This is a genomic window from Confluentibacter flavum, from assembly GCF_002843175.1.
Classification (GTDB): Bacteria; Bacteroidota; Bacteroidia; order Flavobacteriales; family Flavobacteriaceae; genus Confluentibacter; species Confluentibacter flavum.
On sequence record NZ_PJEO01000034.1, the window covers coordinates 1 to 57,671 of the forward strand.

The 57,671-nt window shown below is 34.1% G+C and carries 40 protein-coding genes and 1 tRNA gene (1 of these 41 running past the window's edge); 21 read left to right on the forward strand and 20 right to left on the reverse strand.

Annotated elements, in window-relative coordinates; all coding sequences use genetic code 11:
- Nucleotides 1-14: 14 nt before the first annotated feature.
- On the reverse strand, nucleotides 15-893 hold the full coding sequence (locus CSW08_RS09800) for an IS982 family transposase (RefSeq protein WP_106658080.1): 879 nt from the start codon (nucleotides 891-893) through the stop codon (nucleotides 15-17).
- Between the two features lie 180 nt (nucleotides 894-1,073).
- Between CSW08_RS09800 and CSW08_RS09805 the strand changes: the two genes are divergently transcribed.
- Nucleotides 1,074-3,500 carry a DUF4982 domain-containing protein gene (locus tag CSW08_RS09805; RefSeq protein ID WP_106659711.1) on the forward strand — a complete coding sequence of 809 codons (2,427 nt, stop codon included), beginning with the start codon at nucleotides 1,074-1,076 and terminating at the stop codon, nucleotides 3,498-3,500.
- A gap of 39 nt (nucleotides 3,501-3,539) precedes the next feature.
- On the opposite strand, the gene CSW08_RS09810 is transcribed toward CSW08_RS09805, so the two are convergent.
- The 5 genes from CSW08_RS09810 to CSW08_RS09830 form a co-directional block, all read right to left on the reverse strand.
- A complete protein-coding gene (locus CSW08_RS09810) occupies nucleotides 3,540-6,311 on the reverse strand; it encodes an alpha-amylase family glycosyl hydrolase (RefSeq protein WP_106659712.1) in 2,772 nt (923 codons plus the stop codon).
- A 142-nt stretch (nucleotides 6,312-6,453) separates the two neighbouring features.
- Nucleotides 6,454-7,914 carry a SusE domain-containing protein gene (locus tag CSW08_RS09815; RefSeq protein WP_106659713.1) on the reverse strand — a complete coding sequence of 487 codons (1,461 nt, stop codon included), beginning with the start codon at nucleotides 7,912-7,914 and terminating at the stop codon, nucleotides 6,454-6,456.
- A gap of 19 nt (nucleotides 7,915-7,933) precedes the next feature.
- Nucleotides 7,934-9,028: a SusE domain-containing protein gene (locus CSW08_RS09820; RefSeq protein ID WP_106659714.1), complete on the reverse strand. Its 1,095-nt coding sequence runs from the start codon at nucleotides 9,026-9,028 to the stop codon at nucleotides 7,934-7,936.
- A gap of 16 nt (nucleotides 9,029-9,044) precedes the next feature.
- Complete coding sequence (locus CSW08_RS09825) at nucleotides 9,045-10,646, reverse strand: RagB/SusD family nutrient uptake outer membrane protein (protein ID WP_106659715.1); 1,602 nt, start codon at nucleotides 10,644-10,646, stop codon at nucleotides 9,045-9,047.
- An 11-nt stretch (nucleotides 10,647-10,657) separates the two neighbouring features.
- Nucleotides 10,658-13,570 (reverse strand): SusC/RagA family TonB-linked outer membrane protein, encoded by a 2,913-nt coding sequence (locus CSW08_RS09830; RefSeq protein WP_106659716.1) that lies wholly within the window; start codon nucleotides 13,568-13,570, stop codon nucleotides 10,658-10,660.
- 310 nt (nucleotides 13,571-13,880) lie between these two features.
- Here CSW08_RS09830 and CSW08_RS09835 point away from each other — a divergent pair, with 310 nt between their 5' ends.
- The 7 genes from CSW08_RS09835 to CSW08_RS09865 all read left to right on the forward strand — a co-directional run bounded on the left by CSW08_RS09835 (nucleotide 13,881) and on the right by CSW08_RS09865 (nucleotide 25,025).
- The gene (locus CSW08_RS09835; RefSeq protein ID WP_262496548.1) at nucleotides 13,881-14,972 is read left to right on the forward strand and encodes a LacI family DNA-binding transcriptional regulator; all 1,092 of its coding nucleotides are present in this window, start codon (nucleotides 13,881-13,883) and stop codon (nucleotides 14,970-14,972) included.
- Between the two features lie 131 nt (nucleotides 14,973-15,103).
- Nucleotides 15,104-16,462 carry an MFS transporter gene (locus tag CSW08_RS09840; protein ID WP_106659718.1) on the forward strand — a complete coding sequence of 453 codons (1,359 nt, stop codon included), beginning with the start codon at nucleotides 15,104-15,106 and terminating at the stop codon, nucleotides 16,460-16,462.
- A gap of 50 nt (nucleotides 16,463-16,512) precedes the next feature.
- Nucleotides 16,513-17,181: a beta-phosphoglucomutase gene (gene pgmB, locus CSW08_RS09845; protein ID WP_106659719.1), complete on the forward strand. Its 669-nt coding sequence runs from the start codon at nucleotides 16,513-16,515 to the stop codon at nucleotides 17,179-17,181.
- Nucleotides 17,181-19,490 carry a glycoside hydrolase family 65 protein gene (locus CSW08_RS09850; protein WP_106659720.1) on the forward strand — a complete coding sequence of 770 codons (2,310 nt, stop codon included), beginning with the start codon at nucleotides 17,181-17,183 and terminating at the stop codon, nucleotides 19,488-19,490. The genes pgmB and CSW08_RS09850 overlap by 1 nt, the downstream gene beginning before the upstream one ends.
- Nucleotides 19,491-19,527: 37 nt before the next feature.
- Complete coding sequence (locus CSW08_RS09855) at nucleotides 19,528-21,642, forward strand: glycoside hydrolase family 97 protein (protein WP_106659721.1); 2,115 nt, start codon at nucleotides 19,528-19,530, stop codon at nucleotides 21,640-21,642.
- 90 nt (nucleotides 21,643-21,732) lie between these two features.
- Nucleotides 21,733-23,580 carry a glycoside hydrolase family 13 protein gene (locus CSW08_RS09860; protein ID WP_106659722.1) on the forward strand — a complete coding sequence of 616 codons (1,848 nt, stop codon included), beginning with the start codon at nucleotides 21,733-21,735 and terminating at the stop codon, nucleotides 23,578-23,580.
- 5 nt (nucleotides 23,581-23,585) lie between these two features.
- Nucleotides 23,586-25,025 (forward strand): alpha-amylase family glycosyl hydrolase, encoded by a 1,440-nt coding sequence (locus tag CSW08_RS09865; protein ID WP_317044928.1) that lies wholly within the window; start codon nucleotides 23,586-23,588, stop codon nucleotides 25,023-25,025.
- A gap of 65 nt (nucleotides 25,026-25,090) precedes the next feature.
- Here CSW08_RS09865 and CSW08_RS09870 read toward each other — a convergent pair whose 3' ends face one another.
- The 4 genes from CSW08_RS09870 to CSW08_RS09885 form a co-directional block, all read right to left on the reverse strand.
- Nucleotides 25,091-25,549 carry a hypothetical protein gene (locus CSW08_RS09870; protein WP_106659724.1) on the reverse strand — a complete coding sequence of 153 codons (459 nt, stop codon included), beginning with the start codon at nucleotides 25,547-25,549 and terminating at the stop codon, nucleotides 25,091-25,093.
- Between the two features lie 85 nt (nucleotides 25,550-25,634).
- The gene (locus CSW08_RS09875) at nucleotides 25,635-26,213 is read right to left on the reverse strand and encodes a porin family protein (RefSeq protein WP_106659725.1); all 579 of its coding nucleotides are present in this window, start codon (nucleotides 26,211-26,213) and stop codon (nucleotides 25,635-25,637) included.
- A 30-nt stretch (nucleotides 26,214-26,243) separates the two neighbouring features.
- Nucleotides 26,244-27,014 (reverse strand): zinc metalloprotease, encoded by a 771-nt coding sequence (locus CSW08_RS09880; protein WP_106659726.1) that lies wholly within the window; start codon nucleotides 27,012-27,014, stop codon nucleotides 26,244-26,246.
- Nucleotides 27,015-27,113: 99 nt separating this feature from the next.
- Nucleotides 27,114-28,157, reverse strand: coding sequence for a hypothetical protein (locus CSW08_RS09885; RefSeq protein ID WP_106659727.1), 1,044 nt, complete (start codon nucleotides 28,155-28,157; stop codon nucleotides 27,114-27,116).
- A 298-nt stretch (nucleotides 28,158-28,455) separates the two neighbouring features.
- Between CSW08_RS09885 and CSW08_RS09890 the strand changes: the two genes are divergently transcribed.
- From CSW08_RS09890 to CSW08_RS09900, 3 genes are all read left to right on the forward strand, one after another.
- A complete protein-coding gene (locus CSW08_RS09890; protein WP_106659728.1) occupies nucleotides 28,456-28,971 on the forward strand; it encodes an RNA polymerase sigma factor in 516 nt (171 codons plus the stop codon).
- A 273-nt stretch (nucleotides 28,972-29,244) separates the two neighbouring features.
- Complete coding sequence (locus CSW08_RS09895) at nucleotides 29,245-30,156, forward strand: FecR family protein (protein WP_106659729.1); 912 nt, start codon at nucleotides 29,245-29,247, stop codon at nucleotides 30,154-30,156.
- A complete protein-coding gene (locus tag CSW08_RS09900) occupies nucleotides 30,146-32,710 on the forward strand; it encodes a TonB-dependent receptor (RefSeq protein WP_106659730.1) in 2,565 nt (854 codons plus the stop codon). Before CSW08_RS09895 ends, CSW08_RS09900 begins: the two co-directional genes overlap by 11 nt.
- A 128-nt stretch (nucleotides 32,711-32,838) precedes the next feature.
- On the opposite strand, the gene CSW08_RS09905 is transcribed toward CSW08_RS09900, so the two are convergent.
- The 3 genes from CSW08_RS09905 to CSW08_RS09915 form a co-directional block, all read right to left on the reverse strand.
- The gene (locus CSW08_RS09905) at nucleotides 32,839-33,846 is read right to left on the reverse strand and encodes an LLM class flavin-dependent oxidoreductase (protein WP_106659731.1); all 1,008 of its coding nucleotides are present in this window, start codon (nucleotides 33,844-33,846) and stop codon (nucleotides 32,839-32,841) included.
- 122 nt (nucleotides 33,847-33,968) lie between these two features.
- A complete protein-coding gene (locus CSW08_RS09910) occupies nucleotides 33,969-35,267 on the reverse strand; it encodes an NAD(P)/FAD-dependent oxidoreductase (RefSeq protein ID WP_106659732.1) in 1,299 nt (432 codons plus the stop codon).
- 248 nt (nucleotides 35,268-35,515) lie between these two features.
- Entirely contained in the window at nucleotides 35,516-35,890 is a 375-nt protein-coding gene (locus CSW08_RS09915) for a VOC family protein (RefSeq protein WP_106659733.1), read from the reverse strand.
- A 421-nt stretch (nucleotides 35,891-36,311) separates the two neighbouring features.
- Between CSW08_RS09915 and CSW08_RS09920 the strand changes: the two genes are divergently transcribed.
- Both CSW08_RS09920 and trxB read left to right on the forward strand, forming a co-directional pair.
- Nucleotides 36,312-36,650, forward strand: a complete 339-nt coding sequence (locus CSW08_RS09920) for a hypothetical protein (protein ID WP_157831462.1) — start codon at nucleotides 36,312-36,314, stop codon at nucleotides 36,648-36,650.
- A gap of 343 nt (nucleotides 36,651-36,993) precedes the next feature.
- Nucleotides 36,994-37,974: a thioredoxin-disulfide reductase gene (gene trxB, locus CSW08_RS09925; protein ID WP_106659735.1), complete on the forward strand. Its 981-nt coding sequence runs from the start codon at nucleotides 36,994-36,996 to the stop codon at nucleotides 37,972-37,974.
- A gap of 101 nt (nucleotides 37,975-38,075) precedes the next feature.
- Here the strand turns inward: trxB and CSW08_RS09930 are convergent, their stop codons facing one another.
- The 3 genes from CSW08_RS09930 to CSW08_RS09940 form a co-directional block, all read right to left on the reverse strand.
- The gene (locus CSW08_RS09930) at nucleotides 38,076-38,441 is read right to left on the reverse strand and encodes a hypothetical protein (RefSeq protein ID WP_106659736.1); all 366 of its coding nucleotides are present in this window, start codon (nucleotides 38,439-38,441) and stop codon (nucleotides 38,076-38,078) included.
- A gap of 119 nt (nucleotides 38,442-38,560) precedes the next feature.
- Nucleotides 38,561-40,525 carry a TonB-dependent receptor gene (locus CSW08_RS09935; protein WP_106659737.1) on the reverse strand — a complete coding sequence of 655 codons (1,965 nt, stop codon included), beginning with the start codon at nucleotides 40,523-40,525 and terminating at the stop codon, nucleotides 38,561-38,563.
- Nucleotides 40,513-41,631: a DUF4249 domain-containing protein gene (locus CSW08_RS09940; RefSeq protein ID WP_106659738.1), complete on the reverse strand. Its 1,119-nt coding sequence runs from the start codon at nucleotides 41,629-41,631 to the stop codon at nucleotides 40,513-40,515. The genes CSW08_RS09935 and CSW08_RS09940 overlap by 13 nt, the downstream gene beginning before the upstream one ends.
- Nucleotides 41,632-41,954: 323 nt before the next feature.
- Between CSW08_RS09940 and CSW08_RS09945 the strand changes: the two genes are divergently transcribed.
- Together CSW08_RS09945 and CSW08_RS09950 are read left to right on the forward strand one after the other, a co-directional pair.
- Nucleotides 41,955-42,028, forward strand: a tRNA-Pro gene (locus CSW08_RS09945).
- 214 nt (nucleotides 42,029-42,242) lie between these two features.
- Nucleotides 42,243-43,493, forward strand: coding sequence for a site-specific integrase (locus tag CSW08_RS09950; RefSeq protein ID WP_106659739.1), 1,251 nt, complete (start codon nucleotides 42,243-42,245; stop codon nucleotides 43,491-43,493).
- Nucleotides 43,494-43,700: 207 nt separating this feature from the next.
- On the opposite strand, the gene CSW08_RS09955 is transcribed toward CSW08_RS09950, so the two are convergent.
- From CSW08_RS09955 to CSW08_RS09965, 3 genes are read right to left on the reverse strand one after another with little or no spacing between them, the layout of a single operon-like run.
- On the reverse strand, nucleotides 43,701-45,389 hold the full coding sequence (locus CSW08_RS09955) for a hypothetical protein (RefSeq protein WP_106659740.1): 1,689 nt from the start codon (nucleotides 45,387-45,389) through the stop codon (nucleotides 43,701-43,703).
- A complete protein-coding gene (locus CSW08_RS09960; protein WP_106659741.1) occupies nucleotides 45,389-47,506 on the reverse strand; it encodes an AAA family ATPase in 2,118 nt (705 codons plus the stop codon). The genes CSW08_RS09955 and CSW08_RS09960 overlap by 1 nt, the downstream gene beginning before the upstream one ends.
- Nucleotides 47,503-48,156: a hypothetical protein gene (locus CSW08_RS09965; RefSeq protein ID WP_106659742.1), complete on the reverse strand. Its 654-nt coding sequence runs from the start codon at nucleotides 48,154-48,156 to the stop codon at nucleotides 47,503-47,505. Before CSW08_RS09965 ends, CSW08_RS09960 begins: the two co-directional genes overlap by 4 nt.
- A gap of 43 nt (nucleotides 48,157-48,199) precedes the next feature.
- On the opposite strand from CSW08_RS09965, the gene CSW08_RS09970 reads away from it, so the two are divergent.
- Nucleotides 48,200-48,418 carry a hypothetical protein gene (locus CSW08_RS09970; protein WP_157831463.1) on the forward strand — a complete coding sequence of 73 codons (219 nt, stop codon included), beginning with the start codon at nucleotides 48,200-48,202 and terminating at the stop codon, nucleotides 48,416-48,418.
- Nucleotides 48,419-48,698: 280 nt separating this feature from the next.
- Here CSW08_RS09970 and CSW08_RS09975 read toward each other — a convergent pair whose 3' ends face one another.
- Nucleotides 48,699-49,103: a helix-turn-helix domain-containing protein gene (locus CSW08_RS09975; RefSeq protein ID WP_106659744.1), complete on the reverse strand. Its 405-nt coding sequence runs from the start codon at nucleotides 49,101-49,103 to the stop codon at nucleotides 48,699-48,701.
- 77 nt (nucleotides 49,104-49,180) lie between these two features.
- On the opposite strand from CSW08_RS09975, the gene CSW08_RS09980 reads away from it, so the two are divergent.
- From CSW08_RS09980 to cas9, 5 genes are all read left to right on the forward strand, one after another.
- Nucleotides 49,181-50,110 carry a hypothetical protein gene (locus CSW08_RS09980; RefSeq protein ID WP_157831464.1) on the forward strand — a complete coding sequence of 310 codons (930 nt, stop codon included), beginning with the start codon at nucleotides 49,181-49,183 and terminating at the stop codon, nucleotides 50,108-50,110.
- 50 nt (nucleotides 50,111-50,160) lie between these two features.
- Entirely contained in the window at nucleotides 50,161-50,517 is a 357-nt protein-coding gene (locus CSW08_RS18270; protein WP_106659746.1) for a hypothetical protein, read from the forward strand.
- Between the two features lie 656 nt (nucleotides 50,518-51,173).
- Nucleotides 51,174-52,172 (forward strand): type IV toxin-antitoxin system AbiEi family antitoxin, encoded by a 999-nt coding sequence (locus CSW08_RS09990; protein WP_106659747.1) that lies wholly within the window; start codon nucleotides 51,174-51,176, stop codon nucleotides 52,170-52,172.
- Nucleotides 52,147-52,986 carry a nucleotidyl transferase AbiEii/AbiGii toxin family protein gene (locus CSW08_RS09995; RefSeq protein WP_106659748.1) on the forward strand — a complete coding sequence of 280 codons (840 nt, stop codon included), beginning with the start codon at nucleotides 52,147-52,149 and terminating at the stop codon, nucleotides 52,984-52,986. The genes CSW08_RS09990 and CSW08_RS09995 overlap by 26 nt, the downstream gene beginning before the upstream one ends.
- A gap of 600 nt (nucleotides 52,987-53,586) precedes the next feature.
- Nucleotides 53,587-57,671: the 5' portion of a type II CRISPR RNA-guided endonuclease Cas9 gene (cas9, locus tag CSW08_RS10000; RefSeq protein ID WP_106659749.1), read on the forward strand. The gene runs 298 nt beyond the window's last position; 4,085 of the gene's 4,383 nt are visible here — the first part of the coding sequence; its start codon is at nucleotides 53,587-53,589; the stop codon falls past the right edge of the window.

A 57,671-nucleotide genomic window follows, 5' to 3' on the forward strand; every position in this document is an offset into this window, starting at 1 on the left:
ACTCGTTGTGCATTTTAAATAATGCTAATTTTAATATTGTTGATGTTTCTATCAAAAATAAACTTATTGATATATTGAATTGTTGTAAGGGCCGCTATTTTAGATAGGATCCTAGTCTTAAATCCTCGAAAAGACTTGGCATAATTACGTCTTATCATAAATTGGTCACATAATTGTGAGAACAATGTCTCTATTCTTTTTCTCTTTTTTCTGAAAATGTAAGGTTGTTTTTTATAATCTTTTTGATTGCTTCTCATAGGTGTATTTAGCTTTATGTTACAGGTTTCAAACAAATTGAGCTGTATTTCTGCTGATAGATACCCTCTATCTCCAATTAAAGTGCAATCGCCCATTTGTGCTTTAATGTCCTTAAGGTAATTGACATCGTGTACCGATGCAGGGCTCAAATCGACACTTTGAAAAACACCTTTAATAGAACAGACGGCGTGCAGCTTATAACCATAATAATTGGAACCTTGGGAGGCACAATAGCCTTTGTCAGGAAAAGCATAGGCATCCTCTTTACAGACTCTCGAACGGGAACTTCGTGATAATTTACAAACCTCTAAAGGCATACTGTCCACTATAAAATAATCTTCAAATTCATTAAAATGAGAGGCTAATCTTAATCGGATATCATCCATGTAACCTACTAATTTCCGTCTTCTTCGATTGTAGACGCTCCTGTCTATTTTTGAGGCAATAATGACAGGGAGCTTTCTAAATAAATCATTCTCACTATCTATTCCCATAAATTCAGCTGTTAAGCTTAAACAAATCAGTTCCAAATCACTCAGCTTCGGTCGACGTCTTTGATAGTCCAAAAGTTGTTCTTTTGATATTTTTTGTAATACTTCCAATATTCTTTCGTAATTTGCATTTAAGTTGTTCATAATTAATGTTTTATCGCTAAAACAATTTACTGATTATCAGTAATATGGACAACTTTTTTCTTTTAAATCATAATGCACAACGGGTTATAAATTCATTTTAATAACCTGTAATTTTGGAATATAGTTTTACTATTAAAAACTAGTAATTCAATTTTTTCGAAACATAATAGTAAGTTTTATATGCAACAAAAAAATTTTTTTCTCCTTATATTCTTAATCCTTATACAAGTGTCTTTTTCACAGGTAAGAACAATAAAAGAATTAGACGCCAATTGGAAGTTTCAAAAAGGAGATTTTGAAAATGCTTTTCAAGTTGGTTTTGATGATTCTAAATGGGAAAACGTAACCATTCCCCACGATTGGGCTATTTACGGTCCTTTTGATAAAGAAATAGACAAACAAGATGTAGCCATTGTTCAAAACGGAGAAAATATAGCTTCAGAAAAAACAGGAAGAACAGGTGCTTTACCACACATTGGGTCAGCTTGGTATCGAAATAAGTTTACCTTATCTTATTACGAAAAGAACAAAAAGGTGATTTTACTTTTTGAAGGTGCTATGAGCGAACCTCAAATTTATTTAAACGGCAAAAAAGTAGGAGCGTGGGCTTATGGTTACAGTTATTTTTATTTTGATGTTTCAGAATTTATTAAAGAAGGCGAAAATACGTTAGCAGTAAAATTAACAAATAAAGAATTTGCTTCCCGGTGGTATCCCGGAGCGGGCTTATATCGTAAAGTTAGTGTGATTGTAAAAAACAAGGAAAGCATCAACCAATGGGGCACATTTATAACAACGCCTTTTATTAGTAAGGAGGTTTCTAAAGTAAATATTAAATCAAAGACATCGGGAGAAAATGTTCGTTTAGTTACTGCCATTTATGATGCAGATGGACAAAAAATTAGTTCAGAAGAAGCAACCACTCAATTTGGGAATGAATTCGATCAAAATATCAAAGTTCAAAATCCTAAATTATGGAGTCCCGAAACGCCATATTTGTATAAAGCAGTGTCTCAGTTGTTTGTTGGTAGCGAATTGAAAGATGAGGTGTCAACGCATTTTGGAATTAGAGATATAAAATATGAAGCTAACAAAGGATTTAGCTTAAATGGGGAAGTGAGAAAGTTTAAAGGTGTTTGTTTGCACCATGATTTAGGGCCATTGGGAACCGCAATAAATAATGCGGCATTGCGTCGCCAATTAACCATTTTAAAAGATATGGGATGCGATGCCATTCGCAGCTCTCATAATATGCCCTCATTCGAACAGTTAGAATTATGTGACGAAATGGGTTTTATGTTTTTGGCAGAAAGTTTTGATGAATGGGCAAAACCAAAGGTTAAGAATGGCTATAACAGATTTTTTGAAGCATATGCAGAGAAAGATATCGTGAATTTAGTACAAGCCACCAGAAACCATCCTTCAATTGTGATGTGGAGTTCTGGAAATGAAGTGCCAGATCAGTGGGGAGAAGAAGGCGTGAAACGTGCAAAGTGGCTGCAAGACATTTTTCATAGAGAAGATCCAACACGACCTGTAACTGTTGGTATGGATCAAGTAAATGCAACCATGGAATCTGGATTTGGAGCATTACTGGATGTTCCCGGATTAAATTATCGCTTACATTTATATGAAGAGGCGTTTAAAAAATTCCCTCAGGGGTTTATATTAGGCTCTGAAACTGCTTCAACTGTTAGTTCTAGAGGTATTTATAAGTTTCCTGTCGTTCAAGAAAAAAATAAACAATATGATGACCTTCAGTGTTCTTCATATGATTTGGAAGCATGTAGTTGGTCTAATGTGCCAGACGAAGATTTTGTATTGCAAGATGATAAACCGTGGGTTATTGGTGAGTTTGTATGGACTGGTTTTGATTACTTGGGAGAGCCTACACCTTATGATGAAAGTTGGCCATCACGTAGTTCTTATTTTGGAATTTCAGATTTAGCGGGACTTCCTAAAGACCGCTTTTATCTATATAGAAGCCGTTGGAATACAGCGGACGAAACCTTACATGTTTTACCTCATTGGAATTGGGAAGGACGTGAAGGTGAAACAACCCCTGTTTTTGTGTATACCAGTTACAATAGCGCCGAACTTTTTGTGAATGGAAAAAGCATGGGCATTCAAAAAAAGAATGCATCAACAGCTCAAAACAGGTATCGTTTAATGTGGATGGATGTAAAATATGATCCCGGTACCTTAAAAGTTGTTGCTTTTGATGATGAAGGAAACCCCGTTGCTGAAAAGGAAATACATACAGCTGAAAAGCCTTATAAGATTATATTAAACCCAGACAGAAAAACAATTAAAGCAGATGGTAAGGATTTATCTTTTGTTGAGGTTTCTGTGGTTGATAAAAACGGCATTCCTTGTCCAACCGCAACCAATCAGTTAAAATTCAAGGTAAAAGGAGAAGGAATGTATCGAGCAGCATGCAATGGCGATGCCACCTCATTAGAACAATTTCATTTGCCAACCATGAAACTTTTTAGTGGTAAGTTGGTGGTATTGGTGCAATCTACAAACCAATCAGGAAATATTGAATTATCAGTAACAAGCAATGGCTTAAAAAGTGGTAAATTGAATTTGAATTCCCATAAATAATTAGGTAACAGCTAGGCTTGTTTTTAAATCGAACTCACCTTAATTTAATTTTACAATTTTAAAAGTATTTTTTGTTTCAAGGTTATTGTCCATTTTTACTATGTATACACTTGGAGGTAAACTTGAAATATTGAAAGCATGATTTTTACTAAAATGCCCTTCAAACGTTTTAACAAGTTTTCCTGTAATGTTATATATGATAATATTATTTACATCTTTATTTACCGAAAATGTATCTATTACTGGGTTGGGATATAATTTAACGTCTTGAGATTCATTTAAAGTATTAGTGCTTAAGTTTTGGTTTTGAGAATATAATCGGTATTCACCGGGTTGCAAACTTAATAAAGCTGTTGGGTTGGTAACATTTAATGTGTTTCCAGAAAACATGTCGTACCAGTTTCCTGTGGCGGGGAAGTTCGGATTTACAGATTGCGTAGTAACATCAAAATTTGCTACAATAACAACATCAAAACTCCCAACATTATCGCTTAAATTAATGCGTTTTACTAATCCGTTAACGTTTAATAAATAGTCATCTGTGTTAAAGGTATTAGGAAATTGCTTTTTTAACGACATCATTTTTGCGGTAATATCATGCAAATCTTGTCGGTCTGTTTCAGTATCATAACCCAGTGTCCACGCAACAGGTTTTCTCTCTAGTCTACAGCTACCATCATTTATATTTGAAGCACAATTAATACTTTTATCGTAACCAAGTTCTCCAAACTGCCAAAGCATTTTAGGACCGGGGACGCCATAAAAAATAACGGTGGCGGCTTCTTGTCGGTCTAATGCAGTGCTTAAGGTTTTTACATTGTAGCCACCACTCGAATTGCCATAGGCTAAATTTTTAACCATTAAACGTTCTTCGTCGTGACTTTCCATATAGCCGACGACATGTGGGTTGTTCCAGCCTCGGTTTTTATATGATAGCCAAGAAACATCGGCTTCTGAACTATAGCCCATTGTATTTTGATTAAAATTATGGTTAAGATTCCCCCAAAGCATGATGCCGTAATTAGCTAATTCTGTTTCTTCAGAATTATCGGATAAATGCTCAAAAATAACATAAGCTTCATTTCCTGGGTCTTGATTCCATACATGATCTGCATACGCCTTTAAATTTGCTATTCTATCGGCATCGTAGGTACTTGCCCAATTGTTAGCCCCATAATAAAGGGTGTTTGAAAGCCCTTTGGTAAAATCAAAACGGAAACCATCAATCTTATATTCATCCATCCAAAAACTTAAAACATCATTGAAAAAGTTGACTGTATAGGTAGATTCATGGTTGAAATCATACCCCCAATGTGCACTAGTGTTATCAACTAAATTGTGGTTTTGATTATAATAAGGGCTATTTGCTGCAGGGCGGTTATTTACGCCATCCCAATACATTTGCAATAAAGGTGATTGGCTGTATGAATGATTAAAAACAACATCTGTAATAACGGCCATACCTCGGTTATGGCATTCATCAACAAATTGTTTTAAATCATTATTGGTGCCATATGCTTTATCTAAAGCCATATAAAATGAAGGGTTATAACCCCAGCTATCATTACCTTCAAACTCATTAATAGGCATAAGTTCAATAGCGGTAACGCCTAAGTTTTGTAAGTAATCTAGATGAGTCATCGCTTCCTGGTAGGTGTCACTCTCAGTAAAATCTCTTAAAAGCATTTCATAAATAACAAGATTTTCCTTGTTTGGCTTGGTAAAAGACGTGTTTTGCCAATTATAAGATGCTTCATTGATTTTGAAAGTAGAAACTATTCCTGTTGTTTCATCTGTTGGATATCCCATTAAATTAGGGTAGGTGGTAGTTGGTATATATTGATCATTATTAGGGTCAAGAACTTTTTTGGAATAGGGGTCGGCTACTTTTAAATTGTAATCAATAATATATTGATAGGCGTATTCGGTATCTGGGTCTAATCCGTTTACCGTTAACCAGAAATGATCCCCATCTTTTTTCATTTGGTAAGTTTCATTGAGTATCCAGTTATTAAACCCCCCAACTAAGAATACATCGGTTTTAAAAGGCGCTTCTAGAACAAAGGTTACTGTACCATCACCATTGTTATTATAGCCTTTTTTTAAGCCCGTTGGTATGGTTTGATTTTGTGTAGTTGTTTTTACATATACTGAAATAGCTTTTTGTTTGGTTTCACCATTTTGAGATGCCAATGCTTCAATAGTATAACTTCCTGTTGACGTAAACGTATATGAGGTTGAAATTGAAGTCGTGTTTGAAGCTGTTTGTATGGAAGTGTTATTAACTTTCAATTCTAAATCGGCATTAATACTTGATGCAGCACTAATGGTAATATTATCGTTTAAATTATAAACGGCACTGTTTATAGGATTTGTAATAGTAACGTTTAAGCCTTCGGCATAGATAGGAATGAAAATATCGGGCCTGGATTGGGCATTTCCTGCACTGTTTCTAAACACAATAGCAATATGGGTAACAACCTCACCAGTAGTTGTGCTGTAAAAAGTTGGGATATCTGGAGTTATGGTTAATTGATAAGTATTTGTGCCAGTTCGGGTTAACTTTGGTTGTGTGGTATTATTTCCCCAACTTCCTATAACATGCTTCCAATCGGTATTGCTTGTTGAAGCCGTAGTTATGACTCCGGTATGCGCATAGACATCGCCTGTATAACCATCTAATTCGGTTCCAGCAGCATTAAACGTAATGGTAATAGCATCTGTAGCAGTTGGTATGGTAGGGATGGTGGTAACTACTTGACCATAAATTACCGATGTAAACAATAAAAAAAGTGCGTATAATTTTTTCATAGTCTGTTTTTATATTTTGTAAAAAAAGGCTGATGTATATCAGCCTTTTTTAATATGTTTAAAAACGTTTTTGATGCTGTTTAATTAATCTATTTTTGTCTAATAATCTGTATCGATTTTTTAGGACTAGTCAAAAAAAAATCTAATTTGGAATAATTAGGTAACTGCCATCTAAATCGTTGAACCAAACATCATAACTACCGGATGGTGCTGTAAAAGGGAAGTTATTTCCGTCACCTAAAAATGCTTTGCCATAAAGTTCTGTGGAGCCTGTGTATCTCCAAACATTAGTCCACATATCATTGGCTCTTATTAGAAACTCCTCACCATTAGTGAAATTAACAGCTAATGAATACCATAAATGAGGATTGTTTGGATCTTGAGTGAAGTTAACTTCATCACCATCACCCCAGCCACCAATAGCCTGTCCTATAAGACCCATAGTTGTATAAGTTGCAGCACTTGTTGCATCATAAGGTGTTACCGTAAAGCTGCCTGATTCACCAACTGTTGTCATATTGTAGGTGTAGTACCCAGCAGAAGCGACATTAAATGTGCCAGGGTCTGATCCACCACCAAGATTTACAGCTAATGAAGAACCATCATTTGTGCCCCATTGTGGTTGCCATTGCCCCTTAGTTTCTAATAATTTGAATGCTCCAGCCTTGAAGTAACCAGTAAATACATAAGAATTTGGAACATCTTGATTTCTGAACATGGGTGTGTTATTGTTATTGTTGTCCCAACCAGGTGTTGTAGCATCACCAACCATGTATAAATTGGGGAAGCTTGCGAGGTAAGGTGTTACAGAAATAGTTAAAACTTCAGAAACTCTTTCTAGAATATTGCCATTAGAATTCGTGTTTTTTGCTACAACTCTAATGTCCATATTCCCTGAAATTTCTGGAGCCAATCCAATTCCAATGGCAACAGCATTTAAATCGGCATGTGTCGATGAAACCATCGTACCGTTTGTAATTGAGCCTAAAGAAACTGGAACCGCAAAGTCTGTTCCTTCTAAGGTAGCTTCAACAGTGTAATTTATATCAACTCCAAGAGTAGAAGATAGTGCAAGATCTGTCCATTCAACTGTAATAGCCGTTTCGTTTGAAGTACTTAAAGATAGTACGAAAGCGTCATTTACTGATGGACTCGTTATTACAGGTGCTTCAGTAGGGTAGGTGGTCACTAAATATTGTATCACATTACTATATGTTCCACTTCCATTTACTCTTAAATAAACAGCAACATCTGTATAGTTTGTAGCACCAGCACTTCTTATAGCTGCATTTAAATCTTCAACATTTATTGTATAAGATTTAGCACTTACACTCCCTAAATCAACTATGGTTGTTAATTCGGGATCTAATGACATTTCAATATCATAAGTAGAACTTCCAGTTAAATCATCGTTCCATGAGATTGTTAATGCTGCATTGGTTGGTGTTCCAAAATTTAAAAACACATTACTAATGCCTGGTTCTTGTAATACTAACGCAGGTTCGGGTGATGTTATTTGGATGCTTTCCTCGGTTTCACAAGCTATAAAAACAAAAGCAAGAGAGAGAAAAAGGACGCCTAATTTTTTTATATATAAATTCATATCTATGTTCTTTTAATGATTATAAATTCAACGGAATAAGGATATAATGGCCTGTAAGGTCATTAAACCAAATATCATAATCGTCCTCTACAACAACTGGAATATTTCCTCCATTTTCTGTAGCTTGTCCAGAAAATTCTGTACTACCCGCCCAAACAGCATCTGTATTGGTTTTAAATTGTAAATTGCCAGGCACTAAGTGAATATTGTTTAAATACCAGATGTGGCCATCAAAACCTAATTGATTCATCGCTGTTGTTGTGCCAGCAGAACCTTGAACACTCATACCTGTATAATTTGTAGCTCCTGTAGCATTATAAGGTGTAAAAGAAAATGTTTTTGCAGAAAAGTTTATGGTAAACGTATAAAAACCTGCTGCTGCAATTGCCGAATTATTATTAGGAAACGTTCCAGGATCGGTTCCAGTGCCAGGGTTTACATCAATAGTTGTTTTGTCGTTTGTTCCCCATTGTGGTTGCCAAAGTCCTTTAAATTCTAATAGTTTAAATTCGCCTGCAGTAAAATATCCTGTATAATAATATACGTTAGCATTTGAACCATCTCTAAACATAGGTGGATTGTTATTATTGTTATTCCAATCTGGAGCTGTGGCATTGCCTACTAAATAATAATCTTTAAACTTATAATTAAAGTAAGGATATACACTAAAACTAATACTATTGGAAGCCACCGGTAATCCGTTTTGTGTTCCAATAGAAGATGTTATTCTAGCGTATAGTGAATTCCACGCAAAAGGCGGCAGACCAACAGTGCCTGCTGCAGCATTTAATTCGTTAACAGATAATGTGACCGTATTATTTCCATTGACTGTTGCTGCTGTGGTAACATTAGTAAAAGCTTCGTCTGCAGAGATTTCTAGACTATAATTAACCGATGCTTGTTGTCCATAATCGGCTGTTGTCCAGTTAAGTGTTATAGCGGGATTGTTAATATTTACCGGATCTAACTCTATATTGGTAATAGATAAATTGGATAAAACAACAGGCTCTGTACTTGAAGCCACAAAAGTGTCTGTGGTATCAGTACATGAACTAAACAGCAAAAATGTAAATGCTGCTAGCATTGAAATTGATATATTTTTCAAATTTTTCATTGTCATTGTTTTTTAATTAATACCCAGGGTTTTGGGTAAGATTAGGATTTGCAGCTATGCTTGCTGTAGGTATAGGATACACTTTAAAGTGTGCAGGAAGTGAAATACCATTGCTACCATTGCCTTTCCAGACCCAGTTGTAATTACCACCTGTAAATTTACCATAGCGAATTAAGTCTTGTCTTCTGTGGGCTTCCCAATGTAACTCACGCGCTCTTTCATCTAAAATAAAATCTAAGGTTAAATCGCTTGAAGTAATAGTATTTGAGTTGTTTGCTCTAGTTCTTAAAGCATTTACATACCCAACAGCTGTAGATAGGCTACCTCCACCACCTCTTAAGTGTGCTTCAGCATACATTAAATACACATCGGCCAATCTAAATAATGGAAAATCAGTATCAACAAAAGTTTGGTCTATCCCAAAAGTTCCTGTAGAAGTGGCGTTGGAATATTTTTGCAGGATATAACCAGAATCTCTATCAGAGATATCGGTAATTTCAATAGATCTTCCGCTAGAAATGATTGTGTTTCTATCATCATTAGCAAAGGCAGACCCAAATAGGTTAGCAAGTTGTTTTCTTACTCTAAGCGCACCGCCCCAGCCACCAGGACTTACCCCAACTTCGGTACCATTTACTTCAATACTTCCAACAGAACCGTTAATCATAACTGTAGTTGGCCCGTAGTTTTGAGTTGTTAAACCATCGGAAACGATTGGAAAAATAATCTCGTTTGTAGCAGAATTTGTGTTGTTGTCTGCCATGAAATTGTGGAGGTAATTAGTTGCTAATGTGTAGCCATCGCCAATTATTTTTTCGCAGTAACTAACACAATCTGTATAGCGGTTTTCGTTAATATAAACTTCAGCATTTAAGTACATTTTGGCTAAAATCATGTATGCCACCGATTTATCGGCCCTTCCGTATTGGTTTTGTCTAGAGGCTATTAAATCGGTATCAATAGCTTTTAATTCGGTTTCTATAAAACTGAATAACTGTGCTCTATCGTATACCGGTGGTTGTGAGTTAAGGGCATCATCTTCGGTTACGAAATTTGCTTTTCCAAAAATATCCATCATATAATAATAAGCCATAGCTCTCATTAATCGTGCTTCAGCTCTATAGGCAGATATCTCGCTTCTAGTGGCTGTAGATACATTTCTAGCATCTAATTTTGCATCGGTAGTTTCTCTTAAAAAGTTATTAGCCAATGCTATTGATAAATGTGCTCTACTAAACATGCCTAATAGTAATGGGTTTTGGGCAGTCCATAGGTTTCTTTGAATTTCTCTGGTGCCTGGGTCGTTTTCATAAGACCAAATCATTTCGTCTGCCGATAGTGTTTGTACATATAATAATACACGTCCAAATTGACTCGTTCCAGCATCAATGTTTTTAAGGTTAGAACTTCCGGCGCCATCTGTGCCTGTTAAAGCTAAATTGGCATAAATGCCTGCTAACACTTGTTCGTAAGCACTTTCGTTTAAAAAAAGCTCTTCGCTTAATGTTGTTTGGTCGTCATTAGGAGTAATATTTAAATCGTCTGTACAAGCTGTTAATGTAGCTATACAAATACCTATTAATCCAATTGTTTTGTATATTTTAAATCTTGTTTTCATAGTTGTTTTTATTAAAATTTAAAATTAGCTCCAGTTAAAATGGTTCTAGGTCTTGGGTAAATTAAATTATCAATCCCGCCAAACACCTCTGGATCTAAGCCACTATAATTCGTGATGGTAAATACGTTTTGAACGCCACCCCACAAACGGATGCTTTTTAAAGATTTAGAGACGTTATTAAAAGTATAACCCAAGGTAATATTATCCAATTTTAAGAATGAAGCATCTTCCAAATAGATGTCTGATATGATAACATCAGAGGTTCTTTGGAATGTGGTGTTCAATACAGAAGTTGGTAAATTGGCTAATACTGAATTGTCTAGAATACGCTCATATTGCGCTCTTGAAGAGTTTGCATTGTTGTAAGCATAGTTACCAATATTTGCTCTTAAATTAAAAGATAAATCTAAATTTTTGTAATTAATATTTGATTGGAACCCTAAAATAACATCGGCATTTGGGTTTTCTTTTAAATAGCGGTCGTCATCGTTAATAATGTTATCGCCATTTAAATCGGCGTAAGCACCTTCAATTGGATTTCCAGAAGTGTCGTATAGTTGTTTGAAAACACTAAACGAATTAGGGGCTTCACCTTCTCTTAATAATTGAATATTGTTTCCAGTACCACCAGCAATACCACCTGTTCTTACATCTTGGCCTAAAGCAAGTTTTTTAATTTCTCTGTTTAAAAAAGTAGCATTAAAGTTGAAATTAATATCAAGGTCCTCGTTTTTAACGACATCGGTATTTGCCGAAAACTCTATACCTTGTATCTGTAATTCGCCAATATTTTGAATGATACTATTGGAAAAGTTAGTGCCATCTGCAACCGATGCTGTAAATAATAAATCTGTTGAGTTTTTTTGGAAAAAGTTTAATGAACCCGAAATCCTATCATTAAATAAACCATAATCTATACCAAATTCTATAGTGCTTGTTTCTTCCCATTTTAAGTCTGGGTTTATTTCAGAAGCAATTAAAGATTCAATTACTTGGTTATCAAATTGGTATTGAGAGTTTTGGTCGCCACCTCGGTAACGGTTTAAGAATATATCGTTATTACCGCTTATGTCTTGTTGCCCAGTAATACCGTAACCTACTCTTAATTTTAAGTTAGAAATAGTGTTGTTGTCTTTTAGGAAGTCTTCATCACTCATGTTCCATGCAAAAGCAGCGGCAGGGAAATTACCCCATCTATTAGTTTCGCTAAAACGCGATGTTCCATCTCTTCTATAGGTTAAGGTAAGTAAGTATTTATCTTGTAAAGTAAAATTAGCTCTACCAAAAAAACCAATTAAAACCACATCTGGGTCGGCAAATGTGCTTGGAAAACTGGCAGAATCTCTTTGATTACCTGTGTTCCCACCGTTATTTGTGAATTTTTGATATGAGTAACCCGTCATTAACTCTGTGCGAATGTTACCAAATTCATCGGTATAATTTAAATAACCATCAAGCGATTTGTTGGTTCTTTTTTGAAAGCCCAACGATGAATTTCCTTTAACAGGGTCGTTAGTAGCAACTAAAGTAGATGTGTAATCTATCGACTTCGATTCTGTTTCATCATAACCAATATTTACCACAGCTCTTAATTCTGGTAAGAAATGAAACTTATAATCAAAATTTAAGTTTCCATAGCTTCTGTTAGCATCACCATAGTTCTCTCTTTGTAAAAGCGATGCGACAGGGTTTGTTGTACCGTTTGAAAGTAAAGACCCATTTCTATGTTGATAAAACCCACCAAAAGGAGATGATGGATCATAAACTGGATGTGTTGGGTCGTAACCCAAAGCAGCTCCAATTTGTCCTGTGTCTCCAAAACGGTTATCTTCGAATGCTAGGTTTGCATTTAAGTTTATTTTTAAATGATTGTCTAATAAAGTAGGATTTAATGCTACACCTAAATTTCTTCTTTCAAATTCTGAAGTTATCAAAGCACCTTCTTGATTGGTTGTTCCAAAAGAAAAACGTGCAGGTATGGCTTTAAATAGCGACCCTTGCATGGAAACGTTGTGTAGCGAAGATACGGTATTTCTAAAAATTTCATCTTGCCAATCGGTACTAGCACTACCCAATAAACTTTCATTTAGGGTTGAACCATTAATAGGCTGTGATGCTATTAATTGTCTAAACTCATCTCCAGAAAATACACCTATTCTATCGGTTAATTCTCCAAAACTATATTGGGTATCATAAGTGGCACTAAAGGTTGCTTTACCTTTTTTAGTTACAATAATAATAACGCCATTAGATGCTCTAGAACCATAGATGGCTGTAGATGAAGCATCTTTTAAAACCGAGAACGATTCAATATCGTTAGGGTTTATGGTGGCCAAAATACCATTAGAACCGTTAACACCATTATTATCAATTGGTAGCCCATCAATAATAATAAGCGGATTGTTGGAGGCATTAATAGAAGAGCCTCCCCTAATTCTAATTTCAGATCCCGATCCTGGTGAACCGCTTGTGTTTATACTCACACCCGCAACACGACCACTTAAAAGGTTTTCTGGGGTTACAATATTCCCTCTGGTAAAATCTTCAGATGTTACCGATTCAACTGAGCCAGTGGCATCCTTTTTAGTCGTAGATCCATATCCAATAAGCACAATTTCAGATAATTGAGATGTATCTTCTTCTAATACGACATCCAAAACGGCTTGTCCTGAATAAATAATTTCTTGTGATTTATAACCTATAAAAGAAAATTGTAGCACATCGCCGTTATTTACTTCAATTTGATATTCACCATCAAAATCTGTAGCTGTACCTGCGTTCGTGCCTTTAATAAGGACATTAACCGCTGGAATAGGTAAAGATGTAGATTGTTCTGTTACTGTTCCTTTTAAATTTGTTTGTGCTTCTAAGATGGTGGGCACAAAAAGCAGAGAAAACAGTATGGCATTAATAATTGTCTTCATACATTTTTAGTTAAAGTCTTAAGTTTTAGTTTAGTTATATTTTCACTTCTCAAGTCAAAACTATGTAAAGGAATTGTAAAGAAATAATTATAAGTTACGAAATATTTAACGAAAACGTTTTCGTGTTGACAACTTTTTAATAAAAGTGACTTATTTTGATAAAATCATAATACCATAATCAAAATAATTAAGATGATATCTTCATACAAAAAGATAAAATTTGTTATTTTAGTAAGAATTCGACACCGATAAATAAGCGATAAAATGCTAGGAATTAGTGATATGTTTACTAGCTATTGGCATTTGACAAATAAAAACAATAAGATTAATGAAAAGAAAGATCACATTAAAGCAAATTGCGAGAGAGCTAGACGTCTCAATTTCTACTGTTTCTAAGGCTTTAAGTAATAGCAAAGAAATTAGTGAAGACACCACTCAAAAAATTCAGGCCTTTGCAAAACTATATAATTACAAAGCCAATAACATAGCTCTTAGTTTAAAAAACAGAAAGACAAAAACCATTGGTATTTTAATTCCGGAAATTGTACACCATTTTTTTTCAACGGTTATAAGAGGCATAGAAAGGGTTGCCAATAGGCGTGGTTATAACGTTATTGTAGGGCTATCTAATGAGTCGTTTACCAAAGAAATTATTAATATGGAAATGCTAGCGAATGGCAGTATTGACGGGATTATTCTTTCTATTTCCAAAGAAACTTTACTGAAACAGGATTATCATCATTTTAATGCGACCATCAATCAAGGGATCCCTATTGTCATGTTTGATAGGGTTGTAAATGAAGTTGATTGCGATAAGGTGATTGTTGATGATTTTAACGGAGCAGTTAAGGCCGTTAAGAAACTTGTTGAGAATGGTTGTAAAAACATAGCTCTTATTACCACCATGGATTATGTTAGTGTTGGTAGGTTAAGAACTCAAGGGTATTTGGAGGCTTTGGGTTTAAGTGGTATCGAGGCAAATTCTAATCTCATATTAAAGATTGATGATAGTTTGGATGTGGAAAACCATTTAGATATTTTAGAAACTGAAATTACACAGTTTTTTAAAGCAAATCCAAATATTGATGGCTTATTTGCTGTAAATGAGCTTTATGCAGTATCTGCTATGAAGGTAGCTAGGAAGTTGGGGCTTACCATCCCAGACGACATGCAAGTGATAGGTTTTACAGATGGAGTCCTGTCAAAACATGCCACACCTAGCTTAACAACGGTGAGCCAACATGGTCAAAAAATGGGTGAACAATCTGCCAATTTATTGATAGATAGATTGGAGGCTGAGGATAACGATAATGAGCAATATTTTACTAATAACCCTAAAGATCATGATTTCATAAAAGTGGTTATTGAGACCGAAATAATTGAAAGAGAATCTACTAAATAAAAATTTATTTGGAAGAATAAATTTTTATTATATATATTTGTACCCGAATCAAAACTTATATTTTCACTTCTCACAATAAGTTTTGATAAGTAAGTCGCTTATCAAATAGTATTAATATAACATACTATTTAATGGAAAAGCGTAGATTAAGTTTCCTGCAAATTTGGAACATGAGTTTCGGATTTCTGGGAATTCAGATGGGTTTCGCCCTTCAAAATGCCAACGCCAGTAGAATACTTCAAATTTTCGGAGCCGATGTTCACGAACTATCATGGTTTTGGATAATTGCACCCCTTATGGGTCTAATTGTTCAACCCATAGTAGGTCATTACAGCGATAAAACATGGGGACGCTTTGGCAGAAGAAAGCCTTATTTCTTAGTTGGAGCTATTTTAGCATCTATAGGTTTGGTGTTAATGCCACAGGCCGATATATTTATTGCGTTTTTGCCAACACTTTGGATTGGGGCAGGAATGCTCATGATTATGGATGCCTCTTTTAATATTGCCATGGAGCCTTTTCGGGCTTTAGTTGGTGACAATTTAAGAACAGACCAACGTACTTTAGGATTTAGTGTTCAAACAGCTTTAATTGGGTTTGGTGCGGTGATTGGTTCTTGGCTACCTTATGTACTTACTAATTGGCTTGGCATATCTAATGAAACATCAGCAGGTGTTGTTCCAACAAACTTAATCTTATCATTCATTATTGGCGCTGTCATTCTGATCATTTCCATTTTAGTGACGGTTTTAACTACTAAAGAATATTCACCAGAAGAACTAGCAAGTTTTGAAGATGAGCAAATGCATTCCGACACCATCACAAAAGATGGTCAAGAAGAAAAATCTAGTTTGCTCGATATTTTTGATGACTTCAAAAAAATGCCAACAACCATGCGCCAACTAAGTTGGGTGCAGTTCTTTTCTTGGTTTGGGCTTTTTGGAATGTGGGTTTTTGCAACTCCAGCTATCGCACAGCACATTTACGGATTACCACATACAGATAGCAGTAGCACTGCGTATCAAGATGCGGGTGATTGGATAGGGATTCTATTTGGTGTTTACAATTTAGTATCTGCGTTCTATGCGTTTGCCTTGCCATATATAGCTAAAAAAATAGGAAGAAAACGTACCCATTCCATCTCTTTAATAATTGGTGGCTTAGGCTTGCTGTCCATTTATATTATGCCAGACAAAAATTGGCTCATCGTTTCCATGATAGGGGTAGGTATTGCTTGGGCAAGTATTCTGGCCATGCCTTATGCCATTTTAGCAGGTTCGATATCACCTAAAAAAATGGGCGTTTATATGGGGATTTTTAATTTTTTCATAGTCCTTCCACAAATAATCAATGCGTTAATTGGTGGGCCTCTTGTAAAATACGCTTACGGAAATCAAGCCATATTTGCTTTGGTAATGAGTGGCGTTAGTTTTTTAATAGCAGCATCATTAGTCTATAAAGTGAAAGACGTTGATGATGTTGTACAATAAAATAATAAATAAAAAATATGCTCTCTCTTTCGGAGAGGGTTAGGAGATAAATGAGTAAAATAGGAGTTATATTCGATTTAGATGGTGTTATTGTAGACACCGCAAAATACCATTATTTGGCTTGGAAAAACCTTGCAGATAGTTTGGACTTTGAATTTACCGAAGCGCATAACGAGTTGTTAAAAGGTGTGAGTCGTGTAAGGTCGTTAGAAATTTTGTTAGATATCGGGAAAGTTCAATTATCCGAACAAAAAAAACAAGAGATATTAATTAGTAAAAACGAAGAATATCTTGGATATATAATGAAAATGAATACGGATGAAATTCTTCCTGGTGCAGAAAAACTGCTAAATACTTTAGATGATTTAGGTGTCAACTACGTACTAGGTTCCGCAAGTAAAAATGCCGAATTAATTTTAAAACAAGTTGGGTTATACCATCGTTTTTTTGGGATTGTAGATGGCAATGCTGTTTCAAAAGCAAAACCAGACCCCGAAGTGTTTTTAATTGGAGCCAAAAAACTGAATCTTCTTCCTGAAAGCTGTATCGTATTTGAAGATGCCATTGCAGGTATTGAAGCCGCTAATAAAGCAAATATGACTTCTGTAGGAATTGGAGATAAAGAAACCCTTAAAGAAGCCGATTTTAATTTTAATAGTTTAATAGAAATACCTGAAGATTTTTTCAGCAGATTTCTTTCAGAAAAAATTAAAAAATAATGAATCAAGATTATATAAAACCAGATCATTGGTCAATTATAGAAGAAGGGTTTGATGCATCTCGCGTTAAGTCTTCTGAGAGTTTATTTAGTATTGGCAATGGTGCCATGGGGCAACGTGCAAATTTTGAAGAGCAGTATTCTGGTCATACCTTTCAAGGGAGTTACATAGCAGGCGTTTATTACCCAGACAAAACCAGAGTGGGGTGGTGGAAAAATGGCTATCCAGAATATTTTGCCAAGGTACTTAATGCCCCAAGTTGGATTGGGATTGATGTTATTGTAAATGGCGAGCCACTCGATTTATATATGTGTAAAAAAGTAGAAGACTTTAAGAGGGAACTTAACATGAAAGAAGGTTGGTTGTCAAGAAGTTTTAACGCAACACTTCAAAATAATACGATAATTCATGTTGAAGCAAAACGCTTTTTAAGTTTAGAATTTGACGAACTTGGGGCTATTCAATACCGTGTGAAACCTATAAATATAGATGCAGAAATTATATTTCAGCCTTATTTAAGTAGTGGCATTAGCAATAAAGACACGAATTGGGATGATAAGTTTTGGGATACCTTACACGTAAAACACGAAAATCAACAAGCCTTTATTCAGGCAAAAACCATGAAGACAGATTTTCATACCTGTACATTTATGGAATCTCAATTATTTTTAAACGAAAAAGAAGTTGTTTTACTGCCAAGTGTTAAAACCACCGAAACATCCATTTCTTTTAGTTTTAAACAGCAAGTAAAAGCAAATGAAACAGTTGCCATTCATAAGTTTGGTGGTTATACAGTAGATAGAAACCACGAAAAAGAGGAATTAATTTCAGCAGCAAAAAACGTATTAAAAACCGCTGTGAATTTAGGTTTTAACGCCTTGTTAGAAACCCAAAAACAGGCTTGGGCAAACATTTGGGACATGGCCGATATAACCATTCAAGACGATGTAAAAGCACAACAAGGCATCCGTTTTAATATTTTTCAATTAAATCAAACCTATTTAGGTAAAGATTCGCGTTTAAATATAGGGCCTAAAGGTTTTACAGGTGAAAAATATGGGGGCAGTACCTATTGGGATACCGAAGCCTATTGCATCCCGTTTTACATGGCAACAAAAAATCAGCAAGTGGCAAAAAACCTATTGGAATACCGCTATAATCATTTAGAAAAAGCCATTGAAAATGCCCAAAAGTTAGGTTTTAAAAACGGAGCAGCTTTATACCCAATGGTAACCATGAATGGTGAAGAATGCCATAACGAATGGGAAATTACGTTTGAAGAAATACATAGAAATGGTGCCATTGCTTTTGCTATTTATAATTACCACCGCTATACGGGAGATTATAGTTATATACCAGAAAAAGGCTTAGAGGTTTTAATAGGGATTGCTCGTTTTTGGCAACAACGTGCTACATTTTCAACAGACAAAAACCAGTATGTTATTTTAGGTGTTACGGGACCTAATGAATATGAAAACAACGTCAACAATAATTTTTATACCAATTATTTAGCACAGTGGTGTATTTATTATGCTTTAGAAAATATTAGTAAGATTGAAGCAGATTATCTTCCAGATTATACCCGAATAATGAGTAAGGTCCACTTATCTGAAAGTGAATTAATAGATTGGAAAGCAGTTGCAGAGAATATGTATTTTCCATATTCTGAAAAGCATCAAGTCTATTTACAGCAAGATGGTTTTTTAGATAAAGAATTAATTACGGTGACCGATTTAGATAAATCGCATCGTCCCATCAATCAAAAATGGAGTTGGGATAGAATCTTGCGCTCGCCTTATATAAAACAAGCCGATACCTTACAGGGATTATATTTTTTTGAAGAACATTTTTCTATAGAAGAATTAGAACGTCATTTCGATTTTTATGAACCATTTACAGTTCACGAAAGTTCGTTATCGCCTTGTGTACACAGTATACAAGCTGCGAAGTTAGATAGAATGGAACAGGCTTATACCTTTTATTTAAGAACATCGCGTTTAGATTTAGACGATTATAACCACGAAGTTCACGAAGGACTACACACAACGTCTATGGCTGGAACTTGGATGAGTATTGTAGAAGGTTTTGGAGGTATGCGTGTTAAAAATAACACGTTGTCATTTACACCAAAAATACCAAAACAATGGGAAGGGTATTCGTTCAAAGTGAATTTTAGAAACCATATTTTGAAGGTAAGTGTTAATCAAAATCAAACAAATTTTGAATTAATAAGCGGTGATGTACTAGAAATTTTAGTGAACAATAAGTCTCTAGTGCTCCAAAAGAAACAATTGCAAACATTAAATTAATGTATTGTTTAGTACGTATAATTTTAAAAATTAAAAAATGAAATCATTTATGATAACCCTTGCCGTTTTGATTTCGGCATTTAATCAACTCCATGCACAAGAATTAAAATCACCTAACGCAGAACTAACCATGCAGTTTTTACTTGATAGTGATGGAGCACCAACCTATAAACTATCTTATAAAAATAATGCTGTTGTAAAACAAAGCCGTCTAGGTTTGGAATTAAAAAATGATAACAAATCATTATTAAATGATTTTACAATTTCAAATACAGAAACAGCAACGTTTGATGAAACTTGGCAACCTGTTTGGGGCGAGGTGAAAGCCATTCGAAACCATTATAATGAATTAGCGGTTACTTTAACCCAGAATGAAACCGATAGAATAATTGTTATCCGTTTTCGAATGTTTAACGAAGGTTTAGGGTTTCGCTACGAGTTTCCTGCTCAAAAAAACTTAGTGTATTTTGTAATCAAAGAAGAGAAAACACAGTTTGCCATGACAGGAGACCATACAGCATTTTGGATTCCGGGAGATTACGACTCTCAAGAATACGATTATACAGAATCCAAACTATCTGAAATTCGTGGAAAATTTGATAGTGCAGTAACAAGTAATGCATCTCAAGAACAGTTTTCCAAAACAGGTGTGCAAACCGCCTTAATGATGAAAACCGATGCTGGATTATATATAAATATTCACGAAGCGGCATTAATCAATTATTCTTGTATGCATCTAAATTTAGATGATAAAAACATGGTTTTTCAATCTTGGTTAACACCAGATGCCGTTGGCGATAAAGGCTATATGCAAGCACCTTCAAATTCACCTTGGAGAACTATTATGGTAAGTGATGATGCACGAGATATTTTATCATCTAAAATAACATTAAACTTAAACGACCCTTGTGCAATAGAAGATACTTCTTGGATTAAACCAGTAAAGTATATTGGCGTTTGGTGGGAAATGATTACAGGGAAGAGCTCTTGGGCTTACACAGATGAATTGCCTGCAGTACAACTTGGGGTTACCGATTATACTAAAGTAGAACCAAACAAAACACACGCTGCAAACAATACCAAAGTGAAACATTATATAGATTTTGCCGCACAACATGGCTTTGATGCCGTTTTGGTTGAAGGTTGGAATGAAGGTTGGGAAGATTGGTTTGGAAAATCTAAAGACTATGTGTTCGATTTTGTAACGCCGTATCCAGATTTTGATGTAGAAGCGATTCATGCGTATGCAAAATCTAAAGACGTTAAAATGATAATGCACCATGAAACGTCGGGCTCGGTTAGAAATTATGAACGTCACATGGATAAAGCTTATCAATTTATGAATGACAACGGTTATGATGCCGTAAAGAGTGGCTATGTTGGCGATATCTTACCAAGAGGCGAACACCATTATAGCCAATGGATTGTAAATCATTATCAATATGCTATTGAAAAAGCGGCCGATTATAAAATTATGGTCAATGCACACGAGGCCATTCGCCCTACAGGCATTTGTAGAACCTATCCCAATTTAATAGGAAATGAATCTGCTAGAGGTACTGAATTTCAAGCCTTCGGAGGTTCTAAACCTAATCATGTTACCATATTGCCATTTACGCGTTTAATTGGTGGCCCTATGGATTATACCCCAGGAATTTTTGAAATGGATATTAGTAAATTAAACCCTAACAATAATTCTCATGTAAATAGCACGCTTGCAAACCAGTTGGCATTATATGTTACCATGTACAGCCCCTTGCAAATGGCGGCCGATTTACCTGAGCATTACGAACAATTTATGGATGCCTTTCAGTTTATAAAGGATGTGGCAATCGATTGGGATGAAAGTGTTTATTTAGAAGCAGAACCAGGCGATTATATTACCGTAGCTCGTAAAGAAAAAGGTGCTAACAATTGGTTTGTTGGTAATGTTAATGGTAATGAAACCAGAACATCAAATATAACATTCGATTTTTTAGAAAAAGGTAAAAATTATATAGCAACCATTTATGCCGATGCCAAAGAGGCACATTATAAAACCAATCCGCAGGCTTATACCATTAAAACAAAAAAGGTTACTAGTAAATCTAAACTATCGCAAGTATCTGTTGCAGGTGGTGGTTATGCCATTAGTATTATAGAAGTTAAATAGTGAAATTAAAAAAATAGACTTATGAATTACCATCTAAAAAAGAAACAAAGAGGTAAGCAATTAATTTTTATTGTTTTAATATTTCTATTTATGGGCATGTTAGGACATGCTCAATTAGAACGGGTTGAGCCATTAAATTGGTGGGTGGGTTTTAACAATCCTCAATTGCAATTGTTGGTAAAACACCCAAATATTTCTGAAGCTATGCCTAGTATATTGTATAAAGGCGTTACTGTTAAAAAAGTTCATAAAGCCGATAGTCCTAATTATTTATTTATCGATTTAGAAATAGATAAAACGACTAAAGCAGGAACATTTGATATCGTATTTAAGTTTAAAAATGGCAATGAAATAAAACAGCCATACCAATTTAAAGCAAGACCAAAATCCGCAGAAAATTATGTAGGATTTAATAGTTCGGATGCTATTTATTTGATTACACCCGATAGGTTTGCAAATGGAGACGCATCTAATGATGTAAACCAAGATTTACTGGAAAAAACTATCGACAGAACCAACGATTATGCACGACATGGAGGTGACATAAAAGGAATTACAAATCATTTAAATTATATTGAAGATTTGGGATTTACGGCTATTTGGCCCTGTCCATTATTAACTAATGATATGCCTCAAAGCTCGTATCATGGTTATGCCATGACTGATTTTTATGAAATAGACCCACGTTTTGGAACTCTAACGGAATACATAGAATTATCTCATGCTGCACAAAAAAAAGGGATTAAATTAATTATGGATCAAGTGGCAAATCATTGTGGCTTGGAACACTGGTGGATGAAAGATTTACCTTTTAAAGATTGGGTAAATTATCAAAAAAACTATGAAGACAATAAAGCTAATTGGAATGATAAAGTAACCATTACTTCTAATCACAGGAGAACCACAAACCAAGATAGATACGCTTCAAAAAATGACCATGAAGAAATGGTTAATGGTTGGTTTGTTCCTGGAATGCCCGATTTAAACCAACGTAATCCGTTTATGGCAAAATACATCATTCAAAATAGTATTTGGTGGATTGAAATTGCTGGTTTAGGTGGTATTCGTCAAGATACCTATCCATATCCAGATAAAGATTTTATGAGCCAATGGGCAGGAGCTATTATGAACGAATATCCAAAATTTAGTATAGTAGGAGAAGAATGGAGCACAAATCCTCTACTTATTGGTTATTGGCAAAAGGATGCTAATAACAAAGACGGGTATCAGTCCAATTTGAAATCGCCTATGGATTTTGCCATGCAAAACCAAATAGTGAATGGGTTGAATGAAAGGGAAAGTTGGGATACCGGCTTAGTTAAAATGTATGACGGGTTGGCAAACGACTTTCATTATACAGCTCCTAAAGACATTATGATTTTTCCAGATAACCATGATATGAGTCGTATTTTTACCCAATTGAAAGAAGATGTAGTTAATACCAAAATGGCACTGGCATACATCTTAACATTGCCTAGAATTCCACAAATATATTACGGCACTGAAATTTTAATGAACGATACCGCAAAACCAGGAGATCATGGTTTAATACGTACCGATTTTCCTGGAGGTTGGGAAGGGGATGACGCAAATGCGTTTACAGGTGAAGGCTTAAACGAAGCCCAAAAAGATATGCAATCCTTTGTAAAAAAAGTGTTGAACTATCGCAAAACCAGCAAAGCCATTCATGAAGGGAAAACCATTCATTTTGCACCAAAAGAAGGTGTTTATGTACTGTTTCGAATGGCAGAAAACGAAACGGTAGTTCATATCATTAATAAAAATGAAACACCAATTAAATTGGATTTAAAAAGATTTGAAGAAGTTGGTTTAGGAGGAAAAATGGTGAAAAATATTATTAGTAGCGAACAATTTATTTGGGAAGATAGTATAGCTATAAACAGTAAAGGAAGTATTTTGTTAACAACAAAAAAATAAAAGTTATGATGAAAAAAATAATATCGCTGGTTCTTATTATAGGATTCGTTTTCTATTCATGTAAAAATGAACAAAAAACTGAAGAAAAAAGAATTCCAACAGTTACAGAAATTGCTCCAGTATCTCCCGAGATGATGAAAAATGCTGTTATTTATGAAGCAAATATTCGTCAGTATTCACCAGAAGGCACATTTAATGCTTTTGCTAAAGACATCCCGGTACTAAAAGAATTAGGTGTCAAAATAATTTGGTTAATGCCCATAAATCCCATTTCTAAGATTAAAAGAAAAGCTACAGGAGACAAATTTACATCAGAGATTGAAGACGAAAATGAACGTAAAAAATACTTAGGAAGTTACTATTCAGTATCCGATTATAAAGCAATAAATCCAGAGTTTGGCACGCTTGAAGATTTTAAAAATTTAATCAATAAAGCGCACGAAAACGGCATATATGTTATAGTAGATTGGGTACCAAATCATACAGGTTGGGATCACCCTTGGATAACTGCGCATCCTGATTATTACACGCAAAATGACAGAGGAGACATTATCGATCCGATAAATCCAGATACGGGCGAATCTTGGGGTTGGACCGATACCGCTGATTTGAATTATGATAATATGAACATGCGCAAAGACATGATTTCAGACTTAACTTATTGGGTAAAAGAAGCCAATATAGATGGCTACAGAATGGATGTTGCTCATAAAGTTCCTGTTGATTTTTTTGAAACAGTATCCACCGAGTTAAAAAAAATAAAACCAGTATTTATGCTGGCAGAAGCGGAACAGCCCGATTTATTAATTAACGCTTTCGATATGCAATACGGTTGGGAAGCACATCATATTTTTAATAAAATTTCTAAAGGAGAAATGACCGTTAAAGATTTTGATGACTATATGGTTAAAATCGATACTACCTTACAAGATGATGATATTAATATGAATTTTGTGACCAACCATGATGAAAACTCATGGAATGGCACATTAAAAGAACGTATGCCAGACAACAAAAACATATTTACAGCACTAACTTACATGATGCCAGGAATGCCATTAATTTATTCTGGACAAGAATATGATTTAAACCATAGATTAAAGTTTTTTGAAAAAGATTCCATTCCAAAAACAAAAGGAAACTATTTTGAATTATTAAAAAAACTGGGGCAACTTAAAAACTCAAATCCAGCTTTAAATGGAGGCAAAGTAGCAGCCCTTTATGAACGGATTGATACAAAAAACGACCAAGTTTTAATGTTTGAAAGAAGTAAAGGAGAAAATAAGGTGATATTTATTGGTAATTTTTCCAATAACGAACAAACTGTAAAAGACATTGGTTTGGGTAAAATGCTAGATTATATTGCCGCCAAGAACTTAGAATTTAATAAAAAAGACATTGTTTTAGCACCTTGGGAATATAGAATATTGATTAGACAGGAGTAATTATTGATTATTAACAAACAAAAAAAGCTTCTAAAATAGAAGCTTTTTTATCAACCAATGAAGTCCTAGAACAAACCTAGCCTAACACTTGGCGTATTAACTCTAACATTTGTGCCCATCGTAGTTCTGTGTCTTGGATATCTTTCATAATAGTAACCTTGATATCCATAGTAGTAGAAAGAGGCATGATGATAGTAATAATCACTATGATGACAATGATGGTTACAATGCTCATAATGGTTAGCGTAAGCCGCTTTTTTACGTTTCATGTAGGCTTTGTAAGCTTTTTTGTCCTTTCGTTTTAAATCGTTTTCATAGTTTTTTTGTTCTTCCCAAAACTTTTCTTCTTCAGCTTTGTTTTTTGAACTAAATCCTTGTTCATATTTTGCATCTTCTTCAGCTCTTTCTTGATAATATGATTTTTTATCAACGGTTGCTTCATTTGAGATGTCATTATCTTGGGCATTTGTTATAAACGAAAAACTTAATACGATAACAAATACCATTGTTTTTATTAGTTTCATAATTTTAATTTTTAATGGTTTTCAATATTAAGACACTTTAAATGCATTTTACCCTACCTGTTTTTAGGATTTATTTAAGTTTTTTCTAAAAATCAAATCCTAGAGAAAATTGCCAAACCCTGTTTTTAGGATGGCCTTCATCATAAACATTTCCTAGACCTAAGTGGTAACGAACTCCTAAACTTACCCCAGAGTCTGTTTTAAATCCAGCACCTAAATTAAGGCCCCAATCAAAGTTATCTGGTTCAAATTCTTGCGATGTATCAAACAGATTAAAGTTACTGTCAAATTCTTCTTTATGTGAAATAGCCAATCCAACTTGTGGGCCAACTTCTAAGAAGACGTTTTCATCTGGATATAATTTTAGTAATAATGGTAAGTTTATGTAATCAATCTTTTGCGTGAAGGTTCCACTGTCATCCCTTAATTCATAACCTTGTAGCGAGTATAAAAGTTCGATTTGGAATGATGTGCTTTCCGATATGAATGATTCGCCATAAAAACCGATATGAAATCCGTGTCTTTGTCCGGTTTCCGTATCTCCATCAAAACTTACCGCGGCTAAGTTGTAACCGCCTTTGATACCTGCGTTAGATTGTTCTGTTTGAGCTTGTACTGTTAGCGTTGCGCTTAGTATAAATAAGAATTTTAAAATCGTTTTCATTGTCTTATGTTTTTAAAAGTTAAGTAATTTTTATTTTCCGCCGTTTGCTTGCAAATCGGCAATGCATTTTGCATCAAGTTGTGGTGCTGTGCTCGCCCCTACTAAGTTTGATAATCCCGAACCGTTTTCGGCAGCCCAATACATCAAGCAACTTTCAACGTTGCAATGCTTGACATGTTCAGGATCTTCATGATTTTCAACCATGTTGGAACCTAGGTTTGTCAGGCCGAGTAAATGCCCGAATTCGTGCGTTACTACTGTGGTTTCTAAAACACTTCTATTAGGTTCAAAAGTACTGTTGCTTAACTCCTGAATGGTTTCTTCAAAAATCACGAATGATGTATTTCTATAAGCCGTTCCTAAAACAGCTCCAGAATTTGTGGTGTTTTCAGAAGCTCCATCAATAAAAAGAGCCCAAACAGCTATTTGATTATTTATGTTGTACTTAGTTCGGTGGGCATCTTCAATAGCAATAATGTCTTGATTTGTATAAGATGTTTTTCCTGTGGAGGCAATAGCTCTCGTTTCAACAGTAATACCATTAGGTTTGAAAGTTCTGGCATTTAAAAAAGAAACAAAATTATCAATGGTATTTTGAGATGGCTTTAAGCCTTCAACATAAACCAATTCAATAACCAAACTTTTAAAGGTGTTGTCAGATAATAGATCGTGCGAGGAACTTCCAGTTGCTTTTTGGTTTTCATGTTTATTATTGGTTTCATCAACCGTTTTCAAATCGTCATCTTTTGAACAAGCCGCTAAAACGATTATGATGCAAACTATTTTCAATATTTTTTTCATGTTATTTTTATTTTAAATATAAGCAGCTGTTAGTTTCCCAACAGCTGCTCCACCATACAAGTTGGTTACCAAACCAACCTACCAAAAATTAAATAAATACTAAATTTGGGTCAAAACCAGTGTTACGGCAGCATTAGTTGTACTTTTTAAAGAGATAGATGTGTTACTAAAGCTTGTTACTTCCCAATTATGGTTAAGTAAACTAAATGTTGCATTTCCTGAAAAAGTTAAGTCTAAGAATACTTCAGTTTCTGATGTCACTTCATAAGTACCCTCTACAGTACTAATCGTTGAGTTTACTGCTGTACATGTTTTGTCGTTTGCGAAATCTATAGTATAGTTTGCATAATCTGTGGCTTTTTCTACGCCAGCATTTACAAAAGATTGTACTTTAAAAGCGCCATCAACTATAATGGTTTCTAGATTTTTTGCTTCAGCTTCAGCTGTATCTTCAGCTTCTTCAACATCTAAACAATCGCTAATACTTGCTTGTAAATCTAAATCGCTAGTTATGGAAATAACGGTTTCATTATTTAAGGTTGCCGCAATAGGGTAGTTAATAGCGAACAATTCATTGTTTCCTAAGTTATTCATGTAAGCATATAATTCTTGCTCTGATTCAATAACTACACTGCCGGTTTGTTCCAGATTTAAGCTATACGTTAAAATAGTGATCGGGAAATCAATATCGATACAAGAAATAGCACTCTTTCCTTCATTTTCAACCGTTTCACAAGCATCAATTAATGCATCGTATTCCGCTTGATTGGCAACTTGTACCTCGGTGTAATTACTCATTTTAACAGTTAAAGGAAATTGTAGTGTAACCACATCATCATCATTAGTAATTTCTCCTAAAATATTTAAAACTAATTGATAATCAGACTGTGTTAGTATGGATACTTGCGTACCATTAACATTGGCGACCACAGGAAGTAATATAGATGAACAAGACATGCCGTCTATAAAATCATCAAAACTTCCATCATACATACTAGAACGTTCTAGGTTGCTGGCTGTTTGAGAGTTTGCCGCATTCGTGTTTGGGTTTTGTCCGTTCTCACTATCCAATTCGTCTTGACAGGATGTGAATGCCAAAAAAGTGACTAATAAAATTGATGTAATACTTTTTAAATTTTTCATGATAATAGTTTTTAGGGTTAATAATTTTTATTCTTTTTAATAGCGATTTTTTACGCTTTCTGTAATTAAGACAACTGGGTTTAAATTTACCCTACCTTTTATTTTAATTACTTTTCTAAATAGACTGAAAACATTAAGTATGGTGCTAAAACCTTGCTTAATTCTATATCTATCAGTTTTAATAATATGTTTCGTTTTCATCTTTTTTTATACTTTGGAATTGTTATTATTAAGACACCTATAAATAATTTTACCCTACTTTTGTAAAGTAAATTAAATTTATAGAAAGTACTAGTTTATGAATAACAACAAGCCCATGCTTTGTGAAGAAACCTATTTTAATCATTTTTATTTAGAACATGTACAGCATGCGAGTAATTTTGCTTATTACAAATGCGGCGACAAGGATCATGCACTGGATTTAGTTCAAGACGCGTTTTCTAAAATATGGGAAAATTGCTCTAAAATAGATTTTACAAAAGCTAAGACCTATTTGTTTACCACGGTTAATAATTTGTTTTTAAACAACGTTAAACATAATAAAGTGGTTTTAGAATATGCTAAAGCGGCACCTTATATTGATAAAACAAACGAAAGCCCGGAATATTTATTAGAAGAAGAAGAATTTAAAAAGAAACTTCAAAACGCCATTTCATTATTAACGGATGCACAACGCGAAGTATTTTTATTAAATCGGATTGACGGAAAGAAATACAGGGAAATAGCCGAATTATTAGACGTTTCCCAAAAAGCGGTTGAAAAAAGAATGTCCGGGGCATTAAAAATTTTAAGGGAACACATAGAAAATATTTAATCTAAATAATTCCCCAATGGCTCTGCCTCGGGGTTTGCAAATCACCTTTCCTTTGGAGAGGTCAGACCTACCCAAAAAGGCAGTTCTGGGTGAGGTGAAGTAGAGAATTTTGATTTTTAGCCCAAAGGTCAAAATGAAATGGATTAAAGATATCTAAGTCTATGCCTTGAGTATAGTTCGTTTTGAAGAATTCTTTATTTTAAGTTTGAAGAATTCTTTATTTAAGGTAGGGTAAATTTAAATGTAGTTGTCTTAGACTTGAAGGATTATAAAATGAAAAATGAAAATAACATATTAAAGTGGTTAAATAATGAGCTTTCTGAAGAAGAAGTTAAAGATTTGAAGCAATCTGAAAACCTTGAAACTTTAGAGAAAATAGCTTTTTATGCCTCACAAATGCAAGCGCCAAAAATGGATGCGCAACAGGCTTTGGATGCTTTTAAAGAAAGAAACCTTTCTAAAAAAGAAACCAAAGTCATTCCATTAAACTTTAAAACGTTTATGCGCGTTGCTGCTGTTCTTGTGGTGATGCTAGCATCGTCTTATTTTTTATTCTTCAACAATGCAAAATCTTTTGAAACCCACATAGCACAAACGCAAAACGTCACGTTGCCTGATGCTTCCGAAGTTATTTTAAACGCCCAATCTACACTAAAGTACAATAAGAAAACTTGGAAAGATACACGTGATTTAGAATTAAGCGGCGAGGCCTTTTTTAAAGTTAGCAAAGGACAAAAATTTACGGTAAATACCCCTGTAGGAACGGTTCAAGTGTTAGGGACCCAATTTAACGTAAAAGAACGCCCCAATTACTTTGAAGTACAATGTTATGAAGGATTGGTAGCTGTAACTTATAACAATAAAACCCTGAAATTATCCAAGGGAAAATCGTTTAGGGTGTTGAATGAAACCATTCAAGTAGTTGAAGATTTTAATGCTGAAAATCCGTCGTGGTTGCAAGCCGAATCAAGTTTTGATAAGATTCCGTTAAGCCAAGTCGTAAGTGAATTAGAAAGACAATACGACTTAAATGTTGATTATGAGGCTGTTGATGGGTCACAATTATTTACAGGTGCATTTACACATTCAGATAAAAATATTGCGTTACAATCTATTACCATCCCTTTAAAATTAAGTTATAAAATAGAAGGTAGAAACGTTACGTTATATAACTATGGAAAATAGAAAATGGATCATTTATATACTTATTTGTTTTATTCAATTAGGTTTCGGTCAAACTAATTCTGAAAAAGTACCGCTAACAGAAATAATTATAGCTGTTGAAAATAAATTTGATGTGAAATTTTCATATGCCCATGAAGATGTGGTGAATGTTTCTATTGAACAACCAGATGCCAATTTTAATCTTCAACAAATATTAAGTTACTTAAATCGTAAAACGCTTCTAAATTTTAAAACATTGGATAATCGTTACATTACGGTGTCGGTTATTGATAAAATGATTACTCTCTGTGTTACATTGATTTCAGCTGAAAATAATGCCCCTTTATTTGGTGCTTCCGTTTACATAAGCAATACCAATAGAGGTGTTATATCAGATGATGAAGGCAAGTTTCAGTTAGACAATGTGCCTTTAAACTCGTTTATAACCATATCTTATTTAGGTTTTAAAAGTCAACAAGTGCCTGTTGAATCGTTGTTTCATGAAGATGGTATTTGTAAAACCATAGTCCTTGAAGAAAGTCAAGAAATACTCAATCAAGTGCTTATTACCAAGTTTTTAACCACTGGTTTGCAAAAGCTCATAGATGGAAGTACTGTTTTAAATACTGAGAAATTCGGCATTTTACCCGGACTAACAGAACCGGATATATTACAATCCATACAAGCACTTCCAGGTGTTGAAAGTGTGAATGAAAGCATAGCCAATATTAACGTAAGAGGTGGTACGAACGACCAAAATTTAATACTTTGGGATAACATAAAAATGTATCATTCTGGGCATTTTTTCGGACTTATTTCAGCTTACAATCCTAATTTAACTAACAAAGTTGTAGTGACTAAAAATGGTACTTCAAGTGAATTTAGTGACGGTGTGTCCAGTACCATTAATATGTCTACAAAAGATGTTTTAACCCATAAATTACAAGGCGGTCTCGGTGTAAATTTGATAAGTGCAGATGCTTTTTTGGAAATTCCTATCAACAAAAAACTGGCATTACACATTTCCGGAAGACGTTCGTTTACCGATTTTATTACCTCACCTACTTACGATAATTATTTTGAGCGCAGTTTCCAAGATAGTGAGTTAACTACCAACAGCGATAATATTAGTGAAAGCAATCGGTCGTCAGAGTTTTTCTTTTACGATTACACAGCAAAGCTATTATTTGATTTGAATGAAAACCATAAGTTTCGCGCCAACATTATAGGTATAAGCAACAATCTGGATTATAAAGAAAATTACACGAATAATAATAATCAAACAGAGTCTAAAACGAGTAATTTAAGTCAGGAAAACATCGGCTTAGGCACAAAATGGAATGCCATTTGGAGCGACACATTTACAACGGATTTCATGGCGTTTTACTCCAAATATAACGTTGATGCGATTGATTATAGAGTGGAGACCGATCAAAAATTAACGCAATCCAATGAGGTGCTTGAGACAGGTATTAAAATCAATACGAATTTAAAGCTTAACACGCATTTGAATTTGCTAAACGGTTATCAGTTTAGTGAAATAGGCATTCTTAACCAAACCACTGTTTCTGCACCATCATACGATAGAACTAAAAAAGATGTGTTGCTTAACCATGCTGTTTTTAGTGAACTAGAATTTAACAGCAACCAAACGTATGTTAGGTTTGGGGTTAGAGCTAATTATTTTCAAAAGTTTGCGAAGTTTTTAATTGAGCCCAGATTAAATTTAAGACAAAAGCTTTCTAATCAATTTGCTTTAAAATTACAAGGGGAGTTTAAAAACCAATCTGCCACACAAATAGTCGATTTTCAAGATGATTTTCTAGGAGTGGAAAACAGACGTTGGATTTTAGCTAACGAGCAGAGCATCCCCATCTCAGAAAGTAAACAAGCATCGTTCGGATTTGAATTCAATCAGAATAATCTGGTTTTAGATATTGAAGCTTTTTTTAAAAAGGTAGAAGGGATCACAACTTCCAACCAAGGGTTTTATAATAATTTAGGGTTTTATAATAATTTTCAATACATCAATGCGACAGGAAGTTATGAAGCCAAAGGGGTGGAGTTTTTAATCAATAAAACAGCAAGTACCTACAGCACTTGGTTAAGTTATACGTATAGTGTTAATGATTATGAATTTGAATCCTTTACACCATCAAAATTCCCTAATAATATAGATATCAGGCATTCGGTGTCCTTAGCGTTTAATTACAATCTGCTTGATAATTTGGAAGTGTCAGTAGGTGGTATCTGGCGCAGTGGACAACCTTTTACAAAACCTGTTAATGGTAACGAAACCATACAAGATGGTAGCCAAACGGTTGTAAATTATGATACACCCAATAGTGATAATTTAGACAATTTCATGCGATTGGATGCTTCCATAAATTATAATTTTAATGTTTCAAACACTATAAAAGGGTCTTTACGGGCAGGTGTTTTAAATGTATTGGATAGAGAAAATACCATTAATAGGTATTATGAAGTTGATCCAAATGATTCTGAATCAACCGTTCAAATAGATAATAAGTCACTTGGTATGACGCCTAATATTAGTTTAAGGGTAAGGTTTTAATGGTTTCGGTCAGTGCCTGAAGTCGTCATTGCGAGGAGGAACGACCAAGCAATCTTTTTAATTGTAGTTCCACCTCATGAGATTGCTTTACTTCAACTGCGCTCAGTATAAACTCACTCGCAAAGACGTTATTTATTCAACTCCTGCATAATCTCCGCAAACAAACGGTACGATGTAATACGGTCCTTGCTATCATAAATATTGGTCACGGCAATGAGCTCATCTACCTGCGTCTCATCAATAAACGCTTTCACTTGCTGCTTTACGGTGTCTTTATTGCCGACAAACGTATATTTAAGCATCTGCTGTACTGAAGGGTGCTGTTTCATAGTGCGCAGCTCATTGGTCATTTCGGTAGGAGGTTGCATAAAATCCCTTTTGCCGGTTAATAGACCAATAATCATTTTGTAAAGGGAGGTTGACATACGTTCTGCTTCCTCGTCCGAGTCTGCCACAATAATGTTAACGCCGGCGAAGGTATAGGGTGTTTCAAGGGCTTCACTTGGTTGAAAGTCACGTCTATAAATATCAAGAGCAGCCTGTAATTGGGGTGTTGCAAAATGACTGGCAAAGGCATAGGGTAAGCCTTTTTTTGCTGCCAAATGCGCGCTGTCGGTACTAGACCCTAAAATATACAGCGGCACATCAACGCCTTCTGCTACGGTGGCGCGGACTTTTTCGTTGAGGTTATCTAGTGAAAAGTAGTTCTGTATCTGTTGCACGTTGTCTGGAAAAGACATGGCGGCTTCGTAAAAGTCGGAGCGAATGGCCTGTGCCGTTTCTCTATCGGTGCCTGGGGCGCGTCCCAATCCCAAATCAATGCGGTGGGGATATAAAATGCCCAAGGTGCCAAATTGTTCCGCAATGATTAATGGGGAATGGTTTGGTAACATGATGCCACCCGACCCAACGCGTATGCGTTTAGTGCCTTCGGCTATTTTACCTATTAAAATAGAAGTCGCACTGCTACCAATGGCGTCGGAGTTATGATGTTCTGCCAACCAATAGCGCGTATAGCCCACTTCTTCGGCAGCCTTTGCCAATGCCAGCGAATCGTTAAAAGTATCTTGCAACGAGCGACCTTTTGATACAATAGCGAGGTCTAATATAGAGTATTTTGTATGTTTTGTTTGCATGGGTTTGTGTATTGATACATTTAAAAAACTAAATGTATTTTATTATAAAAACAACTATGGTTATGTGAGGTTATATAACTCACAAGGTGGGTTGTTTATGGGGGTAAGCTAATTAAAAGCCGTTACTTAGGTTGTTCACTCTTTTTTTGTTCACTCTTCCTTTCGGTTGGTTTAATAATCATTCTAAAGGATTGGTCTTTATAAATGTAGTAACCTAACCAATTATACAAGGTTCTTATTTTGTTTTTAAAATTGACAAGACTCATGATGTGTACAAAAATCCAAATCAACCAAGCACTAAAACCTTTTAAGTACTGTTTTTGATTTGGAAAATCCAATACCGCTTTGTTTCTTCCTATGATGGCCATGGCCCCTTTATCGGTGTATTGAAATGATTTCCAGTTGTTGTCTTTCCTGCTTAAGTTGTCTGCCAAATTTTTAGCCTGTTGCAACGCCGGTTGTGCCAATTGCGGATGTCCGTTGGGATATTTTTCATCACCAACAATGAATGCACAATCGCCCAAAGCATATATGTTGTTGTATGAATGAACGAGATTAAACCGATTTGTTTTCATTCGTCTGCCCGCTCCAAAACAGTCTTTTGAAAATCCGTCAAACGTTTTTGCCGAAACGCCTGCTGCCCAAATAAGGTTTTTCGATGGAATCTCATGGCCATTGGATAAATACACGGTCTCCCCATTAAAATCCTTAACCAAGGCATTCATGGTTAAGGTCACGCCAAAATCGGTTAATTTTTTAGCCGTGTATGTTTGGGCATTTTTAGACATGGCGGCTAAAACAGAGGCCTGTCCGTCAATTAAATGGATGTCCCCAAGGTCTTGTGCCATTAATTCAGGATAGTCCTGTAAAATAATGGACGCTTTCATTTCCGATAATATACCCGAAAGCTCCACGCCCGTAGGGCCTGCGCCTGCAATAACAAACGTTAAGTATTTTTTCCGTTCCTCTTCGTTTTGAATGCGCGTGGCACGGTCAAGTCGGGTTAGAATTACATTTCGTAGCGACAGGGCATCACTAATCGTTTTCATTGGCAAGCTTTTTTCCTCTATGTTTTTGTTGCCAAAAAAGTTGGTTTCGGTACCGGTCGCCATCACCAAAATATCGTAGTCCAACTCACCGTTACTTAATATTATTTTGTTCTCTTCAGGAACCACTTTTATAAGGGAACCCAGTCTAAAACGGACGTTTTTTAATTTTCTTAGAATTTTCCTGAACGGATAACTAATGGCAGACGGTTCCATAAAACCTGTGGATACCTGATAGATTAAAGGCGGAAAGAAATTATAGTTGTTACTATCAACCAAAACAATCTGGTAATCTGCAGATTTACCTAATCTTTTTACAAGTTCCAAGCCTGCGAAACCACCCCCAACAACCACTAGCTTTTTAGTGTTTTTCATAACAATATTGCTATTTTTTAAATAAAGCAAAGGTAGTTAAATCAGGCGTTGTAAAAATTGAGTTGGTTTAAGAAAGTTGTTTTGTTTTTATTGGAATGGGGTGGTTTCATGCAATACTACCTATTTGAATTTTGTAAAAAAGATTTATTGGATTACAGCAGAAATAAGGCTACTGATATTTTTGTTTTATAACGCTGTTAATAAATTATCTAACGTTTGGCTTTATGCAAAGTCCTGATTTCATTCGTTTACTTTATGTGTCTCTCTTGCACGTTAAATACGGTTCCTGCTGGGTCCTGAATCCAGTGCATTTTTTTTGGAAGTTCTTCAATATCGTCGCAAGTTTCCACACCGTTTGTTTGTAAATACTGTGTTGCTTCTTCTATGTCAGGAACGGTAAGTTGTAACCACGTTTCTGAATGGGTATAGTTGTCCACACAGTCTAACCAAAGAATATTATTCCCGAATGTCACTTGGTGGGTTCTTGAAACGGTTGGATTATCTATAGGTTTTTCTTCGATTTTTAACTTTAAAATATCCCTGTAAAAAGCAACCGTTTTTTCGTATTTGCTTTTAGGTATTTTTATGGCGATATTAATGCCTGCTTCAAATTTTGGGTCCATTGTTTTTTAGTTTTCAAGTTCCTTTTTTGTTTTATTAATACAATCCAAACATAGACCTTTCTTACAAACCATCCAAACAATTTTCTGTTTTTTACAAATCATTTTTTGGTTTTTTCGCTGTTTTATAACTAGTTATTCGTCTAGTATTAGGGTATTTAGCGTGCATAATTGCCAATAGCCTTATTATTTCAATTACAGAAATAACATATTGTTTTTGAGGTACTTATTATATAGATAAAGCACCTGAATTTTATGGGCTAGCCTTAATTTGGCCATAAACTTAAAATAAATTAATATGAAAAATGGGATCAAAATTTTATTAAGCATGTTTGCTTTATTAGCAATTTCATGTGGCAATTCAACAAAACAGGCGGGAACAGACGGTACATCAGATACATACTACTCGAGCGATGCTCAAGGAATGGATCATATGAACGGGGACGATAATATGAATAGCAACAGTAGTATGATGAATAATGAGGCAACAAATACCCCAACCCAAGACCTTACTCAAGAGGAGTATGACAAACAAAGGAATACGCAAATGTATACGTCTTTAAATATGACAGACGAACAAATAGGTGAATATGAAAGCGTAACACGTTCGTCAATGGATACATGGAAGCGAGACAATCCTCAAAAAACTATGGCTACTCAAGATAGAATGAAATATCAAAGCGATCATTTGAAAACCATTCTAGATGAGTCCCAGTATACAAACTATGGGCAATGGGCAACTTCGAATCCCTATAGAAATTAATGTAGTTCATAAATCAAAAAGAACCCTTTATACTTGATTGTATAAAGGGTTTTTTAGTTTATAATATATAGGCTATTTTAAGTTTTTAATTTTCTACAACCTCAGTTCTCAATACAATTCTAAAAAAATTTTATGCTTACTAACAATAAGCCTAGCTAAGTAAGTTTGTAACCCTCAAATAGCCGTAAATATCTGTTTTACAATTATTTATTAAAGGAAATAAATAGAGCAGGATTAGATTGTAATAAATTTTAAATATGTCCCCATAACCAAGTGTTAATAATTTACTAGTAAGGTTTAATACAAAAAAACTACTTTTACAGTATTAAAAGAATTATTGATTATGGCAGAACATATTGAAAAAGTAAAATGTTTGATTATTGGGTCTGGACCTGCAGGTTATACAGCAGCCATTTATGCTGCCAGAGCTAATATGGCTCCGGTTTTATACCAAGGTACACAACCAGGAGGGCAATTAACAACCACTAATGAAGTTGAGAATTTCCCAGGATATCCTGATGGAATTACAGGTCCGGAAATGATGATGGAACTGCAAAAACAAGCAGAGCGATTTGAAACTGATGTACGTCATGGCTGGATAACCAAAGTTGATTTTTCAGGTGATATCCATAAAGTTTGGGTAGACGATGAAAAAGAGATTCATTGTGAAACGGTTATTATTTCTACAGGTGCATCTGCAAAATATTTAGGATTGGAATCTGAACAAAAATATTTAAAATTAGGAGGCGGCGTGTCTGCTTGTGCTATTTGTGATGGATTCTTTTATAGAAATCAAGAAGTCGTTATAGTAGGGGCGGGTGATTCAGCTTGTGAAGAGGCTCATTATCTATCCAAACTTTGTAAAAAAGTAACCATGATTGTAAGACGTGATGAATTCAGGGCCTCTAAAATCATGGCAGAACGTGTTAAAAGAACACCTAATATAGAGATATTGTTTAATACAGAAACCGATGAGGTTTTGGGTGACGGACACGTAGTTACAGGTGTTAGGGTTTTTAATAATATAACTAATGAAAAACATGAGATTCCAGCAACTGGATTTTTTGTTGCCATAGGGCATAAACCTAATACCGATATTTTTAAGGATTATTTAGAGTTAGACGAAACAGGTTATATTATTAACGTTCCAGGAACATCAAAAACCAATATTGAAGGCGTATTTGTGTCGGGTGATGCTGCAGACCATGTGTATAGACAAGCGGTTACGGCAGCAGGCACAGGTTGTATGGCGGCTCTAGATGCAGAACGCTATTTAGCGGCGAAAGATTCTACTTTTGAAGTATCTACTTCTACTTACAATTAAGATTTACTATAAGCAAGTTTAAATTATTGATGGAATAAAAGAATTCCTTAAAGTTTTGTGATTTAATTGATTAAGGTTTATCTGGTCAATACAAATAAACCTTAATCAAATACAAAATTATAGGTTAGGGCAAATAGTGGACTATTCATAATAGTTAGTTCGTAAGAACCTAGAGGGCTTCCAAGAAAAATATGTTTATTTGCATCGCCCGTTCTTTGTGTGTAATAGGTATTATAGACATTCTTTCTAGCGTATAGATTATAAATGGTAAAAGTCCAATCACCTACCCAACGTCTATTTAATTTTTTGCTATACTTTACTTTCCAAGATAGATCAAGACGGTGATAAGGTTTCAAACGAGCATTATTACGCTCCAAGAATATAGGAATGTCAATGCCTTCTAAATTAAAATAACCATTAGCTACAGAGTATGGCCGACCGGTTTGTGCGGTAAAGTTAAAGCTCAAAGTATTGTATTTATTACCTTCAAAATTTATTGTACCATTAAAAACATGAGGTCTATCAAAATCTGAAGGATGCCATTGGTTGTTGTTAATTCTATCACTTAATTTTGAACTGTTTGTTTTTAAATAGCTTCTAGACCACGTATACTTCTAGACCACGTATAGTTAATCCAGCCATTAACGGTTCCATTGGGTTTTTTCAAACTAAATTCAACACCATAGGCTTTGCCTTGAGCTTGCACAATATCGCGCTCTAAAAATTCTTCTAAAAAGAAATCGGCACCTGGTTTGTAAGTTAAATTGTTTTGAATGTCTCTATAATAGCCTTCAACACCAAGTTCTAAATTATTGTCATCTAAATTTTGATAAACTCCAAAGCTATAGGTATCACTTTTTTGAGGTTCTATATTTGGGTCTGAGGTTTTCCATCGAGATGTTGGTAAGGGTGTGGTAGAATTGTAAATATTTTGTAGGTACTGATTCAAACGAGCATAGCTAGCTTTTATCGAAGTGTTTCCTCCTAGTTTTAAATTGGCTCCCAATCGAGGTTCTATAGAATTGAATGTTTTAATCTTTTCGCCTTTGCCAAATTCGGTGATGTTGGTGATTTCTTCTGTGCTTTCATCAAAAGTGGCTTGTGTGTAAGGACCAACAAAAGAAAAATTATTTAATCGTAACCCCCCAGATAGCGTCAGATAATCACTGGGGCTCCAGTTAATATTTGAGTATGCAGATAATTCATAACTTGTTTCATCATCTAGGTCTACAGGTAGGATACTGTTTCCGCTACCAGGATCCAGTTTCCCGGGTTTAATTTTATATCTGTTGGCTTGTATTCCTAGATAATAATTTAACTTATCATCTATTTTTTTAGAATATTCAGAAAAGAGACTTAGAAAGTTAATTTGAGATTCATATTCAATGACATTGTTATTATCCCTTTCAGGAAATAATGTTTTTGGTGTATATCTGCTATGTAATAAAACGGTTCTTAAACTAGAATTATCAGTAAACGAGTGCGTCCAGTTAAGTGTGTTGTTGAAGGTTTTAAAATCATATTGATTGCTTTCAGCATTAATATTCTCAATTTGGGAAATCAAATCAAGTTGGTAGAAATCTTTACTGAAAAAATTGGTAAACGAGATTTGGTCTTTATCCGTTGGTAAGTAAAGTAACTTTATGGTATGATCATAGAATCGAGCTTTAGTTTTTTCTAATCGTTTCGAAACAATGGGCAATAAAAAGTCAGTAAATCCAGCTCTGGTGCCAGCATATAAAAAAAGCTTATCCTTAATTAAGGGTGTTTCAACAGATAATCTGCTGGAAACTAGTCCAATGCCACCACTTAACTTTAACTTGTCAACATAAGGGTTTTTTACCTTAACATCTAGCACAGAAGTAATTCTTCCTCCGTAGCGTGCAGGTATATTGGCACGATAAAGATCGGTTGAAGCAATGGCTTCGGGCGTAAATACAGAGAATAAACCAAATAAGTGGGTTGGATTAAATACTGGGGCGTAATCGTATAATAAAAGGTTTTGGTCTAATGAGCCACCGCGAACCGATAAACCATTGCTAACTTCTCCAGCATTATTAACTCCAGGTAATAATGTCATGCTTCTTAATAGGTCTACTTCACCCACAGCTGCGGGCATTTTATTAAGTTCTTGTGCAGTCATTTGTACAGCTCCCATTTGTGGAGATTCCAAACGTTCGCTAACACGTTTAGCCCTTAACACAACTTCAGATAGTTGTTGTTCTTCTTCAGCAAGTGTTAAACGTAATCTTTTGTCTTGGTCCAGTGTAATTTCTCTTTCCGCTGTTTTAAAACCAATGAAAGAGACTTTTATTAAATAAGTATTTTTGGATAAATTAATGGAAAATTCACCATTAGTATCTGTAACTCCGCCACATGCACAAGGAGTAAGGATTATCTGGGCATTTTCAATAGGTCTATTACCAGCTTCACTCAATATTTGGAAAGCGAGTTTGTATTCTTGAGCTGAAAGCTGAGTTATACCCAACAAAACTATTACTACAAACCAGCTTCGAATTTGATTAATCTGTAATAATTTTATTCTATCCATCCTTCTGGTTCTGTTGAGGTTCTGTATCTGCTTTCTTCACATGGCGCATATAAATAATGGGGGCCAGGACCGGATGGTGGTGGTTCTGGATGAGGTATTAATTGGTTATCTATAGGACTCTCTTCTATCATAGTACGATCTATCATGATGGATTTTGTGTTTGCTGATGATGCAGTAAACCTTCCTAAAACATATTCGTTCGGATTTTCTGGATTATACATGTTACCAATAAGTGCTGCCGGTAAAGGCGCATTAAACCCACCATTGTTATCAATTAAATCCTTGATGGTTCGGTAATACTCATAGGCCTTGGGGGTAAGTGAAAATTGTTGTATTTCCACTAAAACATTTGTTGTTCTGGTTAATAGAACATTAGCTATAGGTAAAGAAGATGTAGTGGTTCCATTAGAGAACTTATCGGAAAAAATATGAATTTTGTTCCCATAATCTATTTGCCAACAATCAGATTCACACCAATAAGTATAGTAATCTATGTTGGGATTACGAATATAGTTATTATCTCTAAAGTTACCTTCATAACATATTTTACAAATCTGCGCCTTATCATAAGTTTTAAGGCGCCAATAATAATAATTGGTTTGGTTTTCAGGATCATCAAAAGTTACAGATATTTCGTGTCCTGGAACGTATTTTTTATAATCTTCAACAAACTCTAATTGCTTATCATATCTAATATTAATTTCTTTTATGGGAACTGATGGATTTATGGTTTCCATTTCAGATAGATATTGGTTACCGTTGGGTAAATTCACTTCTAAAAACCAATTTTCACCCAATTCTCCTTTAAAATTGGGTGGTGGAGAGTATTGTGAGTTTTCTTCAAGTAATGGTATCCTTTCTTCCGAATCGGCATTTATAAATACGACATTAGCACCGCTGACAAAAATATTTCTATAATACACAGCTACATCAGACTCTGTTATTGTTACATAGGAAGATCCCTCGGTAGTTCCCACAAAGCCTTCAATATAAATTAATCCGTCAATAAATTGGTACTCTGGAGTAACTGGGGTTGTACATGTTAATAATGTAAGGGATAGTTTAAGTAAGATAATTTTTTGAAATAAGATTGGTTTTGTTGGCATATAAAGGATAAATCGATTGTTCAAATATAGTAAAACAGAGTTGAGATTCTGTACGTATTATCTGTTAAAAAAAATTAAAAGTGTTTAATTTGTTTGGTATGTTGTATATGTTCAGAATATAAACTTATAGAAAGTCCTATTTTCAAAAAAATACTTTTTTTTAATCGTAATTAATTTTTAATCTTTTAATAAAATGTGTTTTCTTTGAACCCAATTTTAAAATGGGATGTGGCCAAGCTAAGGATAAACGGCATTCACTAAAGATTGGACTTCCAAAAACCATGATGGACTATGTAATGTATAGTTGACACTTAAATAAATTTCGGGATGTGGCGCAGTCCGGTAGCGTACACGGCTGGGGGCCGTGTGGTCGCAGGTTCAAATCCTGTCATCCCGACGAACCCTATTTTTATAAAATTAAAATACTGTTAATTGTATGATTTTCAGTATTTTAATTTTTTTTGGTTTCAAATGAAATCAATTAATATCAACTAAAAGGTGTACTATTCGGTGAGTCATTTCTAATCGGAATTGTCGTAAATTTAAAGAGCTTTTAAGAGCAATTTGACTTTTGTTTTACAATTAAAATTGTTTAACTTAAAACTCGTAAAATGCAGACAAACAGTACCTTTGCAATCATTTTCTTCACAAGAAAACCTAAAGGTTTATCTAATGAATTATCAATTTATGCACGTATAACAGTTAATGGAAAGCGTTCAGAAATTAGTTTAAAACGAAGCGTTCTGGTGAACGATTGGGACGTAAATAAGGCTAGATGTAGGGGAAATACATCAAAAATAAGATTTTTAAACGCTTATCTAGATGAGGTTTATACCAAACTATTAGATTGCCAAAAACAATTATTTGCCGAAGGTAAAATGGTGTCTGCGGATAGCATAAAGGCAAGATACTTGGGTGAAGATGAAAACCATAAAACTTTAAGGGATATTATCAAGTACCATAATACAAACATGATTGATGTTTTGAAGTTTGGCACTATGAAGAATTATTACACAACTGAAAAATATTTATATAAATTTTTAGCGGACGAATTAAAGGCAAATGATATTTATTTAAAGCAACTAAATCATAGGTTCATTTGTGATTTCGAAATTTTCTTAAGGAATAGCAAGAATTCAAAAAATGAATTAACATTAACAAATAATGGTGTCATGAAGCATTTAGAACGTTTAAAAAAAATGGTAACCCTTGCCTGTAAATTGGAATGGATAGTTAAGGATCCATTTCAATTGTTTCAATTAAAATTTAAAAAGTTTGATAGGCAGTATCTTTCAGAAAGAGAATTGGAACTCATTGAAAACACTATTTTTAGAAAAGAAGGATTAGAGAAAGTCAAGGATTGTTTTTTATTTTCTTGTTATACTGGTCTTTCTTATGTTGATGTGAAAATGCTAAAAAACAATCATATCACTAGAGGTATTGATAACAATTATTGGATTTTTACCAAACGAGAAAAAACAAATGAAACCGTTAAAATTCCTATTTTGCCTAAAGCTTTGGAAATTTTGAATAAATACAAAACCTTTTCCAAACACAATAATGGTGAAAAGGCTTTGCCCATTTTTTCCAACCAAAAAATTAATATTTATTTAAAGGACATTGCCAAGGATTGTGGCATCCACAAAAACCTGACCTTTCATGTTGCAAGACATACGTTTGCAACCACCGTCATGTTATCCAATGGAGTACCTTTAGAAACCGTATCGAAGCTTTTGGGCCATTCAAAGTTATCCACTACCCAAATTTATGCTAGGGTAGTGGAAACCAAGATTAGCGAGGATATACAAAATCTACTAATAAGATTTCAAACGAAAAAAGAACAATGTCAGGCTATAAACTAAATTTTTTTTTATTAAAAATATAAGAAAGCTAGTAGCCTAAATTCAAAATTAGCTTAAAATGGCTTGTTTTTTAACTCAGTTCTTTGTTGGCGTTTCGTTGTTTATTTTTACTTGCAATCTGTGCGTTTGGAGGACATGCTCTTTAAGCAAATTTGGTTGTGCGGTCATTTGTGCGTTTGCTTAATGCGCATGTCACTTAGCGCCGGACTATCGTTCACTTAGATTTATCATTATATGATACAATTTAATTTTCTTTCCATTTCTCAAATGTTTTGCTACTCCAATTTTAATGTCAGTAAAATTGTAATCATTTATTTCTTCATAATCAATAAATTTATAATTATATACGTGTTTTGAAATAAAGGCTTTGTATTTATTCCAGAGTTTAGCAAAGTCCTTCGCAGTAGAATATGTTATTATATAATTGTTTTCTAATCCAGTTGTGTCATATCTAAATAGTTTGTCGAGATGAAGAATTACATAATCCGTTTTTAATGAGTCAAGAATTAAGGCTTCAATAATTGATTTAGGACTACCATCTTTTTCTGTTATAAATATGTCAATTTCTCCACTTTTTTTACCTTCATTTGATGTACTCCATTGAGTTTGGTCCTTAATTGAGAAGCCCCTTGCTTCAACCAAATTTGCTAAATACTTGTTCCTTTCATTCTCATCAGAATTGTTTGCCCAGTATTTTTTATCACCTTGCATTTTTGCACTTGCAAAAATTAGTGAATCAACTAGCTCACTATTAGATTTATTAGTAAGTGTTTCAAAAGCCTTTAAACAATCAGAAGGTTTATCTATTTCATTAACTAATTGCTCAATAATTACTGGGTTATGAGTTGGGAATAAATTTTTGAACATCCTACCAAGACTATCTGATTCAACTTTTTTTTTATTGCTATGCTCAATAACTGATTTAAGATATGAGAGAAAATTATATTCCTCCGTACCCTGTTGCAGCTCTCTTAACCTTACATTTAGTTTTGTTATCTCAGAACTAAAATGTATCGTAAAATATGGTTCGAAAATTTTCTCACTTACAAAGTTGCCCAAACTACTTGCTACTGACTTTTCATTCAATCTTTGCTTTAAAGTTGAATTAGTTATTTCTGAATAACATAGATAAACATTGTCAAGTTCTGACCTGTAATCAAGCCAATTATTTGGTTGTTGATTACATAGTTTTTGCAAAGATGTTAGCATTTTATAAAAGCTAAACTGCAAATTTTCAAGCTTATAATTAAATGAAAATACGTCTCTTTGAAAAAGGATATTCCCAAGCTCACGTATGTACTCTTTTGCAGAACCCCATCTATTATTGATTATTTCACCAAGAATTGAAACTACCTTAAAATAAAAATTAGAGTCAATTCGATTTTCTAATTCTTCATTGGATTTAATGAAATAGGATTTACTAATTGTTAAAGCTTTAGAACATTCCTCCTCAGACACTGAGGTTAATGCCTTTTGGAAATTAATAAGTCCAAGATTTAATAAACTTTCAGAAACTAATTCTGCTTCTGAATCATCTAATTTCTGTTTGTAAATTATTTCAATTTCTTCATTTGAGTCGTCATAATACAAGTATAGATCCTTTAAACGTTGGAGCTCTATAAAAATCTCTGAACTTGGTAACCAATCATCAATTAGCAAACTTAAACCTTGTCTTGATTTTAGTTTTCCTAATACGACCAAGTCTGTAAACAATTCTAGCCCAATTTTTCTAACAAAAGAGTTTTCTTTTTCATCCAATATAATTTCACGCATTGAAGAGTTTATAGTTTTTTCTTCAAGGTTTATTATTGAACCAACAAAATCATTCTCAAGAAAACTAATTTTCTCAGGACGACTCAGAGTTTTAAACGCTTGTATTTCAAAATCTTTATTCATTAGAATACATATTCATCGACTGCAAATTCTTTTTGATTTTTTAAAACGCCTGATAATTTTTTTTCAGCTGTTCCGATTAATATTTGCAATTTATCTCCATATCTTGATTCTATGCTTTGTAGAACACTGGCTAAACCATCTAGATACTTTGAATCTGCTTCCTCTTTCCCAGGACTATCAATTATTAATAAGCGTGTATGTCTGCCAAAATTAAACTCGATATCAAGTTGGATTAGGCTCAAATAAAATGCTATTTTAGCCCTTAACTGCTCACCCTCAGCTATATTTTCAAAAGTCAGATACTCATTGTCCTGTTTGTAGTAAATTTCGAAATTGTCCTTAATCAAAACTTCTGAAATTGAAGTTAACCCAAAATCATGAATCTCATTTTTCATTAATTCCGAAAGTCTATCTAAAACTTTTGTTCCTAATTCAAATCTTCGTTCTGATAGTTTTCCAATCGCTGAATCTAGAAGGTCGATTTTTGTTTCATAATTTGAGTCTTGAATTATTTCTTGAGACGTTATTTGTTGTATTTGAAAATTTAACACTGCTTTTTCTGATACAAGTTCTTCTTTTCTAGAATCGGAAGGATTTACTTTACTCTTTTCGGAATTTATTATATTTTCTAATTCTTGAAGTTTCTTAGATAAAGAAGATACATCTTGAATCCCATCAAGCATTTTTTCGGAACTGACAATATCCGAATAAAGAGAATTGAATCTTTCCTGAAAAATGTCATTTTGTTTTGAAAGCGTAGATATTTCCGACTCTAAATTTTCAATAGTGATTTTTAAATTTTCAATTTTATCTTTAAATACTTCAATATCAACGCCATCTTCATTATCCAGAATTGATTCGCTGCACAATGAGCATTTATGCTCATGCAATCTAGATTGTTTTTGTATTTCTGTAACATCATGATTACAGCTAGGACAATATTTAATATCCAAATTGGAAAACAAAATACCAATATCCACAAACTCTTTTAAGTCATTACTTTGCTTATTCGCTTTCTCTAACTCTTTTTTTAGTCGAAAAATCTCAGATTGATTTGTTTGTTGTTTTGTTTTAATTGAATTTAATTCTTTGTTCTTTGATTGCTTTGCTTTTTCAATTTCTATTGATTTCCTATTCTCCGATTGAATTAAACCAAGAAGCGAATTATATTCAATGTAAAGTGGTGCTAGATTAACCTTTTCCTTGCTTATTATTTGAATTTCATTCAACTCAATATTTATATCTGTGAGTCTTTGCTGAAATTTCTCCAAGTTTTGTTGTTTTTGTTTTTTCTGTCTTTCTGTAAAAGATTGCTCTTTTGCTTTTTCATAATTAAGCAAATCCTTTTTTATTGTCAATCTGTTTATTGGATAAGTCAATTTTAGACCTAAAAGCATTTGAAAAACTTTTTTCCCTTGGTCTCCATACATTAGGCTAGTGGAATCTTTTGATTCAAGTAGGATAGATTTAAAATAAGTTTTCCAACTAGCTCCAGCCTCAATTAAATCATCCTTGTCTTTTTGGGAAGATTTCTGTGTCCACTTCAAAGAATAATATGTGAATTGCTGAAAGAAAAAGTCATTTATTAAATCTTGATAGGATGTTTCACTATTTGCATCAAAAATGACCTCATCAGAACAATTTTCCAATTCATCTAATGAATTAAAAGAACCATTGAATAATCCGGCATAAATTCTATATTTCGACAAATCTAAAAATACTGTGTACTTTTTCTCATTTATACTAAAGTTTACAAAAGCATGATTAATCCACTTTTTAATATTATCCTTTAATGAATTTGTTCCAGTGAGTGCGTATTTTATAATTTTAAAAATACTTGATTTTCCCTTTAGATTGTCTGCAATAATAATATTGAGTCCTGTTTCAAAAGGTAAAGAAAAATTAATTTTAGCACCTGAATAATCTTGATTTTCTGAGACACCCTTTTCACCAAGCAGAGTTACATTGTCAATTAATAGTCTTTTACCCGTTGACATTGGAGTGTCTCTACCGTATTCATCATTTAGATTAAGTAATTCTTCAACTTCAGATTTAGCTAATTGCTCTTTATACTCTTCGTATAATTCATCTGTAAATTTTTTAAAATCGAAATTCATAATTTCTCTGAATAAAGGTTAAAGAATTCTGCATTAACATTATCTTGGATTCCACCTATATACTCTCTATAACATGTGTTTTTATATTCCTCAATTTGATATTGAGATATTCTTAATTGACTTCCGGTTAAATCTCCGAAGTAATTTTTGATTAAACCACATCTCTCAACATACCAATTTAATGCAGATAATGACTTTATAGTGCTTTCAAACTTGTCTATTGCATATTGTGTAATGAAATACTTTTTTTCAATTGTCTTAAGGTCAATACTTTTTTTGCTTGAGAAATCAATAAAATCAACACTTTTCAAAAAAGCAATTACATTATCGATATCCTCATATGCTCCAAAAAAGAATCTTTCCATTTCTAATCGTCTGATAACAGGCTCCTTATTTCCGAAAATATCTTTTACAATTTTCTTAATCTCCAATTGTTTTGGCAAGTCAACTTTTGCAATATTTATTAATTCAAATGATAAGTAATCAGGATTTCTTAATAAAAAGTCAATTTTCTGAATACGTTGTTCACTTTTGAAAATCCTTTTTAAATTGGGGAAATTTAAATCAGAATAAGGCTCACTAAAGACATAGAGTATCAAGAATATTCTTAATCTGTCTTTGTAAATTCTTATTTTTTCATTTTCATCCATATTTTCAATATTCTATGTGTGTGTTGGCAAAAATTTGGCTCTTTTGCAAGCTGAAGAATCAGCCTGTGGGTTTGGGCTTGCAAATGTGCCAAATGTGCGTCGGCTGCTTTTTACAATGAACGCCAACTTATTTATATACGGAACTTTTATTCTCTTAGCCAGCCATATTGGATGGATATGCGGAAGTTTTATGTTTATAACATCTTTACCATCTTATAAAAAAGAAGAAAATTCCTTATGCAATTTAACTGTATTTTATTAACTACCAAATAGTTTTTCTTATTTCTAATTAAATAAGGGCGTAAATTGAATCGGGTTTCATTTGATGTTTACCTACAAACATTAAATGAAAAAGGTAAGTGATGGTATAAGCATCCTATGGCAACGATTTGATACAAAACGAAGCATCCAAGGGAACAAGCCAAAATGACTGTTTTTAATGCTTAAACAAATTCCCTTTAATACATTCCTATTGCAGCTAGAAACATATAAAAAGGGAATTTTTGAGATTTAAATAATTTAGCAATTAATTTCTTCTGGTATTATTTTTTGAGTAGTTTCTCCAAATACTCGATTTTGTCTTTTTCTGCCTTAACTAGACGTTCATAAAGTTCAACGATTTTCTCCACAGTATTAAAAGTCGGCTGGTAATTTACGGAACTTGAAATCAAAGTAGAATTATCACTACTATTATTGTTGTAAGTATTATTAATAATATTAAAAACAGCTTCATCCGAAAAATTCTCGATACCTTCTTTAGTTACGCCTAAAACATTTGCAATCTGTTCCAGTTTGTCATCTTCAATCTTTTCTGACTGTTCAATTTTAGATACTGCCTGTTGGCTAATGCCAAGTTTTTCTGCAAGGGTTTCCTGTTTCATTCCCCTTAGTTCCCTGATACGGCCAATCTTTCTGCCTATGTGGTTTGGTTTTGTTGCTGTTTCCATAAACCAAATATAAGATTTTTTCTAAAAATCACCATACCCGTAAAAAACAAATTTGTAGTTGTATTATACAATGTGCTTTGGTTCGGTACATTGGACTTTTGTGCTTAGTTTATGTAAAACAAAATATCATGGAAACAAAAGCACCCAAAAAGTTCCCATTTCAAAAAGAATTGATTTCACTAATCCAAAAGGAACTTACACTTCATTCAGTCTATGTCATTAGTGTATATCCCGAAAAAAGGAAACAGGACGTATATTTGACCCCCATAAATAAGAACACCAAAAGGCAGGTAACATATACCTTGCTCATTATTGGACATAAATCACCACGTAAGAACCTTGGGGATCTTATGGCTTACCTCTACAACAAAACGCAACAGCGATGCAAGGTATATGCCATTTTCCATACCCTTGCCAACATCATGTACAGGATAGATGTTGGGGATAATTTTTTGACCCGTGCCATTTCACAGACCCCCTGCATGTACAAAGAGGATGATGCCCTTCTGAGGTTCAGCCAATACCAGATATGTTTCCACAGGCTTGTATATAAAACGATAAAGGAAGGCTGGATGAACCGTATGAAAAGGGCGGACTATTTGCTAACGGTAATAAACACTATAGAGGATAATGAAGAACCCAATTCCAAACTGGCAGTGGCGCACTGTGCCGTGGAACAGATGTGCTTGGCACTCTTGAACCTATTTTGGGAATATAAGCCGCACCATTATTCACTGGACTACCTATTGCACCTATGCAGCCACTTCACCCAATTGCCAAACAGGATATTCCCAAGGACGACTTTCGGTCTGCAACGCCAATATTATATGCTCTGCAATGCACAGGATATCTTACGTTTCAAGGACAACAATGAATTTTCAAAGAATGATGCCCATAAGGTCGCCAAATTATGCGAACGGTTCTATGATGAAGCCGTAACACTTGGTAAGGAACAATTAAAACACCTTAAGGAACTCCATTGTCGGCAAGATGTAAAATCCCAATAGGGGCATAAAGCCCATGAAAAGAAAAAAAAATCAATCATTAAAAATCGCATATGGAAGCAAACAACACACCGAACAGGACGGACAGGGAAACACTGGAGGAAGCCATTAAGCTCTTGAACCCCAGAACCCGCAAGCGTTACAAACGGGAGGACAATGCCACCATGCAGGAAGTCACCTTTGAGGTAGAGGACAATGGCGAACTGCGGTATATTATATCCTGCCTGTTGAGGACATGCATCTTGGCATTGGACAGTGAGAATGACTTTGCATCGCCAAGGCTGAGCAATTGCTCTAAGGAACTGACCATAGCGACCGTATTGGACCTGGTGGACAGCTTACTGCCAGATGCACAACTGGCAAGCTATGATGCCATTGAAAAACTGTTATTGGAAAGGAACCAACATTAGGCATAAAAGCGTTAAAATTAGGGATTACCAATAAATGTTTGTATTATGATATTTTTACGGATTAAAAGCCCCAACATCTATCGAGCTAATACTATGAAGTGTTTTTGGAAAATAAAGGACGTAAAGTTGATATTTTAGTAAAAAAATCATTGGTTTTACTGGGCTATCCCCATTTTTTAGTAAAAACCAAATTTCAATAGCCTTATAAACACTTCTAGAACTTCAAATTTTACTAAAAGGCAGCAAAGAGTATTAAGGGCCAACTTTTTCACGGAAAAACACATTGATTCTATTGGCTTTCGGATGTTTTTCCGTGAAAAATGATTGGCATTCAATCCATTTAAACCCTCAAAACTACCTAAAACTAAGGGGGAATAAACCGTAACATCGCTTTAGCGTGTTACCCTCTTGCTTTTCCCTTAGTTTTACAATCACGGTTATATAGAGAATTTTTTACATAGTAAGTACTATGTAATAAGTAACTTTATATCGAGGGAAAACTCCTTTACTTACTATTAAATGTTTGGACTTTTCCTAAGTAGTATTTTTTTATTTTTTATTACCTTTTATTATAATAAGTATGTATATTTGTTCATAAATTTTTATCGTTCACGAATAATGAACGTGTAAAATAATGAACATAAAGAATCAATAATATGAATGAAGTCGATATTCTAAATAATGCGATTCATAATTTAGAGAAAGATATCCCCTTAACATGGGATTGGAAAATGTTGGATTATAATAAAGATACTGGTATTGATGGAGAATTAAATATTGTAATTAATAATCAACAAACTGTATTGCTTGTAGAGGTAAAAAGGGATGTTAAAAATCACCAACTGTTTAACATTATTAATTATAAAAATAAATTTAACAATTTTCTTTTGGTGGCTGAAAAACTATATCCAAAAGTAAAAAAGGAACTTAGGGAAAACCAAGTGAATTATTTAGAGGGCAATGGGAATGTGTATATCAATAAAGATGGACTGTTTCTCTACATAGATACAAATAAAACGGATAAACCTCAAAAAGATAAGGGAAACAGGGCATTTACTAAAACAGGTTTAAAAGTTCTGTTTCAATTCTTGTTAGACCCTCAATTAATAAATCAAACCCAACGGGATATTGCAGAAATTACTAATGTTGCTTTGGGCAATATTCCTTTAATCATAAACGGTTTACTAGAAACGAACTTGATATTAAAGTTGAACAAAAATGAATATGTAATTAATAATTATGAAGAATTCCTTAACAAGTGGATTACAGAATTTGAGCAAACCTTGAAACCCAACATTTTTAAGCAACGTTTTAGATTTCAGAATAATAACCAAGAATGGAGAAATATTCATTTTAATTATGAAAAAACGGTGTGGGGTGGCGAACCTGCGGGAGATATTATAACCAATCACCTACGACCAGAAAAATTTACTATTTACACCAAGGAAACTAATAAAGAATTAATGTTGAATTATAGACTATTACCAGACAATGAAGGCGATATATGGGTGTATGATATGTTTTGGACAAATAATATGAATACAAACACAGCACCTGAACAATTGGTTTATACAGATTTAATGATTACCAACGATAAAAGATGCAAAGAAACCGCAAAACTGATTTTTAATGAGTACATCCAACCAAACATATAAAGAATTAGCAATTCCCTACTTCAAGGAAGTTTTTGATATTATTGATAAAGTCATGTTAAAACTAAATGTGCCTTATTATCTCATTGGTGCAAGTGCCATAGCATTGGAATTATTAAAAGATGGCATTAAACCAAGCAGGGGTACCAAAGATATTGATTTTGCCATCATGATTTCTTCCATTCGAGAGTTTGAAACAATTGTTAAAGAACTCAGCAATTATGGATTCAATAAAGTTGAAGCACCTTGGACTTTATACAATGAAAAGTTCAACGTCGTTATAGACTTATTGCCTTTTGGTGAAATTGAGGAAAAGTTTACACTAAATTTCAATAAACGTAATGCAGATTTACATTTTTTAGGTTTTAGTGAAGTATTAAAAGAACCAGAAACAGTACAAATTGAAGAAAAGATTGTTCAAATACCATCCTTACCAGGGATGGTTGTATTAAAGCTAATTGCTTGGAGTGATAGGCCAGAAGAACGTAATAGTGATTTAGGAGATGTTTTAAAAATTATAGAACATTATTTCAGCCTTAATTTAGATGAAATAGTTGAATTCCATAATGACATCTTTCCAGAAGAAGGGGAACTGGATCAACTCAAAATAGCAGCGAGGGTGTTGGGTAGAAAAGCAAGAGCGTTTTTGGATGTTTCCCCGGCCATCAATGAAAGAATACTGAAAACCATTAACGATAATGTTATTAAGGTCGAAAACTCGGAAATAGCCAAGCAATGGATTCGGAACAAAGACTGGAATCTGGAATATGCAGTTGAGATTTTGGATGAGTTAAGGATAGGGCTAATTGAAGAATAAAAAATAAGTGGCTTTATCCTAAACTAAGGTATAATATTAGCTTTCAATCTTTGCGCATATAACTTTTTGGAATTGTCAAACAATTAATTTTTCACCGGGGTATTTCGCTAACAATTAAACAGAGCCACTCTTTTTAATTGACAGTTTAATTTTATAGAAATACATGAGCTAAAGAATAGATTCTTATAGCTCCAATAGAAAAAAAACAGTCAATTTTATTATAAATAAGAGGAAAATTCATCAAAAAATAAGAATGTTTTTGTAGATTTATACGGTCAATTGATGGGGGGCCTTGTATAAAGCTCACGAAGTTTCATTATAAAAAAAGATTTAATAATACGCTAAGTTGATATGTCCTGGACGTTTTGACTTAGGGCTTTTATTGTTTAGTTAGAGAAACCTTTAGGCATAAAAAATGCCCCCTGATTATGGACAAGGAGCAACCCAAATGTTTTCACAACGGAATAATCCTTATTGTGAATTGCTTTCAGTGCTACAAATATAATAAAATAACCTAAAGTTGAAATACGGTTTTCCGTAAATATGTTTTGGCAATTGGTTGTAATTTTTGACTTTTAATTGTTAAATAAAATAAAGGAAATGAAACGGATTTTAGGATTAGACTTAGGAACAACCAGCATTGGTTTTGCATATATTAAAGAGGGTGAAAATGAAAAAGAACTCTCATCTATTGAAAAGATTGGTGTTCGAGTTAATCCATTAACGACAGATGAACAGACAAATTTTGAAAAAGGGAAACCATTAACCACCAATGCTGATAGAACGTTAAAACGTGGAGCAAGACGCAATCTTGACCGTTACCAACTGCGCAGAGAAGACTTGATTGAGATTTTAAAAAAAGCTAGTTTAATTTCTGATGATAGTATTTTAACAGAAAACGGAAAAAACACAACTTTTGAAACTTGGCGTTTGCGAGCAAAAGCCGTGAACGAAAAAATAGAAAAACACGAATTTGCTCGTGTGCTTTTGGCGATTAATAAAAAACGTGGTTACAAAAGCAGCCGAAAAACAAAAAATGAGGAAGATGGACAAGCAGTTGATGGAATGGGTATTGCCAAACTTTTGTATGAAGAAAACCTTACACCCGGACAATTATCGTTTCAAATTTTACAAAATGGAAAAACATTACTTCCTGATTTTTATCGTTCAGATTTACAGGCAGAGTTTAATAAAGTTTGGAACTTTCAAAAGCAATTTTATTCTGAAATTTTTACCGATGAATTTTACAAAGAATTGCAAGGCAAAGGACAGCGGGCAACTTCTGCCTTGTTTTGGATAACGTGCAAATTCAATATCGCCGAAATAAAAGATTTGGAAGATAGCCTAAAAACTGAAAAAACAATTAAATTCAACAAAAGGCAGCAAAAGAAATTACAAGCCTATAAGTGGAGAAGTGATGCTATTTCTAAGCAACTGCCAAAGGAAGAAGTCGCTTATGTATTAACTGAAATCAACAACGATTTAAATAAATCAAGTGGTTATCTCGGAGCAATTTCAGATAGAAGCAAAAAATTGTACTTCAATAAAGAAACCGTCGGACAACATCTTTACAGGCAGCTACAGAAAAATCAGCATACACGTTTAAAGAATCAAGTGTTTTACCGGCAAGATTATCTCGATGAGTTTGAAATTATTTGGGAAACTCAAGCCAAATTTCATTCAGAATTAACAAAAGAATTGAAGGAAGAAATTCGTGATATAGTTATTTTCTACCAACGAAAACTGAAATCACAAAAAGGACTCATCAGTTTTTGTGAGTTTGAAAGCAGAGAAATTGTAAAAAATGGTAGGGAAAAAACAGTTGGGTTACGTGTTGCCTCAAAATCTTCATCTATGTTTCAAGAGTTTAAGATTTGGCAAATTTTAAGCAACTTGGAGTTCAGAAATAAAACTACTAAGGAAAAACTTTCGCTCGATTTAGAAGCGAAAGAAATTTTGTTTGAAGAATTGAATTTAAAAGGTAACTTATCGGCAAGCAAAATAATAGAACTATTAGGTTGTGAATCCAAAGATTGGGAATTAAACTATAAAACCATTGAAGGCAACCGCACTAACAAATCCTTGTATGAAGCCTATCTGAAAATCTTGGAAATAGAAGGCTATGATGTAAAAGACTTGCTGAAAGTAAAGTCCAATAAAGATGAATTAGAGTTAGACGATTTGAATGTTCCCGCTACCAAAATCAAAAATATGGTGAACAAGATTTTCGATACCTTAGAAATCAGTACCGAAATATTGGATTTTGATGCGGATTTGGACGGAAAGGATTTTGAAAAACAAGCTTCTTATCAACTGTGGCATTTGTTGTATTCTGCCGAAGATGACAGCAAAAAGTACAGTGAAGACGATATTTTAACCTACGGAAATGACAACATCGGGCTGAAAAAGCAGTTGTGTGCCAAATTTGGTTTCAAGCCTGAACACGCTAAAATTTTGGTAAATGTTGATTTTCAAGATGACTACGGAAATCTTTCCAGCAAAGCAATGAGAAAAATTTATCCTTATATCAAAGAACACCAGTATTCTGATGCTTGCGAACAGGCGGGTTATCGCCATTCCAAATATTCATTAAGCAAAGAAGAACTCAAAAAGAGAGAATTAAAACCACATTTGGAATTGCTTAAAAAGAACAGTTTACGCAATCCTGTGGTGGAGAAAATCCTCAACCAAATGGTTAATGTTGTGAATACACTGATTGATAACGAAAAGAAAAAAGACCCGAATTTCAAGTTTGATGAAATCCGCATTGAGTTGGCTCGTGAGTTGAAGAAAAATGCCAAAGAACGAGCAGAAATGACTACCAATATCAACGCGGCAAAAATGCGACACGAGAAAATCGTAAAACGTTTGCAAAGCGAATTTGGTGTTGCCAACCCAACTCGAAACGACATCATTCGCTACAAACTGTACGAAGAACTGAAAAACAACGGTTACAAAGATTTATACACGAATACGTATATCCCGAGAGAAAAATTGTTTACTAAAGAAATTGATATTGAGCACATCATTCCACAATCCAAAGCATTTGATGACAGTTTTTCCAATAAAACAATTTGTTACAGAGAGGAAAATTTGAAAAAGGGCAATAGAACTGCCATAGATTATATTCAAAGCGAATATGGAGGCGAAAAGCTTGAAGAATACTTAAACAGAATTACTGCACTGAACAAAAATTGGGGTAAAGACAAACAAGAAGAAGGCATCAGCAAAGCCAAATTCCAAAAATTGCAAAAACGGGAAAGCGAAATAGGTGAAGGTTTTGCGGAAAGAGATTTGCGGGATAGCCAATACATTGCAAAAAAAGCCAAAAGTATGTTGTTTGAAATTACACCTTCGGTGGTTTCTACTTCGGGAAGTATTACCGACCGTTTGCGTGAAGATTGGGATTTAATCAACGTGATGAAAGAACTCAATTTGCCTAAATACAGGATGTTGGGGCTTGCAGAAATACAGGAGCGTAAATTTGGCAAACAAGTAGAAGTAATTACTGATTGGACTAAACGAAACGACCACCGCCACCACGCTATGGATGCGCTTGCGGTTGCTTTTACTAAGCGAAACCACATTCAATACCTAAACTATTTGAATGCTAGAAAGAACGAAAATCATAAACTACACGCAAACATCATTGCCATTGAAAAAAAGGAAACCGAATTGGTGGAAAATGGTAATGGCAGTAAAAAACGATTGTTTAAAAAACCATTGCCAAATTTCCGCCAAGTAGCCAAAGAGCACTTGGAAAACGTATTGGTTTCTCACAAAGCGAAAAATAAAGTAGTTACTAAAAATAAGAACAAAACCAAATCGAAAAAAGGAGAAAAAGTTAAAATTGAACTCACGCCAAGAGGTCAATTGCATAAAGAAACAGTTTATGGGAAATATCACTATTACAACAGTAAAGAAGAAAAGGTAGGAACAAAATTTAATAAAGAAACCATCGCGCAAGTAAGTAATCCACTTTATAGAAAATTGTTGTTGCAACGATTGGAAGAAAACAACAATGACCCAAAAAAAGCTTTTGGAGGTAAAAATGCGTTGGTAAAAAATCTGATTTATCTCGATAAAATCAAAACTGAAGTTTTACCTGAAAAAGTAAAGTTGGTTTGGTTGGAAGAGGATTTTTCCATCCGAAAGGATATTACACCCGAAAATTTCAAAGATTTAAAAACCATTGAAAAAGTATTGGACGATGGCGTAAAAAGGGTTTTGAAAAAACGCTTATCAGACTTTGGTAACGACCCTAAAAAAGCCTTCTCCGATTTGGGTAAAAACCCAATCTGGCTTAATGAAGAAAAAGGTATATCCATTAAACGGGTGACTATTTCGGGCGTGAAAAATGCTGAACACTTGCACTATAAAAAGGACCATTTAGGCAATTTTATTTTGGATGATGACGGACATAAAATTCCTGTGGGTTATGTAAGTACAGGCAATAACCACCATATAGCAATTTATAGAGATGAAAATGGTGAATTGCTTGATTACGTTGTTAGCTTTTCAGATGCCGTAAAACGTAAAAGTTATGGGCTTCCAATTGTTCCTAAGGATACAAATAAATTGTGGGATAAAGTTTTTCAGTTAGGAATTGATAACCAATCGATTTTAGCGACATTACCAAGGCAAGGGCTGCAACTTGAGTTTTCAATGAAGCAGAATGAGTGCTT

Bases quoted from the DNA above. Each gene is read 5' to 3' on its own strand.
- CSW08_RS09800 (WP_106658080.1), bottom strand. From the start codon at position 893: ATGAACAACTTAAATGCAAATTACGAAAGAATATTGGAAGTATTACAA.
- CSW08_RS09805 (WP_106659711.1), top strand. From the start codon at position 1,074: ATGCAACAAAAAAATTTTTTTCTCCTTATATTCTTAATCCTTATACAA.
- CSW08_RS09810 (WP_106659712.1), bottom strand. From the start codon at position 6,311: ATGAAAAAATTATACGCACTTTTTTTATTGTTTACATCGGTAATTTAT.
- CSW08_RS09815 (WP_106659713.1), bottom strand. From the start codon at position 7,914: ATGAATTTATATATAAAAAAATTAGGCGTCCTTTTTCTCTCTCTTGCT.
- CSW08_RS09820 (WP_106659714.1), bottom strand. From the start codon at position 9,028: ATGAAAAATTTGAAAAATATATCAATTTCAATGCTAGCAGCATTTACA.
- CSW08_RS09825 (WP_106659715.1), bottom strand. From the start codon at position 10,646: ATGAAAACAAGATTTAAAATATACAAAACAATTGGATTAATAGGTATT.
- CSW08_RS09830 (WP_106659716.1), bottom strand. From the start codon at position 13,570: ATGAAGACAATTATTAATGCCATACTGTTTTCTCTGCTTTTTGTGCCC.
- CSW08_RS09840 (WP_106659718.1), top strand. From the start codon at position 15,104: ATGGAAAAGCGTAGATTAAGTTTCCTGCAAATTTGGAACATGAGTTTC.
- pgmB (WP_106659719.1), top strand. From the start codon at position 16,513: ATGAGTAAAATAGGAGTTATATTCGATTTAGATGGTGTTATTGTAGAC.
- CSW08_RS09850 (WP_106659720.1), top strand. From the start codon at position 17,181: ATGAATCAAGATTATATAAAACCAGATCATTGGTCAATTATAGAAGAA.
- CSW08_RS09855 (WP_106659721.1), top strand. From the start codon at position 19,528: ATGAAATCATTTATGATAACCCTTGCCGTTTTGATTTCGGCATTTAAT.
- CSW08_RS09860 (WP_106659722.1), top strand. From the start codon at position 21,733: ATGGGCATGTTAGGACATGCTCAATTAGAACGGGTTGAGCCATTAAAT.
- CSW08_RS09865 (WP_317044928.1), top strand. From the start codon at position 23,586: ATGATGAAAAAAATAATATCGCTGGTTCTTATTATAGGATTCGTTTTC.
- CSW08_RS09870 (WP_106659724.1), bottom strand. From the start codon at position 25,549: ATGAAACTAATAAAAACAATGGTATTTGTTATCGTATTAAGTTTTTCG.
- CSW08_RS09875 (WP_106659725.1), bottom strand. From the start codon at position 26,213: ATGAAAACGATTTTAAAATTCTTATTTATACTAAGCGCAACGCTAACA.
- CSW08_RS09880 (WP_106659726.1), bottom strand. From the start codon at position 27,014: ATGAAAAAAATATTGAAAATAGTTTGCATCATAATCGTTTTAGCGGCT.
- CSW08_RS09885 (WP_106659727.1), bottom strand. From the start codon at position 28,157: ATGAAAAATTTAAAAAGTATTACATCAATTTTATTAGTCACTTTTTTG.
- CSW08_RS09890 (WP_106659728.1), top strand. From the start codon at position 28,456: ATGAATAACAACAAGCCCATGCTTTGTGAAGAAACCTATTTTAATCAT.
- CSW08_RS09895 (WP_106659729.1), top strand. From the start codon at position 29,245: ATGAAAAATGAAAATAACATATTAAAGTGGTTAAATAATGAGCTTTCT.
- CSW08_RS09900 (WP_106659730.1), top strand. From the start codon at position 30,146: ATGGAAAATAGAAAATGGATCATTTATATACTTATTTGTTTTATTCAA.
- CSW08_RS09905 (WP_106659731.1), bottom strand. From the start codon at position 33,846: ATGCAAACAAAACATACAAAATACTCTATATTAGACCTCGCTATTGTA.
- CSW08_RS09910 (WP_106659732.1), bottom strand. From the start codon at position 35,267: ATGAAAAACACTAAAAAGCTAGTGGTTGTTGGGGGTGGTTTCGCAGGC.
- CSW08_RS09915 (WP_106659733.1), bottom strand. From the start codon at position 35,890: ATGGACCCAAAATTTGAAGCAGGCATTAATATCGCCATAAAAATACCT.
- CSW08_RS09920 (WP_157831462.1), top strand. From the start codon at position 36,312: ATGGATCATATGAACGGGGACGATAATATGAATAGCAACAGTAGTATG.
- trxB (WP_106659735.1), top strand. From the start codon at position 36,994: ATGGCAGAACATATTGAAAAAGTAAAATGTTTGATTATTGGGTCTGGA.
- CSW08_RS09935 (WP_106659737.1), bottom strand. From the start codon at position 40,525: ATGGATAGAATAAAATTATTACAGATTAATCAAATTCGAAGCTGGTTT.
- CSW08_RS09940 (WP_106659738.1), bottom strand. From the start codon at position 41,631: ATGCCAACAAAACCAATCTTATTTCAAAAAATTATCTTACTTAAACTA.
- CSW08_RS09950 (WP_106659739.1), top strand. From the start codon at position 42,243: ATGCAGACAAACAGTACCTTTGCAATCATTTTCTTCACAAGAAAACCT.
- CSW08_RS09955 (WP_106659740.1), bottom strand. From the start codon at position 45,389: ATGAATAAAGATTTTGAAATACAAGCGTTTAAAACTCTGAGTCGTCCT.
- CSW08_RS09960 (WP_106659741.1), bottom strand. From the start codon at position 47,506: ATGAATTTCGATTTTAAAAAATTTACAGATGAATTATACGAAGAGTAT.
- CSW08_RS09965 (WP_106659742.1), bottom strand. From the start codon at position 48,156: ATGGATGAAAATGAAAAAATAAGAATTTACAAAGACAGATTAAGAATA.
- CSW08_RS09975 (WP_106659744.1), bottom strand. From the start codon at position 49,103: ATGGAAACAGCAACAAAACCAAACCACATAGGCAGAAAGATTGGCCGT.
- CSW08_RS18270 (WP_106659746.1), top strand. From the start codon at position 50,161: ATGGAAGCAAACAACACACCGAACAGGACGGACAGGGAAACACTGGAG.
- CSW08_RS09990 (WP_106659747.1), top strand. From the start codon at position 51,174: ATGAATGAAGTCGATATTCTAAATAATGCGATTCATAATTTAGAGAAA.
- CSW08_RS09995 (WP_106659748.1), top strand. From the start codon at position 52,147: ATGAGTACATCCAACCAAACATATAAAGAATTAGCAATTCCCTACTTC.